At 67.2% G+C, this 56737-nt stretch carries 51 protein-coding genes and 1 pseudogene (2 of these 52 running past the window's edge); 35 read left to right on the top strand and 17 right to left on the bottom strand.

What is annotated here, in order from left to right; genetic code table 11:
• Positions 1-306, bottom strand: the 5' end (the start) of a protein-coding gene (locus ACWV8V_RS11735) for a DUF3375 domain-containing protein (RefSeq protein ID WP_455899801.1). 1164 nt of this gene lie to the left of the window's left edge; 306 of the gene's 1470 nt are visible here — the first part of the coding sequence; the start codon lies at positions 304-306; the stop codon falls past the left edge of the window.
• A gap of 127 nt (positions 307-433) precedes the next feature.
• Complete coding sequence (folE, locus tag ACWV8V_RS11730; protein ID WP_019183982.1) at positions 434-1036, bottom strand: GTP cyclohydrolase I FolE; 603 nt, start codon at positions 1034-1036, stop codon at positions 434-436.
• Between the two features lie 159 nt (positions 1037-1195).
• Here folE and ACWV8V_RS11725 point away from each other — a divergent pair, with 159 nt between their 5' ends.
• The 6 genes from ACWV8V_RS11725 (at position 1196) to ACWV8V_RS11700 (ending at position 6844) form a co-directional block, all read left to right on the top strand.
• Entirely contained in the window at positions 1196-1651 is a 456-nt protein-coding gene (locus ACWV8V_RS11725; RefSeq protein WP_259260761.1) for a MarR family winged helix-turn-helix transcriptional regulator, read from the top strand.
• 82 nt (positions 1652-1733) lie between these two features.
• Positions 1734-1943: a DUF1656 domain-containing protein gene (locus ACWV8V_RS11720; protein WP_019183984.1), complete on the top strand. Its 210-nt coding sequence runs from the start codon at positions 1734-1736 to the stop codon at positions 1941-1943.
• Positions 1940-2848, top strand: coding sequence for an efflux RND transporter periplasmic adaptor subunit (locus ACWV8V_RS11715; RefSeq protein WP_259260760.1), 909 nt, complete (start codon positions 1940-1942; stop codon positions 2846-2848). Before ACWV8V_RS11720 ends, ACWV8V_RS11715 begins: the two co-directional genes overlap by 4 nt.
• The gene (locus tag ACWV8V_RS11710; protein WP_259260759.1) at positions 2845-4302 is read left to right on the top strand and encodes an efflux transporter outer membrane subunit; all 1458 of its coding nucleotides are present in this window, start codon (positions 2845-2847) and stop codon (positions 4300-4302) included. The genes ACWV8V_RS11715 and ACWV8V_RS11710 overlap by 4 nt, the downstream gene beginning before the upstream one ends.
• Positions 4303-4305: 3 nt before the next feature.
• Positions 4306-6363 (top strand): FUSC family protein, encoded by a 2058-nt coding sequence (locus ACWV8V_RS11705; RefSeq protein ID WP_455899800.1) that lies wholly within the window; start codon positions 4306-4308, stop codon positions 6361-6363.
• 85 nt (positions 6364-6448) lie between these two features.
• Entirely contained in the window at positions 6449-6844 is a 396-nt protein-coding gene (locus ACWV8V_RS11700; RefSeq protein ID WP_088435243.1) for a hypothetical protein, read from the top strand.
• Positions 6845-6858: 14 nt separating this feature from the next.
• On the opposite strand, the gene recD is transcribed toward ACWV8V_RS11700, so the two are convergent.
• The 3 genes from recD to recC are packed head-to-tail and all read right to left on the bottom strand — an operon-like array spanning position 6859 to position 15736.
• The gene (recD, locus tag ACWV8V_RS11695; RefSeq protein WP_455899799.1) at positions 6859-8754 is read right to left on the bottom strand and encodes an exodeoxyribonuclease V subunit alpha; all 1896 of its coding nucleotides are present in this window, start codon (positions 8752-8754) and stop codon (positions 6859-6861) included.
• On the bottom strand, positions 8751-12392 hold the full coding sequence (gene recB, locus ACWV8V_RS11690) for an exodeoxyribonuclease V subunit beta (protein WP_455899798.1): 3642 nt from the start codon (positions 12390-12392) through the stop codon (positions 8751-8753). Before recB ends, recD begins: the two co-directional genes overlap by 4 nt.
• Positions 12389-15736: an exodeoxyribonuclease V subunit gamma gene (gene recC, locus ACWV8V_RS11685; RefSeq protein ID WP_455899797.1), complete on the bottom strand. Its 3348-nt coding sequence runs from the start codon at positions 15734-15736 to the stop codon at positions 12389-12391. Before recC ends, recB begins: the two co-directional genes overlap by 4 nt.
• A gap of 224 nt (positions 15737-15960) precedes the next feature.
• Between recC and ACWV8V_RS11680 the strand changes: the two genes are divergently transcribed.
• The 6 genes from ACWV8V_RS11680 (at position 15961) to ACWV8V_RS11655 (ending at position 20070) form a co-directional block, all read left to right on the top strand.
• Positions 15961-16749, top strand: coding sequence for an ABC transporter ATP-binding protein (locus ACWV8V_RS11680; RefSeq protein WP_019183992.1), 789 nt, complete (start codon positions 15961-15963; stop codon positions 16747-16749).
• A complete protein-coding gene (locus ACWV8V_RS11675; RefSeq protein ID WP_019183993.1) occupies positions 16749-17498 on the top strand; it encodes an MlaE family lipid ABC transporter permease subunit in 750 nt (249 codons plus the stop codon). Before ACWV8V_RS11680 ends, ACWV8V_RS11675 begins: the two co-directional genes overlap by 1 nt.
• An 81-nt stretch (positions 17499-17579) precedes the next feature.
• Positions 17580-18107: an outer membrane lipid asymmetry maintenance protein MlaD gene (gene mlaD, locus ACWV8V_RS11670; RefSeq protein ID WP_019183994.1), complete on the top strand. Its 528-nt coding sequence runs from the start codon at positions 17580-17582 to the stop codon at positions 18105-18107.
• Positions 18104-18766 (top strand): MlaC/ttg2D family ABC transporter substrate-binding protein, encoded by a 663-nt coding sequence (locus ACWV8V_RS11665; RefSeq protein ID WP_123730926.1) that lies wholly within the window; start codon positions 18104-18106, stop codon positions 18764-18766. The genes mlaD and ACWV8V_RS11665 overlap by 4 nt, the downstream gene beginning before the upstream one ends.
• On the top strand, positions 18756-19067 hold the full coding sequence (locus ACWV8V_RS11660; protein WP_123730927.1) for an STAS domain-containing protein: 312 nt from the start codon (positions 18756-18758) through the stop codon (positions 19065-19067). The genes ACWV8V_RS11665 and ACWV8V_RS11660 overlap by 11 nt, the downstream gene beginning before the upstream one ends.
• Position 19068: 1 nt before the next feature.
• Positions 19069-20070, top strand: a complete 1002-nt coding sequence (locus ACWV8V_RS11655) for an MlaA family lipoprotein (RefSeq protein WP_455899796.1) — start codon at positions 19069-19071, stop codon at positions 20068-20070.
• Positions 20071-20127: 57 nt separating this feature from the next.
• Here the strand turns inward: ACWV8V_RS11655 and ACWV8V_RS11650 are convergent, their stop codons facing one another.
• The 4 genes from ACWV8V_RS11650 to ACWV8V_RS11635 all read right to left on the bottom strand — a co-directional run bounded on the left by ACWV8V_RS11650 (position 20128) and on the right by ACWV8V_RS11635 (position 23817).
• Positions 20128-20688, bottom strand: coding sequence for a glutathione peroxidase (locus tag ACWV8V_RS11650; protein WP_121043679.1), 561 nt, complete (start codon positions 20686-20688; stop codon positions 20128-20130).
• A 56-nt stretch (positions 20689-20744) separates the two neighbouring features.
• The gene (locus tag ACWV8V_RS11645) at positions 20745-21101 is read right to left on the bottom strand and encodes a hypothetical protein (protein ID WP_259260753.1); all 357 of its coding nucleotides are present in this window, start codon (positions 21099-21101) and stop codon (positions 20745-20747) included.
• 87 nt (positions 21102-21188) lie between these two features.
• The gene (gene rmuC, locus ACWV8V_RS11640) at positions 21189-22772 is read right to left on the bottom strand and encodes a DNA recombination protein RmuC (protein WP_455899795.1); all 1584 of its coding nucleotides are present in this window, start codon (positions 22770-22772) and stop codon (positions 21189-21191) included.
• 37 nt (positions 22773-22809) lie between these two features.
• Positions 22810-23817 carry a zinc-binding alcohol dehydrogenase family protein gene (locus ACWV8V_RS11635; RefSeq protein ID WP_259260751.1) on the bottom strand — a complete coding sequence of 336 codons (1008 nt, stop codon included), beginning with the start codon at positions 23815-23817 and terminating at the stop codon, positions 22810-22812.
• Positions 23818-23907: 90 nt separating this feature from the next.
• On the opposite strand from ACWV8V_RS11635, the pseudogene ACWV8V_RS11630 reads away from it, so the two are divergent.
• From ACWV8V_RS11630 to ACWV8V_RS11620, 3 genes and pseudogenes are all read left to right on the top strand, one after another.
• Positions 23908-24878 (top strand): annotated as a pseudogene (locus tag ACWV8V_RS11630) (LysR family transcriptional regulator).
• 13 nt (positions 24879-24891) lie between these two features.
• Positions 24892-25518, top strand: a complete 627-nt coding sequence (gene leuE / locus ACWV8V_RS11625; RefSeq protein WP_259260749.1) for a leucine efflux protein LeuE — start codon at positions 24892-24894, stop codon at positions 25516-25518.
• 185 nt (positions 25519-25703) lie between these two features.
• Positions 25704-26060 (top strand): hypothetical protein, encoded by a 357-nt coding sequence (locus ACWV8V_RS11620; protein WP_121043696.1) that lies wholly within the window; start codon positions 25704-25706, stop codon positions 26058-26060.
• A gap of 10 nt (positions 26061-26070) precedes the next feature.
• Here ACWV8V_RS11620 and ACWV8V_RS11615 read toward each other — a convergent pair whose 3' ends face one another.
• Positions 26071-26970 (bottom strand): LysR family transcriptional regulator, encoded by a 900-nt coding sequence (locus ACWV8V_RS11615; protein WP_259260748.1) that lies wholly within the window; start codon positions 26968-26970, stop codon positions 26071-26073.
• A 101-nt stretch (positions 26971-27071) separates the two neighbouring features.
• Here ACWV8V_RS11615 and ACWV8V_RS11610 point away from each other — a divergent pair, with 101 nt between their 5' ends.
• From ACWV8V_RS11610 to ACWV8V_RS11600, 3 genes are all read left to right on the top strand, one after another.
• Entirely contained in the window at positions 27072-28067 is a 996-nt protein-coding gene (locus tag ACWV8V_RS11610) for an aldo/keto reductase (RefSeq protein WP_455899794.1), read from the top strand.
• Positions 28068-28167: 100 nt separating this feature from the next.
• Positions 28168-28578 (top strand): hypothetical protein, encoded by a 411-nt coding sequence (locus ACWV8V_RS11605; RefSeq protein WP_455899793.1) that lies wholly within the window; start codon positions 28168-28170, stop codon positions 28576-28578.
• Positions 28579-28724: 146 nt separating this feature from the next.
• Positions 28725-30137 carry an amino acid permease gene (locus ACWV8V_RS11600; RefSeq protein WP_123730938.1) on the top strand — a complete coding sequence of 471 codons (1413 nt, stop codon included), beginning with the start codon at positions 28725-28727 and terminating at the stop codon, positions 30135-30137.
• Positions 30138-30263: 126 nt separating this feature from the next.
• On the opposite strand, the gene ACWV8V_RS11595 is transcribed toward ACWV8V_RS11600, so the two are convergent.
• Positions 30264-31517, bottom strand: a complete 1254-nt coding sequence (locus tag ACWV8V_RS11595; RefSeq protein ID WP_455899792.1) for a dipeptidase — start codon at positions 31515-31517, stop codon at positions 30264-30266.
• Between the two features lie 180 nt (positions 31518-31697).
• A complete protein-coding gene (locus ACWV8V_RS11590; protein WP_121043714.1) occupies positions 31698-32867 on the bottom strand; it encodes a class I SAM-dependent rRNA methyltransferase in 1170 nt (389 codons plus the stop codon).
• A gap of 415 nt (positions 32868-33282) precedes the next feature.
• Here ACWV8V_RS11590 and ACWV8V_RS11585 point away from each other — a divergent pair, with 415 nt between their 5' ends.
• Positions 33283-34242, top strand: a complete 960-nt coding sequence (locus ACWV8V_RS11585) for a TerC family protein (RefSeq protein WP_070474178.1) — start codon at positions 33283-33285, stop codon at positions 34240-34242.
• A gap of 97 nt (positions 34243-34339) precedes the next feature.
• Positions 34340-35122: a rhomboid family intramembrane serine protease gene (locus tag ACWV8V_RS11580; protein WP_259260740.1), complete on the top strand. Its 783-nt coding sequence runs from the start codon at positions 34340-34342 to the stop codon at positions 35120-35122.
• 49 nt (positions 35123-35171) lie between these two features.
• Here ACWV8V_RS11580 and ACWV8V_RS11575 read toward each other — a convergent pair whose 3' ends face one another.
• The 5 genes from ACWV8V_RS11575 to rpmH all read right to left on the bottom strand — a co-directional run bounded on the left by ACWV8V_RS11575 (position 35172) and on the right by rpmH (position 40150).
• The gene (locus ACWV8V_RS11575; RefSeq protein WP_259260795.1) at positions 35172-36227 is read right to left on the bottom strand and encodes a glycerophosphodiester phosphodiesterase; all 1056 of its coding nucleotides are present in this window, start codon (positions 36225-36227) and stop codon (positions 35172-35174) included.
• Positions 36228-36363: 136 nt separating this feature from the next.
• Entirely contained in the window at positions 36364-37707 is a 1344-nt protein-coding gene (gene mnmE, locus ACWV8V_RS11570; protein WP_259260739.1) for a tRNA uridine-5-carboxymethylaminomethyl(34) synthesis GTPase MnmE, read from the bottom strand.
• A gap of 108 nt (positions 37708-37815) precedes the next feature.
• Entirely contained in the window at positions 37816-39513 is a 1698-nt protein-coding gene (gene yidC / locus ACWV8V_RS11565; RefSeq protein WP_088435262.1) for a membrane protein insertase YidC, read from the bottom strand.
• Positions 39513-40004 carry a ribonuclease P protein component gene (gene rnpA, locus ACWV8V_RS11560; RefSeq protein ID WP_121043725.1) on the bottom strand — a complete coding sequence of 164 codons (492 nt, stop codon included), beginning with the start codon at positions 40002-40004 and terminating at the stop codon, positions 39513-39515. The genes yidC and rnpA overlap by 1 nt, the downstream gene beginning before the upstream one ends.
• A gap of 5 nt (positions 40005-40009) precedes the next feature.
• On the bottom strand, positions 40010-40150 hold the full coding sequence (rpmH, locus tag ACWV8V_RS11555; protein ID WP_006404565.1) for a 50S ribosomal protein L34: 141 nt from the start codon (positions 40148-40150) through the stop codon (positions 40010-40012).
• A gap of 253 nt (positions 40151-40403) precedes the next feature.
• On the opposite strand from rpmH, the gene dnaA reads away from it, so the two are divergent.
• The 15 genes from dnaA to ACWV8V_RS11480 all read left to right on the top strand — a co-directional run.
• Positions 40404-41738 (top strand): chromosomal replication initiator protein DnaA, encoded by a 1335-nt coding sequence (dnaA, locus tag ACWV8V_RS11550; protein WP_261997923.1) that lies wholly within the window; start codon positions 40404-40406, stop codon positions 41736-41738.
• Between the two features lie 276 nt (positions 41739-42014).
• Positions 42015-43115, top strand: coding sequence for a DNA polymerase III subunit beta (gene dnaN, locus ACWV8V_RS11545; RefSeq protein ID WP_455899791.1), 1101 nt, complete (start codon positions 42015-42017; stop codon positions 43113-43115).
• 1148 nt (positions 43116-44263) lie between these two features.
• Complete coding sequence (gene recF / locus ACWV8V_RS11540; protein ID WP_455899790.1) at positions 44264-45361, top strand: DNA replication/repair protein RecF; 1098 nt, start codon at positions 44264-44266, stop codon at positions 45359-45361.
• Positions 45362-45474: 113 nt separating this feature from the next.
• On the top strand, positions 45475-47934 hold the full coding sequence (gene gyrB / locus ACWV8V_RS11535; protein WP_259260734.1) for a DNA topoisomerase (ATP-hydrolyzing) subunit B: 2460 nt from the start codon (positions 45475-45477) through the stop codon (positions 47932-47934).
• 73 nt (positions 47935-48007) lie between these two features.
• Positions 48008-48859, top strand: coding sequence for a CPBP family intramembrane glutamic endopeptidase (locus ACWV8V_RS11530; RefSeq protein ID WP_259260733.1), 852 nt, complete (start codon positions 48008-48010; stop codon positions 48857-48859).
• A 72-nt stretch (positions 48860-48931) separates the two neighbouring features.
• On the top strand, positions 48932-49738 hold the full coding sequence (locus ACWV8V_RS11525; RefSeq protein ID WP_259260731.1) for a M48 family metallopeptidase: 807 nt from the start codon (positions 48932-48934) through the stop codon (positions 49736-49738).
• 142 nt (positions 49739-49880) lie between these two features.
• The gene (locus ACWV8V_RS11520) at positions 49881-51074 is read left to right on the top strand and encodes a tetratricopeptide repeat protein (protein ID WP_259260729.1); all 1194 of its coding nucleotides are present in this window, start codon (positions 49881-49883) and stop codon (positions 51072-51074) included.
• A gap of 145 nt (positions 51075-51219) precedes the next feature.
• A complete protein-coding gene (locus tag ACWV8V_RS11515; RefSeq protein ID WP_429000542.1) occupies positions 51220-51888 on the top strand; it encodes an energy transducer TonB in 669 nt (222 codons plus the stop codon).
• Between the two features lie 86 nt (positions 51889-51974).
• Complete coding sequence (gene exbB / locus ACWV8V_RS11510; protein WP_259260728.1) at positions 51975-52733, top strand: TonB-system energizer ExbB; 759 nt, start codon at positions 51975-51977, stop codon at positions 52731-52733.
• Between the two features lie 57 nt (positions 52734-52790).
• On the top strand, positions 52791-53216 hold the full coding sequence (locus tag ACWV8V_RS11505; RefSeq protein WP_046272259.1) for an ExbD/TolR family protein: 426 nt from the start codon (positions 52791-52793) through the stop codon (positions 53214-53216).
• Positions 53217-53219: 3 nt separating this feature from the next.
• A complete protein-coding gene (locus ACWV8V_RS11500; protein ID WP_046272258.1) occupies positions 53220-53633 on the top strand; it encodes an ExbD/TolR family protein in 414 nt (137 codons plus the stop codon).
• Positions 53634-53748: 115 nt separating this feature from the next.
• Positions 53749-55209 carry a cardiolipin synthase gene (gene cls, locus ACWV8V_RS11495; protein ID WP_152152796.1) on the top strand — a complete coding sequence of 487 codons (1461 nt, stop codon included), beginning with the start codon at positions 53749-53751 and terminating at the stop codon, positions 55207-55209.
• Between the two features lie 68 nt (positions 55210-55277).
• Positions 55278-55538 carry a hypothetical protein gene (locus tag ACWV8V_RS11490; protein ID WP_070474188.1) on the top strand — a complete coding sequence of 87 codons (261 nt, stop codon included), beginning with the start codon at positions 55278-55280 and terminating at the stop codon, positions 55536-55538.
• A gap of 4 nt (positions 55539-55542) precedes the next feature.
• Positions 55543-56286 carry a pyridoxine 5'-phosphate synthase gene (locus ACWV8V_RS11485; protein ID WP_455899789.1) on the top strand — a complete coding sequence of 248 codons (744 nt, stop codon included), beginning with the start codon at positions 55543-55545 and terminating at the stop codon, positions 56284-56286.
• 286 nt (positions 56287-56572) lie between these two features.
• Positions 56573-56737, top strand: the beginning of a protein-coding gene (locus ACWV8V_RS11480; protein ID WP_455899788.1) for a PA0069 family radical SAM protein. It continues 927 nt past the right edge of the window; 165 of the gene's 1092 nt are visible here — the first part of the coding sequence; the start codon lies at positions 56573-56575; its stop codon lies off the right edge, out of view.

Raw genomic sequence — 56737 nt, 5'->3', positions numbered from 1 at the left:
CAGTTCGTACTGTTCCTGGTCGGCGCCTTCGGGCAGGCGGCGTTCCAGCCAGCCCTGGGCCAGCCAATGCGCGATGTAGGCCTGCGCGGTGCGCGGCAGATCGCGCGACAGCTCATCGGCCTTCAGATCATCCAGCGCGCGCTGCAGGCGTTCGTGCAGCACCGCGGTGGACAGGGTGCGCTCGTCCTGCATCAGCAGGCTCTGCAGCAGGCCGATGATCTCCGGCGCGTGATCGGCCGCCAGAAGCTTCCACTGCGATTGTTCGCGCAGGTGGCGGTAACGGGTAATGCGCTCGCGATGTTTCATTCGAGACCGGGGACAGGAAGACGGGCCGCGCGGGTCGCGGCGGCCGGGAGGGAAACGGGACGCGCACGCACCCGCAGGGCCGGGCCGAAGCCCAGCGCCTGCCGGCCGCGCGCGACAGCGCGGGGAATCAGCGCTTGCCGCCCACTTCGATGAAACGCAGGAACTCGGCGCGGGTGCGCGCGTCCTCGCGGAAGCTGCCCAGCATCTTGGAGGTGACCATGCTGACGCCCCGCTTGTGGATGCCACGGGTGGTCATGCACTCATGCGCACCTTCCACCACCACGCCCACGCCGACCGGCTGCAGCACGTCCTGGATGCACTGGGCGATCTGCGCGGTCATCTTTTCCTGGACCTGGAAGCGGCGTGCGTACGCCTCGACCACGCGGGCCAGCTTGCTGATGCCCACCACCTTGCCGGCCGGCAGATAGCCGACGTGCACGCGGCCGATGATCGGCGCCATGTGGTGTTCGCAGTGGCTTTCGTACTCGATGTCGCGCAGCACGATCAGTTCGTCGTAGCCGGCCACTTCCTCGAAGGTCCGCTCCATGTAGGCGCGCGGGTCGTCGCGGTAGCCGCTGAACCAGTCGCCATAGGCTTCGGCAACGCGGCGCGGGGTATCCAGCAGGCCTTCACGGGTCGGATCTTCACCGGCCCAGCGCAGCAGGGTGCGCACCGCCGATTCGGCCTCGGCCTGGGTGACGGGGTTGGCGTCGTTGTCTTGCTTGCTCATTACATACAGCACCCGAAGGGGGGCGAGCATCGTACCCGACAGACCCCTCGGGCGTCCTGGGCCGGGGCGCCCGGGCCGTGTCCGGACAGGCAGTCATTGGGCCGCGGTTGTGCCACGGGTATTGATAGGAGGCGAATTAGTAGTATCCTATCTATTCTGATGAACCGATCCCTCGACGAACGTACCCAGCTGCAGATGCAGCTCAGTTCCGGCCTGCTTTACGCAGGTCGGCAGTGGCAGCGCCTGGCCGACCAGGCTCTGGGCAGCTACGGCATTTCCGCTGCCTGCACCATGCCGCTGCTGATGATCGGGCGCGCCGGCGGGGGTATCCGCCAGGTGGCGCTGGCGCACCAGCTGGGCATGGAAGGCCCTTCGCTGGTACGCCTGCTGGACAAGCTGGCCGCCAGCGACCTGGTCCGCCGCGAATGCGATGCCAGCGACCGCCGCGCCAACCTGCTGTGGCTGACCGACAAGGGCGAGGCCCTGGTCAGCCAGCTGGAAACCCAGTTGATCGGCCTGCGCCAGGACGTGTTCGGCGAGTTGACCCTGGACGAACTGCGCACCGTGCTGAAGCTGTGGCAGCTGCTGGCCGATGCGGCCGACCGCGTGACGTAAGCCGTTCCCCGTTGTGCCGCCCGGTGTCGTCCCTCGACGCCGGGCGATCCCCTTTCCGCTCCCCTGCGAACCCTTTGCCTCGATGTACGGTGAATTCAGTCTCTATGGTGTGTTCGTCCCGACCCTGCTCGGGCTGATGCTGCTTGCCTACCTGCTCAAGAGCGGGTTGCGCGTGGTCCTGCAACGCACCGGCGCCTACCGCCACATCTGGCACCCCGCCCTGTTCAACCTGGCCGTGTACGTGATCGTGCTCGGCGGGTTGTTTTCCCTGATGCGTTGGATGCAATCGTGAACAAGATCCTCAAGCAGACATTCCCGGTCGTATTGACCGCCGTGGCCGTACTGGCCGCCGTGCTGGTGCTGCGCCACCTGTGGGCCTATTACATGGATGAGCCGTGGACGCGCGATGCACACGTCAGCGCCGACGTGGTCCAGGTCGCGCCGGACGTGTCCGGGCTGGTGGAGGCGGTGAAGGTGGCCGACAACCAGCCGGTCAAGCGCGGTGAGGTGCTGTTCGTGGTTGATCGGGCACGCTATGAGATCGCGCTGGAACAGGCCCAGGCCGCCTTGGGCGAGCGCCGCGCAACGCTGGACCAGCTGCGCCGCGAGATCGCGCGCGACCGCAGCCTGCAGGATCTGGTCGCCGCCGAGGACGCCGAAGTGCGCCGGGCCAAGCTGCTCGCCGCGCAGGCCTCGATGGCCACCGCGCAGGCGGCCGTGGATCTGGCCAAACTCAATCTGGCCCGCACTGAAGTGCGCAGCCCCAGCGATGGCCACGTCAACGACCGCACCGTACGCGCCGGCGACTACGTGACCGCCGGGCGGCCGGTGATGGCGGTGCTCGATACCGGCTCGTTCCGCGTGGACGGCTACTTCGAAGAGACTCGCCTGCAGGGCGTGCATGCCGGCCAGAAGGTCGACATCCGCCTGATGGGCGAAGCGCAGCCGCTGCAGGGCCACGTGCAGAGCATCGCCGCCGGCATCGAAGACCGGTATCGCAGTGAGGGCAGCAGCCTGCTGCCGAACGTGACCCCGGCCTTCGACTGGGTGCGGCTGGCGCAGCGCATCCCGGTGCGCATCCATATCGACCGCGTGCCGGCCGGCGTCAACCTGATCGCCGGGCGTACCGCCACGGTCACCATCCAGCCGGACACCGCCCCGGCCACGCCGGCGCAACCGGCACGGACGGCGCTGTGAACCGCCCGGCGCTGCACCGCATCGCCCTGGGGTTGGCCCTGACCACGCTGGCCGCGTGCCGCACGGTCGGCCCGGACTACGCGGTGCCGGCCGGGTCCGCCTTCCAGCGGCCGGAGGCGAACGCCGCCTTCCTAGACACCGGCAACGCGCAGGTCGCCGCGGGCGCCGCGCTGCCTGCACGCTGGTGGGAGCTGTACCAGGACGACACCCTCAACGCGCTGGTGCAGCAGGCGCTGCGCGACAACGTGGAGCTGAAGGTGGCCGATGCCAACCTGCGCCGCGCCGCCGCCGTGTACGAGCAGGCGCTGGATGCCGGTGGCTTCGAGTACGAGGCCGAGGCCGGCGTGAGCCGCGCGCAGTTGTCCGCCGAATCGTTCCTGCTTGAGCACGAACTGCCGCCGATCAACCTGGCCGACGGCAAATTCGCGGTGTCCTACCAGTTCGATCTGTTCGGCAAGCTCAAGCGCGCCTCCGAGGCCGCGCATGCCGACGAGCAGAGCGTGGCCGCAGCACTCGATCTGGCGCGCGTGTCGCTGGTGGCGCAGGTGGCCGGCAGTTACGTCGACATCTGCCACGCCAACCACGAACTGCATGTGGCCGAGCACTCGCTGCAGCTGCAGCAGCGCAGCCGCGAGGTCACCCAGCGCTTGATCACGGCCGGCCGCGGCACTCCGCCGGAGCTGGCCCGCGCCAACGCCCAGGTGGCGATGCTGCAGGCCGGGTTGCCGCCGCTGCGCGCGCACCGCCAAGCCTCCGAATACCAGCTTGCCGCCCTGCTCGGCCGCACCCCGGGCCAGCTGCCCGAGGGCGTGAGCGACTGCAGCCAGGCCCCGACCCTGGCCCAGGCGCTGCCGATCGGCGATGGCCGCGCGCTGCTGCAGCGCCGCCCGGACATCCGCCAGGCCGAGCGCAAACTGGCCGCTGCCACCGCGCGGATCGGGGTGGCCACCGCCGAGCTGTACCCGGACATCCGCCTCGGTGCCTCGGTCGGTGCCGCCGGCCTGCTGGAAGATTTCGGCACGCCGCTGACCCAGCAGTGGTCGATCGGCCCGCTGATCTCCTGGACGCTGCCCTCCTCCGGCACGCATGCACGCATCCACGCCACCGAAGCCGGTGCCGATGCCGCGCTGGCCGAGTTCGACCACAGCGTGCTGCAGGCTCTGCGCGAAACCCAGACCGCGCTCAGCCGCTATGCCCAGGACCTGCAGCGCCTGCAGTTCCTGCAGCAGGCGCAGCAGCAGGCCGACCTGGCCGCCAGCCAGAACCGCCGCCTCTATCAGGGCGGGCGCACCCCCTACCTGGCCAGCCTGGATGCCGACCGCAGCCTGGCCAGCGCCGATGCAACCCTGGCCGAGGCCCAGGCGCAGGTCTCGCGCGACCAGATCCAGCTGTTCCTGGTGCTCGGCGGCGGCTGGAATGCCGACGCCGTCGCCGCCGGCACGGCCGCGAGGTAAGCCATGCTGCTGCTGGACAGACAGGCCTGGTTGTTCTCGGTCAAGACCTTCCTGGCGGCGATCGCGGCGCTGTACATCGGCCTGGCCGGCAATCTCTCGCGGCCGTACTGGGCGATGGCCACGGTCTACATCGTGACCCAGCCGATGCTGGGCCCGACCCGCGCCAAAGGGGCCTATCGCATCCTCGGCACGTTGCTCGCCGGCGCGGCCACGCTGTGGATGGTGCCGCACCTGGTGGAGACCCCCTTGCTGCTCAGCGCGGCGATGTCGCTGTGGCTGTCGGGGTGTCTGTTCATCGCCCTGCTCAATCGTGGCCCGCGCGGCTACGCGTTCCTGCTGGCCGGATACACCACCGCCTTCATCGGCTTCCCGGCGGTGACCTCGCCGGACACCATCTTCGATACCGTGGTGGCGCGCAGCGAAGAGATCATCCTCGGTACGGTGGTGGCGGTGCTGTTCGCCTCGCTGTTCTTCCCGGCCTCGGTGCGGCCGATGCTGCGCTCGCGGATCGGCAGCTGGATGGGCGATGCGGCCGACTGGTGCCGGCAGATCCTGACGCGCGGCCACGCGCACGGCCCGCGCAACCGGCTGGCCGCCGATCTGGTCCAGTTCGACGCGCTGATCGAATTCATGCGTCGCGACGATCCGCGCCATGCCGGCGCGGCGGTCTCGATGGAGCGACTGCGCGAGCGCATGCTGTTGATGCTGCCGGTGCTCTCCTCGATCGCCGACCGGCTGGGGGCACTGCGCGCGGGGGGCCGTGCGCTGCCGCCCGGGCTGGAGACGCTGATCGCCGATCTGGCGCAGTGGCTGGAGCAGCCCGGACGGTCCAGTGCCAGCGCCTACGCCACGCTGCGCGCGCGCATCGTCGCGCTCAAGCCGGCGGTGGATGGCGAGCTGGATCACCTGCTGCTGGTGACCCTGCTGTTGCGCCTGGAAGAACTGGTGGACCTCTGGCAGGACTGCACCACCCTGCACGTCGCCATCGATGCCGGCACCGCGCCGAGCGCTACCGCGCACTACCGCGTGCGCACCCAGCGCGTGGATCACGTGCGCCATGTGGACTACGGCATGGCGCTGTTCTCCGCCGCCAGTGCCGGCGTCGCCCTGATGACGTACTGCGTGCTGTGGATCGGGCTCGGCTGGGAGGGCGGCGGCAATGGCGCGATGATGGCCGCGGTGGCTGCCGCGTTCTTCGCCGCGCAGGATGATCCGGCGCCAAGCATGCTGTCCTTCCTGCTCTGGGCGATCGTGGCCAGCCTGGTGGCCGGCGTGTACCTGTTCGGGATCTTCCCGGCCGTGCATGACTTCGGCAGCCTGGTGCTGGTGCTGGCGGTGATCTTCCTGCCGCTGGGCCTGCTGCTGCATCGGCCCAAGACCGCATTGATCGGCCTGCCGCTCACGGTGAATCTGGTCGCGCTGTTGAACGTGCAGAACACCTACAGCGCCAACATCCAGAGCTTCATCAATTCGGCCGTGGCGATGTTCATCGGGATCGGCTTTGCGGTGGTGATGACGCGGCTGTTCCGCTCGGTGGGTGCCGAGTGGACCGCACGCCGGCTGGTACGCCAGGGCTGGAACACGCTGGCCGATGCGGCCGAGGGCCGTGGCCAGCAGGACCGCCAGCAGTTCGCCGCGCGCATGCTCGATCTGCTTGGCCTGCTCGCGCCGCGGCTGGCGGCCACGCCGGAGGGCAGCGACATCGCCTCGGTGGACATGCTCACCGAAGCGCGGATCGGCCTGAACATCCTGCAGCTGCGTCGCTCACGGCACGGCCTGCCGCCGGCCAGCGTGGCCGCGATCGACGCGATCCTGGACGACATCGGCCGCCATTACCGCGCCCAGGCCGCGCAGCGCCGGCCGGTGCCCGCCCCCACCGGGCTGCAGGCCCGGCTGGAGGCCTCGCTCAAGCGCGTGCAGACCGTGGCGGCCGGCAAGGCCCGCGATGAGGCGCTGATGGGTCTGATCGGGCTGCGCTATGCCCTGTTCCCCGATGCGCCGGTGGTCGATACCCCTGCCGAGACCCCCGCCGCGGCACCCGGCCTGCCCGCGCCGCGCTGAACCGGCCTGGCCGCGGGCCGGCCGGCCCACACCGATCAGGGCTATCCTGACGCATGCATTTGCGCATGGATCAAGGTGATTTCCGATGAGTTACGACCTGATGGTGTTCGACCCCGCCGTCGCCCCGCGCGAGGCCGAGGCCTTCCTGCAGTGGTACGACGCGCAGACCGAATGGAACGAGACGCACGACTACGACGACCCGAAGGTGTCGGTACCGGCACTGCAGGCGTTCTTCGCCGCGCTCGCCGAGCACTACCCGCCGATGGACGGCCCGCTGTCCGATGAGGAAGATGACCGCCCGGAAGTGACCGACTACAGCATCGGCCAGCACGTGGTCTATGCCTCGTTCGATGACGAGGTGGCCGAGAACGCGCACGGCCTGGTGCAGGTGCTGGCCAATACCCACCAGCTGGGCTTCTTCGATGTCAGCGGTGACGGCGCCATCGTGTTCCCCGATGGCACCGTGGTGATTCCGGAGTAAAACCGGACGCGGGGCTAGAACAACTGCCCTTGGGCCGGCGCCGTCACGACGGCGTCGGCTACTGCGTCGCCCTGGCCGCCCTGCAGGCGCGCCGCCAGGCCCGACAGACGGCTGGCATGCCGCGCCAACGCGGCCTCCAACACTTCCGCACTGCCGAGCACGTGCAGCGACTGCCGCGCACGGGTCATACCCGTGTAGATCAGCTCGCGCGACAGCACGCGGTTGTCGCGTCGCGGCAGCTGCAGCCAGACCTCATCGAACTCCGAGCCCTGTGCCTTGTGCACGGTCATCGCGAACGCACTCTCATGTGCGGGCAACGCACCCGGGTGGAAGCCGCGCGGCTGGTCCGGCGTCTCGCCGGGGAACCATGCCGTGACGCTGCCGTGCCGATCAATCAGGCAGATGCCGATGTCGCCGTTGAACAGGCGGTGCCGGTAGCTGTTTTCAGTGATCAGCAGCAGCCGACCGTGGAAATAACCCGGCGCCATGCCCCGCCGCGGCACACCGGCCAGCAGTGCCTCGATGCGCGCGTTGAGCCCGCGCGCCCCCTGGGGGCCTTCGCGCACGGCGGTAAGCAGGCGGATGCGGCCGGCATTGGCCAGCGCCTGACCGGGATCGGCGGCTTCGCCGAGGCCACGCCAATGCCCGAGCAGGTGCTCGCGATGATGCTGCAGCGGGTCGCTCTGGTCCTCGTGGAAGTGCACACCGGCCAGCGTGCCCACGCGTAACAGGGCAAGTGCGGTGGCACTGTTGCCCTCGCGCACGGCATGCGCCAGCGGCGCCAGATCGAGCGCGTCGGTCTGCCGGTAGCCGCGCTGCAGCTGCACGCGCCGGCCCGCGAACCGGCGTGGCGGTGCCAGCGGTTGCAGCGCGTCGGGCGCGAGCAGCGCGCGTAATGCCCGCGCGTCGTCGGCCTGCGTGCCCAGCCCATCGCCACTGGCACGCAGGATCGCACTGAGCACATCGCCGGCTTCCACCGAGGGCAGCTGATCCGGATCGCCGAGCAGCACCAGCCGGCTGCCATCGGCGACCGCCTCGACCAGCTTGGTCATCAACGGCAGATCGATCATCGAGGCCTCGTCCACCACCACCACGTCATACGGCAGCGGGTTGTCGGCGTGATGGCGGAAGCGCGGCGAATCGGGGATCACCCCGAGCAGGCGATGCAGGGTAGTGCCGGTGCTCGGCATCGCATCGCACAGGGCCGGCCCGATGCCGACCAGCCGCAGCCGCTGCACGGCCAGGCGTAGGCTCTCGGCCATGCGTTCGGCGGCACGGCCGGTCGGCGCGGCCAGCGCGACCCGTGGCAATGCCTGGTCCGCCTGCACCGCCTGTGCGGCCAGCAGTACCAGCAGCCGCGCGATGGTGGTGGTCTTGCCGGTGCCGGGGCCGCCGGTCACCAGCACCAGCGGATGGCAAAGGGCCACGGCCGCCGCACGGGCCTGGTGATCGATGCCGTCGCGCGCCTGCGGGAACAGCTGGCCGAACAGGGTGGCCAGACGGCCGGGATCGGCCTCGGCCAGCGGATGCGTGGCGATGCGTTGCAGGCCCGCGGCAAGCCGCCGCTCGTATTCACGGTAGCGGCGCAGATAGAGCAGCCCGTTCTCCAACACCAGCGGTGCATCGCCGGCGACCACGTCATCTGCATCCGGCACCTCCACCCACGGCGAGCTGCGCAGCTGCGCCAACCAACCCTCGGGCGCGGGCCACTCGATCTCTGCATCGATCAGCCGCTGCGGCTGGCTCGGATCCAGGCCGGCATGGCCTTCCGAGACCGCCAGCGAGGCCAGTGCAGCACCGAGCAGCACCGGCTCGGGCGTGTCCGGGCGCAACCGGCGCAGGCTCTGCGCCAGCGCGTGATCGAGTGTGCGCAGCGCGTTGCCGCGGTACAGCGTGGTGAGCAGGTTCATGCGTCCCCCCGTGCGCGGGCGGCCATGCGGGCCTGGGCGTGTTCGCCACCGGCGAACAGCGCATCCAGTGCATCCACCAGAGCAGGATCGAAGCGATGCGCGTACAGGCCGGGGCTGTCGTCGCGGCCTGCATCCAGGCCGCGGCAGAACAGATAGCGGATGCCGCCCATGTCACGGGTGTAGTCGTACTGCGCACCCAGCCGGAAGCGCAGCCAGCGATGCAGTGCCACGGTGTAGATCAGCGCCTGCAGGTCGTACTCGCTGTGCTGCATGGCGCTGGCCAGCCGGGCTGCGTCGTAGCCGGGCAGGCGATTGGATTTGTAATCGAGCACGTACCAGCGGTCCGCACGCACGTAGGTGAGGTCGATCTTGCCGGTCATCAGGCCTTCCAGCCGCCGCCGTGTGCCGAAGCCATGGCGGTCACGCACCAGTCCATGCGCGTGCAGCAAGGTCAGCAGGGCGGGCACGGCGGTCGGCTGCATCGCGAAGTGGAACTCGATCTCGGCACGGCGTGCATCGGCCGGCAGGTCGTGCAGTGCGCCGCCTTCCGGCAGGGGCACGGTCAGGGTCTGGCCGACCAGCGCGGTCAACATGGCCACGCCATCGTCCAGATCTTCCTCGGCATAGCCTTCCGCGCGCAGCGAAGCACGCAGGACCTCGGCTTCCTCGCCGGGTGCTGGCTGCCCGGCCTGCCAGCCGCTCCACAGCGCGAAATCGGTGTTCTCCAGCGCATCGTGCAGCACATTGCCGAAGCGGCTGCCCATGAAACGCGGGTCGATCTCGTCGCTGGCCACGGCCGGTTGCTCGGCGTCCAGGGTGAGGTCCACGCCGGCCGGTTCGTCGGCCGCGGGGGCCGGCACTTCGGTCGAGGCGGCATCGGTGTCGTGGCCCGCATCGGCATGCGCCAGCTGGGTGAAGCTGTACACCCACCAATCGTGCGGCACGCGGCGGGTGAGCGCGCGTACCGGCGGCAGTTCGCCCTCGCGTTCGAAGGCGAGCTGTGCCGGCCGGGTCTCCAACGGGCCTTCGATCACGGCGATGTCCGGGTGGTCACGCAGGGCGGCCATGTTCGACAGCATCGGTGCCAGGCGGGTCTTCGCCAGCCCGGCCAGATCACCGGCGGCGATCCACAGCGCGTGCTCGGCGCGGGTCAACCCGACATAGAGCAGGCGCGCGTCTTCGGCCTCCTGTTCCTGCGCGCTGCGCGTGCTGGCCGCGCTCCAGCTGTCGTCCTTGTCCAGTTTCCAATGCAGCTCGCGGCGGCCGTTGGCGTACACCGTGCAGTTGGCCTCGGTGTTGGGCGCGCCACCCCCGATGCCCACGAACGGCAGGAACACCAGCGGATACTCCAGGCCCTTGCTCTTGTGCAGGGTGATGATCTGCACGCGGCGCGCATCCGATTCCAGGCGCAGCAGCTGCTGTTCGTCGTTCTGGTCGGCATGCGCCATCTGCACCTGCAGCCAGTCGAGCAGGCCGTGCATGCCCAGTGTCTGGCCAGCCGCCTGCTGCAGCAGTTCGCCCAGCTGCAGGTAGTTGGTCAAGCGACGCTCGCCATCCAGCAGGCCGAGCAGACGCTCGGCGTGCTCGGCACAGAGATCGGTGATCACCGCGAACGGACCGCCACGCTGCCAGCGCTCACGCCATTCCAGCAGCCGCACCTGGAACGAGCGTTGTGCATCCCCTTCGCGCTCCAGCGCATCGATTGCCTCGGCATCTTCGCCAAGCAGCACGGTCGACAGCGCGGCGCGCAGCCGTCCTTCATCGGCCGGCTGCAGCAGCGCCAGCAACAGCAGGCGCAGGTCGTGCGCTTCGGGCGTGGCATACAGGCTCTGCTTGCCTGCAGCGACGGCGGGAATACCCACCGCACCGAGCGCCTGCTGGATGCGCGTGGCCTCCTTGTGCGAGCGCACCAGCACCGCGATGTCGCCGGGCTGTACCGGCAGGTCGCGCAGCAGCGCGCGCCCTTGCCGGGCCTCGCTGAGGATCTGGTGGATCGCGGCCACGCAGGCGTCGCTGGCCTGCTGGCGCGAGGGATCGGCCTTGAGATCGCCGGCCTCGGTGTTGTGCAGCACGCGCACGGTCAGGCCGGGTGCGGGAATCCCGTCGCGCAGGAAATCCGCATCCACGCGGGTGCTGCCGGGGTGCACCGGCTCGAAGGCGATGTCGGCTTCGAGGAAGGCGCGTTCGCCGGCATTGGCGTACAGCGCTTCGATCGCGTGCAGCACCGCCGGACGCGAGCGGAAGTTGCGGTCCAGCGCGGGCGCTGCATCGGCCTGGCGCTTGGCCTTGAGGTAGGTGTGGATATCGCCGCCGCGGAAGCCGTAGATCGCCTGCTTCGGATCGCCGATCAGGAACAGCGCCGGTGTCAGGCCGGCCTCGCGGGTCTCGCGCGAATCGCCGAACACGCGCTGGAAGATGCCCCACTGGCGGTCGTCGGTATCCTGGAACTCGTCCACCAGCGCGATCGCGTACTGCGCGCGCAGCTGCTGCACCAGGGTGGCGCGGTGCGGGCCGTCGAGTGCATCGGCGACACCGTCGATCAGGTCATCGTAGGTCTGCACGCGTCCGATCCGCTTGAGCTCAGCCAGGCGCGCACGCGCTTCATCGCGCAGGTCATGCAGGAACGCGGTGGCCTGCTGGCGCAGCCACTGCTCGCGCGCGTCGGCGGCGTGCCACCAGCGTTGCAGTGCGTCGAACAGCGGCGAGACCGGGCACTGGCCGTCCATGCCGTCCTTGCAGAAGGCCAGCAGCTGCACCGGCAGCAGCTTGCCGAGGTGGCTCTTGTCACCGCGCGGCCAGTGCTGCGCGCTGCGGCCGGCGAACAGCTCGCCGAAGGCCTTGTCGAAGCTGGGCCGTTTGGCACGGCGACCGTCGAAGATCTTGCGATCGAAGGCGACGGCGATCTGCGCCTGCGCGTCTTCGGCGTGGGTTTCGATCGCCTCGGCCAGCGCGGCCGCGGCGAGCCGCAGCTGCGGCGCGGGGTCGTCGAAGGTGTGGCTCGGCCGCGCTGGGAGCAACGGCAACGGCTTGATCAGCGTGGTGAGATCGCCGGCCAGCGCCTCGGGCGAGGACCACAGCCAGGTCAGCGCATCGACCGTGGCCGCGTCGTTGGCATGCACGCGCCACAGGTCGGCGGCGAGTTCCTCGTGCAGCGCGCGTTCGCTCGGCAGCAGGGTCGGCGGATCGAAGGTGTGTCCGCTCTCCAGGGCATGCTCGCGCAGCACGCGGGTGCAGAAGCCATGGATGGTGAAGATCGAGGCGAGATCGATTTCGTCGGCCGCGGTCTGCAGCCGGCGCGCCAGCGCGGCCGGTGTTTCTTCGCCGAGGGCGAGCTGGCGGTGCAGGATCGCCCGGGTCAAGACGACCTCCGGGCTGTCGTGTTCGCTCGGCGCGCGCTCGACCAGCTGTGCGGCCAATGCAAGGCGCTCGCGGATGCGCTTGCGCAGTTCCTGCGTCGCGGCATCGGTGAAGGTGACCGCCAGGATCTGGCCGATGCGCCAGCCCTTCTCCACCACCAGCCGGGTGAACAGCGTGGCCAGGGTGAAGGTCTTGCCGGTACCGGCGCTGGCCTCGATCAGGCGCACGCCCTCCAGCGGCAGCGCCAGATAGGGATCGTTGAGCAGGTCGTGGTCGATCATCGCAGGGCTCCTTCCTCTTCAAAGCCCGGGAACACCCGGCCTTCGCGCACCGCGGTGAACACCACGAAGCTGTTGTGCAGCAATTGTCGGTAGCTGTCCGCGCTGGCGAACGGATCATGGCCACGCAGCGCGAGCTGGTAGCCGGCGCCGGTGGATTCGCCCCAGGTGCGGTCGCTGCCATGCCACTTGGCGCGGCCCTCGGCTTCGCGCTTGGCGGCGGCGGCGGTGTACAGCACCCAGCCGGTGGACGGGCCGTACAACAGCGGCGCGCGCAGCCCTTCGCTGCGCAGCTGCAGCAGGCGCCGCAGCACCTCGTGCGCCCGTTCGGCCTCCAGCGGCGGCAGCGTGTGTGGGCCCAGCCCGTCATCGCCCGCGTCGTGGAACTGGACCAGCGGCTGTGCATCGCCGGCGGCGTTGGCGAGCAGCCAGTCCAGGCCCTGGCGGATCGCGGCACGGCCATTGAGCGGGCCCGGGCGCAGGCGCACCAGGCCATGCGGATGCAGGCCATCGACGCGGCCGTGCAGACGCACCCCGTCGATATCCACTTCGTAGCGGCGGCTGCCGGCCGCGGTACCGGCCTGCCACTGCGCCAGCGCCTGTGCGTAGGGTTCGGTGTGCGCCTGCAGCAGCGCGAACTGACGCTCCCCCAGTGCACCGGAGGGCAGCAGCGCACGCGCGCGCAGCCGGGGGTACAGCGGCGCGGCATCCTCGTCGAGGGTGGCCTCGATCACCGCCTGCTGCAGCAGTACGGTATCGCCACCGCGCGCCGCCATCACCAGCGGCTCCACATCCTCGGCGTTGTCCACGTCGTCGGGCAGGCGCAGGCCGAGCCGTTGCGAGAGGAACTGGCTGGCCGGATCGGTGAGGAAGCGACGCAGCGCATCCACGCTCAGTTCCGCCTCGCCCACCACGCTCTCCATCGATGGCAGTGGTCGTGCGAACCAGGGCGCCAGCGCACGCCGTGCGCCGCCAAGCGAGCCGGCGGCCGGGTGCCATTGCTGGCGATAGCTGAAACGTCGCGGTTCCTCACCGCCACCGAAGGCCGCCGGTGCGAACGGCTGCAGCGAGTGCCGCACCGTCATCCGCTTGGCCGCCGCGGGCGGATCCAGGTGGTACTCGGCAGCGGCATCGATCAGCTCGCTGACCAATACTGACGGTTCGCGCACGCTGCCATCGCGCGGATCGGCGCCCAGGTAGCTCAGGTAGAACACGTCCTGCGCCGAGGCGAACAGCTGCAGGAACAGGAAACGGTCGTCCTCGCGCAGCGAGCGGTCGCCATGCCGGCGCTTGTCGGTGCCCAGTTCGGCGGTGAGCTGGTTGAGCCCCGCAGCCGGGTCGCGGCGCGGGAAATCGCCATCGTTCAGCCCGAGCACGCAGATCACCCGGAACGGCAGCAGACGCATCGGCACCATCCGCCCGAAGCTGACGCCGCCGGTCAGCAGCGGCGCACGTGTATCGGCCTGCGCAAGCACGCCGGCGAAATGCGCGCGCAGCACCTCCGGCGGCACGTCGCCCTCGAAGCCGGCGATGTCCGCGTCACGGGCGAACTCGTTGATCAGTTTGCGCAGGCGCTCCAGCGCGCGCTGGCTGTTGGCGGCCTGCGGCGGCTCCGGCAGCAGCGCATCGAGCAGCGCCAGCAGACGCTGCCGCCACTGGCCAGGCGACATCGCCTCTCCCAACGCCTTCTGGTACCGCGCCAGCACCCGCAGCAGGCCGAGCAGGCGGTCCAGCGCATCCAGTGCGCTGCCTTCCAGCTCCGGCCACGGCGCGACCCCGGCGATATCACCGTCGCTGCCGCTGGCATGGCCGAGCAGCAGGCGATCGAGTGCGAACTGCCAGGTGAAGGCATCATCGACCGGGGCCTGGTGCTGGCCGCGATGGGCGGCATCCAGCCCCCAGCGCGCGCCGGCGGCCTGCAGCCAGTCGTGCAGGCGGTCGAACGCCGCCGCATCCAGACCGGCCGCTTCGGCCAGCGGCGCGCTGGCGAGCAGATCCAGCACTTCGTTCAAGCCGAAGCGCGAGACCGGCAACCCGAGCAGGTGCACGAACACATCGGCCAGTGGTTCACCCGCCAGCGGGCTGGTATCAGCCAGCGCATAGGGAATGTGGTCATCGCCGCCGCCGCGCCCGCCGAACACCGCTTCCAGGTAGGGCACGTAGGGATCGATGTCCGGCGCCAGCACCGCGATGTCGCGCGCCTGCAACGGCGGATCGAAGCGCGGGTCCTGGAGCAGGCCGCGCAGTTGGTCGTGCAGCACCTGCAGTTCGCGCAGGCGGGTATGGCAGGCATGCACCTGCAGGCTCGGGTCGTCGTAGCGCAGCGCCTCGCGCAGGGGACCGGCGGGCTGCCCGCGGCGGTGGAACAGGTCGCGCTGCAGGCGATGCAGCAGGCTGTCGGACAGGCCGCCGGCGTCCATGTCCGGGCGCGCGTCCTCTTCGGGATCGTCGTAGGCGGCGATCTCCCCGGAGGGGTGCACGACCTCGTAGCTGCCCAGCACCGCCATGAAGTCGCGGCCCGCCGCGCCCCAGGCCTGCAGCAGGCGGTTCTCGCCGGCCGCCTCGCCGAACGGATCGGGCGCGCCGCTGCGCAGCTTCTCGCCCAGGGTCTGCAGATCGCCCCAGTAGGCCTGGGTGGGCGTGGGCAGATAGAAGTGCATCGTGCCGACCCGCGCCTGGGTGGCCATCACCCGCAGCACGTCCGGGGAGATGTTGAGCGTGGCGAAGGCGAACACCCGCGCCGGCAGGCCCTGCGGCAGCGGTTGGCCAGCGCCCTCGAAACGGGCGAGATAGGCATCGATGCGGCGCGCACGGTACTGCTTGCCGCTGGCGATATGCCGCCACAGGATCGCCTGCGGGTCGTTCGGTGCCGCGCCGGCCTCCCAACGCAGCAGCCAATCGCGGCGCCAGGCCTGGTACTTCTCGAACACCGAGGCCAGCTCGGCGGCCAGCGCCCACGGCTTGAGCGGATCGGCCGCGGACAGGTAGGCCTGCAGGGCCGCCATCGGCGGCTGCGCCATCAGCACCGGGTCACGCAGCGCGGCGTACAGCCCCCAGCGCAGGCCCTCGGCATTGAGATCGTCATGTTCGCCGGGCACGTTGGCGTTGAGGGCGCGGGCGACCAGCTCACCGGGGGTGAGGAACTCCAGGTTGGCGGCAATGCCATACTCGGCCGCCAGGGTCGATTGCAGCCAGCGGCGCATCGCGACCTGCGGGATCAGGACCACCTCCGGCACCAGGATCGATTGGCCCGGCACGGGCGTGCGCAGCGTCGTGGCCAGCAGGGCGGCCAGCACATCGAGCGAGTTGGAGTGGTACAGGCGGAAGTCTGAAGCGGCGTCGGTCATCGCAGGAGTGTGCCGCAGCCCGCGCACGAACGCAGCGCTGGCCGGTGTCCGGACGTGGAAAAGGCCGTGGCCGGTACCGGCCCGACACGCTGTGTTGCAGCCCACGGCATGGCCGTCGGGGCGCTGCCCTCACCTGCCCGTGCGACAATACTGCACGGTGTAGTTCGGTTATGTTCAGCCGTTCACCACGATCTTACAACGTTGGAATTTTGTTAATGGCGCTCATGACGGTTTCCGAAGAGAGTCTGGTGCAGTTGTCCAACGTCCGCATCGACCGCGGCGGACGTACGATCCTGCGCGACGTTTCGCTGACCGTTCCGCGCGGCAGCATCACGGCCGTGCTCGGCCCGTCGGGCAGTGGCAAGTCCACCCTGCTCGCCGCGCTGACCGGTGAGCTGCGGCCGGTTGCCGGCGAGGTCACCCTGTTCGGCCAGCCCATCCCGACCGGCGCACGCGCGCTGTTGGAGATGCGCAAGAGCGTGGGCGTGCTGCTGCAGGGCAACGGCCTGCTGACCGATCTGACCGTGGCCGAGAACGTGGCCCTGCCGCTGCGCACCCACACCCGTCTGCCCAAGCCCGTACTGCGCCGCCTGGTGCAGATGAAGCTGCACGCGGTCGGCCTGCTGGCCGCTGCCGACGCCTGGCCGCGCGAGCTGTCCGGCGGCATGGCGCGCCGTGTGGCCCTGGCCCGCGCGCTGGCACTGGACCCGCCGCTGATGATCTACGACGAGCCGCTGACCGGGCTGGACCCGATCGCCTCGGGCGTGATCATGAGCCTGATCCAGCGCCTCAACCACAGCCTGGGGCTGACCAGCATCATCGTCAGCCACCACGTGCACGAGACCCTGCCGATCTGCGACCAGGTGATCGCGATCGCCAACGGCGGCATCGTGTTCCAGGGCAGCCCGGCCGCACTCGAATCCAGCCAGGACCCGCTGCTGCGGCAGTTCCTGCATGGTGAGCCGGACGGCCCGATCCCCTTCGATGCCGCACCGCGTGCGAGGGTTGCCTGATGCCGTTCGTTGACGCCACCCGCTCGCTCGGTCGCGCCGGCCTGTTCTCGCTGACGGTGCTGCGCGGCTCGCTGCCGACCGCCGATTTCCTGGCCGAGCTGACCCGCGAGATCTACAAGATCGGTGCACGTTCGCTGCCGATCATCGCCGTGGGCGGTGCCTTCGTGGGCCTGGTGCTGACCCTGCAGGGCTACCGCACGCTGACCACCTTCGGTGCCGCCGATGCCTTGTCCACCTTGCTCGGCCTGTCGCTGTACCGCGAACTGGCCCCGGTGCTGACCGCGCTGCTGTTCATCGGCCGCGCCGGCAGTTCGATCGCCGCCGAGCTGGGCCTGATGCGGGCCACCGATCAGATCAAGGCGCTGGAGCTGATGGCGATCGACCCGGTCGCCAAGGTCGTTGCCCCGCGCTTCTGGGCGGCGGTACTGACCGTGCCGCTGCTGACCGGCATCTTCTGTTCACTGGCGATCAGTGCCAGCTACTTCGAGGCCGTGCACGTGCTCGGCCTGGACAATGGCGTGTTCTGGTCGGCGCTGAGCAACAGCGTGGACTTCTGGGACGACTTCGGCGTGGCGATGCTGAAGTCGGCGATCTTCGGCGGCACGGCGGCCCTGGTGGCCTCCTATGTCGGTTTCCATGCCGAACCCACCATCGAAGGCACCTCGGTCGCCACCACGCGTGCGGTGGTCAACGCCTCGCTGCTGGTGCTGGTCTTCAACTTCGTGCTGTCCGCCATGATGTTCCAGTAGGTACCGACCGTGGGTCGGTACGCAAAGACTTCCCGCCCGGACACCTGTCCAGGCACCTGACAAAGAACAGTGAGATATCCCATGGCCATCCGCGGTCCCAGACTCGAATTTTCCGTCGGCGCGTTCCTGCTGCTGGCGCTGGCCTCGCTGCTGGTGCTGGCCGTGGCCTCCACCAATCAACGGTGGGGCACCGGTGGCAGCGGCTACGAACTCAAGGCGCGCTTCACCCAGATCGGCCAGCTGCGCAAGCAGGCCCCGGTCAAGATCGGCGGCGTCACCATCGGCCAGGTCTCGGGCATCGAACTGGATCCCCAGAAGTTCGACTCGATCGTGACCCTCAAGCTCGACGGCAAGTTCAAGGATCTGCCCGCCGATACCTCGGCCGGCATCTTCACCAGCGGTTTGCTCGGCGAGAGCTATATCGGACTGCAGCCGGGCGGAGATCCGGACGTGCTCAAGTCCGGCGACGAGATCGTCTTCACCCAGCCGGCGGTGGACCTGCTCCAGCTGGTCGGCAAGTACATGTTCAGCGGTCCGGCCAACACCGGTGGCGCTGACTCCCACGATGGCAATGGCGCGCCCGCGCCTGCAACGGAACCGCAACCATGAAAAAGACCCTGATCCCGGCGCTGCTGGCCTCGGCCCTGCTCGCCGCCACGCCCTCGCTCTCCTTCGCCCAGGCCGCTCCGGCGGCCGCCGCCGCCCAGCAGGGCCAGGCCAGCAAGGCCGTGATGGACGCCAGCACCCGCATCCTGACCTCGCTGCAGCAGCGCCGCACCGAGTTCCGGGCCAACCCGGCCGTGCTGCGTGACTTCATCAACAGCGAGCTCAACAAGACCTTCGACCGCGACTACGCCGCCCGCCTGGTGTTGGGCGTGCACGGCCGCGGCGCCTCCGATGCCGACGTCAAGCTGTTCGCCGATGCGATGGCCGACAACCTGATGCAGCGCTACGGTTCGGCCCTGCTCGAGATCCAGGGCAAGCCGACCTTCCGCCTGAAGAGCGAGTCGCCGCTGCCGGGCAACCGCGGCGTGCGCGTGTCCACCGAGCTGATCCGCGCCGGCAGCGAGCCGACCCCGGTCGACTATCTGATGCGCAACGTCAACGGCCAATGGAAGATCTTCGATGTGATGATCGAAGGCATCTCCTACGTGCAGACCTTCAAGACCCAGTTCGACGCCCCGCTGCGCCAGAAGTCGATCCAGCAGGTGGCCACCGAACTGCGCAACGGCAGCATGCAGGCCGGGCAGGCCCCGCGTGGCAAGTAACAGCGCCAGCGTCCAGCGCAACGGCAGCTCGCTGGTGTTCAGCGGGCCGCTCGACCGCGCGGCGGTGACGGCCCTGTGGCCCTCGCTGACCGCGCTGGACGGCGTGCAGCAGGTGGATCTGGCGGCGGTGAGCCGGCTCGACAGCGCCGGTCTGGCGCTGCTGGCCGAGCTGGCCGCACGCCTGCGTGCAAACGGGACAACGCTGACGATCGTCGGCAGCCCGGACGGTTTCACCGACCTCAGTGCCGCCTACCGGCTGGCACCCACCCTGGATTTCCATGCCCTTTCTGCGGCGAGCTGACATGAACGTCATACGCACCCTCCCCCTCCTTGTGCTGGCGCTGGCCCTGAGCGCCTGTGCCGGCAAGCCTGCACGCGACAGCGCACCGGTCAGCGTCGAGGTCGCCCCTGCGGCGGCACCGGCTGCCGATGTCGCCAACACCGATGCGGTAACGGCCGAGGCCGTCGCCGACACGGCCACCGAAGCAACGCAGGCCAGCACCGATCCGGCGGCCGCACCGGTCACCGGCGGCACCGCGCCGACCAATGCCGAGGACGACTTCGCCGCGCTGTACGGCGGTCCCGCCCCGACGGCGGAGGGCAGTGAAGGCGGCAGTGCTGCCTATGACCCCTGGGAACCCTTCAACCGCAAGGTGCACAGTTTCAACAACGTGGTCGACCGCGCCGTGGCACGACCGCTTGCCACCGCTTACACGCGCGTGGTTCCGCGTTTTGCGCGTACCGGTGTCACCAACTTCTTCAGCAACCTGCGCGCGCCGGTGACGATCACCAACCAGCTGCTGCAGGGCCGTCCGGATGATGCTTGGGACAGCCTGGGTCGTTTCCTGATGAACTCCACGCTGGGCGTGGGTGGCTTGTTCGATCCGGCCAGCAAGGCAATGGTGCCGCGACGCAGCGAGGACTTCGGCCAGACCCTGGGTGCCTGGGGCTGGCGCGGCTCGCGCTATGTGGAGCTGCCCTTCTTCGGCCCGCGGACGGTGCGCGACGTGTTCGGTCTGGCGGGCGACATTCCGCTCTCGCCGATCCGGACCATCGAAGAAGACAAGATTCGTATCGGTCTTCAGGGTCTGCAGCTGGTGGACATGCGATCGCAGTTGATGGCGCTGGATGACATCCGCGACAACGCCGTGGACGAGTACGCCCTCACCCGCGATGCGTGGCTGCAACGTCGCAACTACCAGATCGAGAACGACCTGCGTGGCAAGCACGCGCGCGGCAAGGACGCCGATGACACCGCGCCGATCCCGGTCGATGCGATGCCGATGCCGAACTGGGGTAACTGATCCCCCACGAAAAAGCCCCGCCGAAGCGGGGCTTTTTTGTGTTTCCGGGTCCGCCGATCAGGCCGCCAGCGCGGCGTCGATCGCGGCCACCAGGCGGGCATCGTCAGCCGGCACGTCCGGGGCGAAGCGTGCGATCACCTGGCCGTCGCGGCCGACCAGGAACTTCTCGAAGTTCCACAGCACGCCCGGGGCGGCGTTGACCACCAGCTCCGGATACTTGGCCACGGCGCCCTGCAGCTTCTCGCGCATCGGGCCTTCGCCGGTGGCGGCCGGCTGTGCGGCGGTCAGCTGCTGGTACAGCGGATGGGTGTCCTCGCCGGCCACGCTGATCTTGGCGAACATCGGGAAGCTGACGTTGTATTCCAGCTGGCAGAACTGCTGGATGTCCGCTTCGCTGCCCGGCTCCTGGGCCAGGAAGTTGTTGGCCGGGAAACCCAGCACTTCCAGGCCGGCGGCCTGCTTGTCGGCGTACAGCGCCTGCAGGCCTTCGTACTGCGGGGTCAGGCCGCACTTGGAGGCGACGTTGACGACGAGCAGCACCTTGCCGCGGTAGTCGGCCAGCGAGGTCGGCTGACCTTCGATGGTGGTCACGGGGATGTCGTAGACGGTCTGGCTCACTGCAGATTCCTTGCGTTGCATCGGGGGAGGCACAGCATAGCCGTGCCGTGGGGCGGTCAGTCGACGCAGATCGTGCCCAGGGTCACGCCGCCATCGATGCGCTGGCGGCAGCCGAAGTTCTGGCTGACATCGCGCTGGCAGACGCCACGCGCGGCCGTTCCCGGTGCGGCATCGCCGGTGGCCAGACACTGGCCACTGCAGTCGGCCTTGGCGCTGCAGGCCTTGCCGGCATCGGCGTAGGGCACCACGCACTGCACGCGCTGCAGGCGGCCCAGCGGCTGCAGGCTGCCACCGGCGGCGGTGCATTCGGCGGCGCTGGGCGTTGTCGGTGTCGCTGCGGTGGTGTCTGCAGGTGGGGTACTGCTGCACCCGGCCAGGGCGAACAGGAGGGACAGCATCAGGGGCAGGCGCATCGGCGGTTCCTTGAAAGGACGGAAGAAGGCAGGCAAAAGAACGTGCCACGCAGCATGCGCGATCGCGTGCATGCGCGGCGTCGGCGCTTAGTCCTGCGCGGCGCTGGTTTCGTCGCCGGCCACGTCCTCGTCCTCGCTGCTCATATCGCCAAGCAGGTCCTGGGTCTGTTCACTGCCCAGCGTTTCCACGCTGCGCAGGCGGCGCTCGATGGTGCGCGTCTTGCGGCTGGCTTCGCCGAGGCTGCGGCCGACCGTGGTGATCTGCTTCTCGGCCTTTTCCAGGATGCCGGCGAACTTGCCGAACTCGCTCTTGACCGCACCGAGCAGGCCCCACACTTCACTGGAGCGCTGTTCGATGGCCAGCGTGCGGAAGCCCATCTGCAGGCTGTTGAGCAACGCGGTCACGGTGGTCGGGCCGGCCACCACCACGCGATGGTCGCGCTGCAGCAGGTCGATCAGGCCAGGGCGGCGGATCACTTCGGCGTACAGGCTTTCAGTGGGCAGGAACATCACCGCGAAATCGGTGGTGTGCGGCGGGGCGATGTACTTGTCGCAGATCGATTTGGCCTGGATGCGGATCGCGCGCTCGAGCTGCGCGCCCTGCACGCGCACACCCTCGACGTCGCCCTGCTCCTGCGCATCGAGCAGGCGCTCGTAATCCTCGCGCGGGAACTTGGAATCGATCGGCAGCCACACCGGCGTGTCTTCATGGCCGCGGCCCGGCAGGCGCACCGCGATATCGACGATCTCGTTGCTGTCCGGGCGTACTTTGACGCCGCGCGCGTACTGCTCCTGGGTGAGCGTCTGCTCGAGGATGTTGTCCAGCTGCACTTCACCCCAGCTGCCGCGGTTCTTGACGTTGGTCAGCACGCGCTTGAGGTCGCCCACGCCGGTGGCCAGCTGCTGCATCTCGCCGAGCCCGCGCTGGACCTGCTCCAGCCGCTCGGAGACCAGCTGGAACGAAGCGCCCAGCCGCGTTTCCAGGGTGGTCTGCAGCTTCTCGTCCACGGTCACCCGCATCTGGTCGAGCTTCTCGGCGTTGTCGCTCTGCAGGCTCTTGAGCTGCTGCTCGAGCGTGGCGCGCATCTCGCCGATACGCTGCTCGTTGCGCTGGGTCATCTCCTGCAGGCGCAGGCCCAGCGATTCACCCAGGCGCTGCTGGGACTGACCGGTTTCCTCACGGCCCAGGCGCGCGTCTTCGGCCAAGGCCTGGCGCAGCGCGGCCATGTGGCTGTCGGTACGCGTGGTCAGTTCCACCAGCTGCTGGCCGAACGCTTCGATGCGCGCCTGCTGCTGTTGCCCGAACGCTTCCAGCTGCGCACGCACTTCCTGCATGCGCAGGGCCAGCAGGTCGCCGGTGCGCTGCTGGCTGAGCGTGCTTTCCTCGCGTGCCTTGCGCGCGTCTTCACCGAGCGCATCGCGCAGCAGGTCCAGGCGCTGGTCGGTGCGGGTGGACAGATCGGTCAGCGCGCGCGCGAAACTTTCCAGCCGGGCATCCTGCTGGCGGCCCAGGCCTTCGAGCTGCTCGCGCAGTTCGCTGCGGCCGACCCGCGCTTCCTCGCGCAGGGTCTGTTCAAGGTCGCCATGGCCGGAACGCCGCAGCAGCGCGAGCAGCTGCAGCACGAGGACGGCACACACCAGGCCGCCAAGGATCAGAGATTCGGTTTGCATGCGCCAAGTGTAGGCCGCGGCGGTCTCATTGGCTGCGTCAGAACCCTTCGAGCACGAGCTTGCCGCGCGCGCGGTGGCTCTCGATCAGGGCATGCGCCTGGCGCAGGTTGGCGGCGTTGATGCGGCCGTAGTGTTCGCCGAGCGTGGTGCGCAGCACGCCGGCATCGATCAGCGCGGCGACGCGCTCGAGCAGCTCATGCTGGCGCTGCACATCGGGCGTGTTGAAACTGGAGCGGGTGAACATCGATTCCCAGTGCAGGGACAGGCTCTTGCGCTTGAGCGCCATCACATCGAGCTGGCCGGGATCGTCGATCAGCGCCAGCTGACCCTGCGGCGCGAGCACCGCGACGATCTGGTCGTAGTGCTGGTCGGTATGGGTCAGGCTGGCCACATGGCTGACCTCGGCGATGCCCAGGCGCTGCAGGCCTTCGCCGAGCGGCTGGGTGTGGTCGATCACATGGTGCGCGCCCAGCGCGTAGACCCAGTCCTGGGTATCCGGGCGCGAGGCGGTGCCGATCACCGTCAGGCGGGTCAGCTGGCGGGCCAGCTGGACCAGGATCGAGCCGACGCCACCGGCGGCGCCGATCACCAGCAGGGTCTGGCCTTCGCCGCCGTTCTCGGCGATCCGCAGGCGGTCGAACAGCAGTTCCCAGGCGGTGATCGCCGTCAGCGGCAACGCCGCCGCGGCGGCGTCATCCAGGCTGGCCGGCTTGTGGCCGACGATGCGCTCGTCCACCAGCTGGTATTCGGCGTTGCTGCCGGCACGGCCGATCGCACCCGCATAGAAGACCGCGTCGCCGGGCTGGAACAGCGTCACCTCATCGCCCACCGCATCCACGATGCCGACCGCGTCGAAGCCCAGCACGCGTGGCTCGGTGACCGCCACGCCGGTGCGGACCTTGGTATCGACCGGGTTCACCGAGATCGCGCGGACCTCGACCCGCAGGTCGCGCGGGCCGGGGGTGGGGATCGGCAGGGTGATGTCCACCAGCGCGGCGGGGTCGCTGATCGGCAGGCCATGCTGGGTATAGGCGACAGCTTTCATCGGGGGAGATCCAGTGGGGAAGACGGACAGCCTGCGCTTCACGGCGGGGTGGAGAAAGGCGCAAAATCGGGCAGCACTTTCACAGCAGGAATGAAAATGGTCCGGTTCGATGACCTCACCCTGTTCGTCCGCACCGCCGCGCTGGGCAGCTTTTCCAACGCCGCGCGCGAGGCCGATCTGCTGCCCGGCCAGGTTGCTGCGGCGGTGGCGCGGCTGGAACGCGAGCTGGACCTGCGCCTGTTCGTGCGCTCCACCCGCAGCCTGCGCCTGACTGCCGAGGGCGCGCTGTACCTGCCCTATGCGCAGGAGGTGCTGGCCGCGCTGCGCGAGGGCGAGGCCCGGGTGCGTGGCGAGGATGCCGAACTGCGCGGCACGCTGCAGGTGGCCGCACCCTCGGATCTGGGCCGCAACCTGCTGCTGCCATGGCTGACCGAGTTCCGCGCCGCGCATCCGAAGCTGCAGCTGCGCCTGCAGGTGTCCGACCAGGTTGCCGATGTGTTCCGCGACCCGGTCGACATCGCCTTCCGCCTGGGCCGCTTCGACAACGCCAGCTATGTCGCCCTGCCGCTGCTGCCCGGCAATCGCCGGGTACTGGCCGCGTCACCGGATTACCTGGCCCGGCACGGTGCGCCGGACAGCCTGGAGGCGCTGAAGGAGCACCACTGCCTGCTCTATCAACTCGCTGGGCGGGCCTACGACCGCTGGAGCTTCGAGGCCGATGGCCGGCGCACGGTGATCCCGGTGCGCGGCAACATGGTCTGCGACGATGCCGACGTGGTCCGCCGCTGGGCAGTGGCGGGGGAAGGCATCGTCTTCAAGTCGTGGCTGGATATCTGCGCCGATGTGCAGGCCGGGCGCCTGCAGGTGCTGCTGGGCGGGGCCGGCGACAGCCTGCCGTTGAACCTGGTGTGCCCGCACCGCAAGCAGTTCTCGCCGGCGATCCGGCAGCTGCATGCGATATTCGCGCAACGGCTGCAGCCGCTGCTTGCCGGGTTGCCGGCCGGCGCGCGCTGACGCTATCGCCCGGCGCGCGGCTGCCGGACAATGCCCCTCCCCCGTAGTCGAGTCGCCGCCATGCCGTGGATGGGCATCCAGGATCTGTGGACCTTTGTTGCTGCCGTGCTGGTGTTCCTGGCACTGCCGGGCCCGGGCACCTTCACCCTGCTCACCGCCACCGGCCGTGGCGGCGTGCGCGGCGGGTACACGGCGCTGTTCGGCCTGCTGCTGGGCGACCAGATCCTGATGTGGCTGGCGGTGGCCGGTGTGGCGGCGCTGCTCAAGGCCAACCCGCTGGTGTTCCACGCGGTGCAGTACCTCGGCGCGGGGTACCTGGTGTGGATCGGCATCGGCCTGTTGCGCCAGCCGCGCGCCCAGGGCGAGGAAGGTGGCATCCGCCTCACGCCGGGCCACTACTTCCGCCAGGCGGTGCTGATCAACCTGCTCAACCCGAAGGCGATCATCTTCTACATGGCCTTCCTGCCGTTGTTCATCGATCCGGCACGGCACCAGGGTGTGGTGACGTTTGCGACCATGGCGCTGATCATCTTCGTCATGGGGCTGGCCTACTGCTCGGTGCTGATCGGGGTGGGCAACCTGCTGCGCCGCCGGATTCTGCAGCACCCGCGTGTCGGGCTTTGGCTGAGGCGGGTGGCGGGGGTGTTCCTGGTCGGGTTCGGTGTGCGGCTGGGCGTGAGCGGCTGAGCCCTTGCAGGCAAGCGTGGTGCACGACGACAGCGCGCGTCGCGTTCGGCCGCGGATAGGCAGCATCATCGCGACGCTCGGTTTTCATTCAAACATTCAGATTCCCCTGCGTACCGGCGAGGTGTCCAATCGGCGCCATCGTCCAACGTCGCCTCACCGGCGCGTGCGCAACACTGCGGGGACCCATGCCGCCACCTGTCTACTTCGTGCAGCACCTGAGCGGTCATGACGAGCGCCTGCTCGGCATGCACACCCGGCGCATCGATCTGGCCCATCCAGCCGTGACCCGCATCGTCGCGGGGCTTCAGCCGCTGGACCGGATCGATCTTCGTACGTGCCTGTTCGACTGCCACGCCAGCCTGGTGCTTGGGCTGCGCCATCGCATCGCCGAGGCCGAAGCGGCGGCGCAGGGCTGGCGTCTGTTCGATGCCAACGGCGTGTTGTGCTGCAAGCGCTTCCCCGGGGATGCGCAGGTGATCTATCCACAGGGCCATCCACCGCAGGCAGACTGGGCACGCGCCCTGCTGCCCGGCACCGGCTGAGCCGCACGCGTCAGCGCCGCATCGCCTCACGCAGATGGTCGATGAACACCCGCAGCTTGGGTGCCATCTGCTCGCGTGCCGGGTAGTAGAGGTGGAAACCGGCGAACGGCTGCTGCCAGTCCTGCAGCACGCACTGCAGCCGGCCGGCCGCCACATCGCCGGCGTACAGCGCCTCGAACCCCTGGGCAAGGCCCATGCCCCGGGTGACGGCGGCATGGATCAGCCCGGCGTCGTTGAACACCAGCCGACCCGCCACCTCGACCTCGAAATCGCGCCCCTCGCCGGTGAACTCCCACGCCATCCGCCGGCCGGTGCTGAGCCGGTGCACGATGCACTCGTGCCCGACCAGGTCGGCCGGGGTGGCAGGCACGCCGTGCGTGGCCAGATAGTCCGGCGTGGCCACCACCACCTGGCGTTCCAGCGGCCCGATCGGCACCGCGATCATGCCGCGGGCGAGGCTTTCGCCCAAGCGGATGCCCGCGTCGAAGCCGCCGGCAACCAGATCGGTCAGCGCGGTTTCCACGAACAGCTCCACCTCGATCTGTGGATAACGCGCCAGGAAGCCGGACAGGTGCGGGAGCACCAGCAGTTCAGCAGCGATCCGCGGCACGTTGATGCGCAGCTTGCCGGCGGGGACATCGCGCACCTGGTCCAGGTCGTCGAACGCGGCATCGATCCGGGCCAGGCCCTCGCGTACCTGCGCCAGGAAGCGCGCGCCCTGCTCGGTCAGGCCGACCCGGCGCGTGGTCCGTTGCAGCAGCCGCACGCCAAGGTGGGCCTCCAGCGCGCGCACCGTCTGCGAGAGCGCCGAGGGCGATACGCCCAGCTCGTCAGCGGCCCGGGTGAAGCTGGCATGGTGCGCGACGCGGGCGAACGCGGCTACGGCAGGCAGGGGATGCTGGGCGCTCATTGTGAAGACTGGCTTCAAGGACGATGCAGGAGCAGCCAGTTTATCCACATAGTCCGCAGGAGGATGCTGGTCCTGTTCCTTCCCTTCCCCCGGAGTACCGCATGCAGACCCGTACCCTTGGCCGTGATGGCCCCACCGTTTCCGCGCTCGGCCTGGGCTGCATGGGCATGAGCGCCTTCTATGGCGGCCGCGGCAGCGATGCCGACGCGATCGCGGTCATCCACCGCGCGCTGGAGCGCGGCGTCACCCTGCTCGACACCGCCGACATGTACGGTCCGCACACCAACGAGGTGCTGGTCGGCAAGGCGATCGCCGACCGCCGCGACCAGGTGTTCCTCGCCACCAAGTTCGGGATCAAGCTGGAGCCGAGCGATACCGCCGCGCGCAGCGTCGATGGCCGCCCGGAGTACGTGATCGCCGCCTGCGAGGCCAGCCTGCAGCGTCTCGGCGTGGACCACATCGACCTGTACTACCAGCACCGCGTGGACGGCACGGTGCCGATCGAAGACACCGTGGGGGCGATGGCGCGGTTGGTCGAACAGGGCAAGGTGCGCTTCCTCGGCCTCTCCGAAGCCTCGGCCGGCACGATCCGCCGCGCCCATGCGGTGCATCCGATCACCGCGGTGCAGACCGAGTACTCGCTGTGGTCGCGCGATCCGGAAGACAACGGTGTACTGGCGACGGTGCGCGAGCTCGGCATCGGCTTCGTGCCTTACTCGCCATTGGGCCGTGGCTTCCTGACCGGCGCGATCCGCAGCCCGGCCGATTTCGACGCCGATGACTACCGCCGCCAGTCGCCGCGCTTCCAGGGCGAGAACTTCGAGCGCAACCTGGCCCTGGTCGACGCGGTCACCGCGATGGCCAAGACCCAGGGCGTGAGCCCCGGGCAGCTGGCCCTGGCCTGGGTGCTGGCGCAGGGCGAAGACCTGGTGCCGATCCCGGGCACCAAGCGGCTGGCCTATCTGGAAGAAAACCTCGGCGCGCTGCAGGTGCAGCTCAGTGCCGACGAACTGGCCCGGATCGATGCGATCTTCCCGGCCCATGCCGCCGCCGGCCCGCGCTATGCCCCTGCGGCCATGGCGACGTTGAACCGCTGATGTCCACCGGCCGGATCGGCATGTTCGATCCGGCCGACGCGTCGCTAACCCTGCGTGAGGAGGACAATGGCCCTCTTTCTCTTTGGATGGACCCTGCCCCATGCGCTGGCTCGCCCCGCTGTTGCTGCTGCTGGCCATCGCGCCGGCGCACGCCGATGAGATCCGCTGCCTGACCGGTGGCAGCCGCCAGCAGATCCACCTCGAATGGAAACTCCCCGAGGGCACCGCGGACGGTGAGCGGGTCAGCCATGTGCGTTACGCCGGCAAGACCGCGTGGTTGCGGCTGACCCTGGCCTCGCAGGAGAGCACGGTGCTGGCCGAGGACCGCCCGTGGCAGTTCGACACGGTGTGGGACGAGCACCTGGACGGCAGGGTCATCGGCCACTATGCGATCAGCTCGCAGGGCGCGCGCATCTATGGCTTCTCCTATACCAACGCGCGTACGGGCCAGCAGACCGCGTTCGGTGAAGACGTCGGTGCGATCACCGACACCGGCTGCCATTGGGAATGAGCGTCCGGCCTTTGTGCCGCTTTCGTCACCTTCGCCTCAGTCATGCGGGCCGTGCAGCCGCTTACGACGCTTGGCAGTAGTAATGCTGCGCCGCGTTCGGTAAAACTCGCAGACTTGTCGTTCACAGTCATCCACCGCGAGGCCCCATGTCATTGCTCCGGCGCAAGTCCCTAGACACTGTCACCGTCCATGAAGCCGGCAGGCAACTGATCCCGACCCTGAGTTGGCCGCACCTGATCGCGCTGGGCATCGGCGCCATCGTCGGCACCGGCATCTACACCCTGATCGGTGTCGGCGCGAACCTGGCCGGCCCCGCGGTGCTGATTTCCTTCGCCATCGCCGGCGCGGTCTGCGCCTGCGCGGCCCTGTCCTACGCCGAGCTGTCGACGATGATGCCGGCCGCCGGCAGCGCCTACACCTACAGCTACACCGCCCTGGGCGAGGTGGTGGCCTGGGTGGTCGGCTGGAGCCTGATCCTGGAGTACTCCCTGGTGGTGAGTACGGTCGCGGTCGGGTGGTCCGGCTACGCGGTCGGCTTCCTGCACGGCTTCGGGATCGACCTGCCCTTGATGCTGACCGCCGGCCCCCACGTGGAAGGCGGCTTCATCAACCTGCCGGCAGTGCTGATCACCTTCCTGGTGGCCGGCATGCTGATGGCCGGCACCAAGGAAAGCGCGACCCTCAACGCGGTGCTGGTGGTGATCAAGATCATCGCGCTGACCGTGTTCGTGGCCATTGCGATGCCGCACTTCGACACCAGCCACATGGAGCCGTTCATGCCGTTCGGCTTCGTCAAGTCGCTGGGCGCCGATGGCGTGGAACGCGGGGTGATGGCGGCCGCCGCGATCATCTTCTTCGCGTTCTACGGCTTCGATGCGATCTCCACCGCCGCTGAAGAAACCAAGAAGCCCGAGCGCGACCTGGCGATCGGCATCATCGGCTCGATGGTCGGTTGCACCATCATCTACGTGCTGGTGGCGCTGGCCGCCGTGGGTGCGATGAGCTACACGATCTTCGGCCAGAGCGCCGAGCCGCTGGCGCTGATCCTGCGCGAGCTGGGCAGCCCGGGCGCGGCCAAGTGGATCGGCGCAGCGGCGGTGATCGCGCTGCCGACCGTGCTGCTGGCCTTCCTGTACGGCCAGAGCCGCATCTTCTTCGTCATGTCGCGCGATGGCCTGCTGCCGCGTGGCCTGTCCAAGGTCAGCGCGCGCACCGGCACGCCGGTCGCCACCACGCTGTTCACCGCCGTGCTGGTTGCTGCGCTGGCCGGCGTGGCACGTCTGGATGAGATCGCCGCGCTGGCCAACGCGGGCACCTTGGCCGCGTTCACCGCGGTGGGCCTGTGCCTGGTGGTGCTGCGCAAGCGCGAGCCGAACCGCGTGCGCAAGTTCCGCACGCCGCTGGCCTACGTGGTCGGCCCGCTGGCGATGATCGGGTGCGTGTACCTGTTCTTCAGCCTGCCGAGCACGACCCAGCTGTACTTCCTGGGCTGGAACGTTCTGGGCCTGATCGCCTACTTCGCTTACGGGCGTCGTAATGCGGTGCTGGGCAAGCGCTGAGAGATCGCGCCGGCCACCGGGCCGGCGATGACCGGGTGTGGGAAAGGCAGGCCCTGGGCCTGCCTTTTTCTTTGCGGGCGCTGGTGAAGCCGCGCTGCCGGGCAGCGCGCGTGATGCCCCCTGTACTCAGGGCTTCGCGGCGGCGGCAACCTTGGCCGCGTGATCCTGCGCCTGCTGCATGACGCGCAGCAGATTGCCGCCCCAGATACCGGCGATCTGTTTCTCGCTGTAGCCCTTGCGCAGCAGCCACGCGGTGATCTTCGGCAGCTGGCTCACGTCGGGCAGATCGGCCAGGCCACCGCCGCCATCCCAGTCCAGCCCGATGCCCACGTGTTCGGGGCCGACCACGTTGAGGATGTGCTCGAAGTGGGCGAAGAAATCGTCGAGCGTGGCCTTGCGCAGCGCAATGCGCTGGTCGATCTCCTCCAGCCCCTTCTTCAGCGCGACGCCCTGCTGGATGCTCATGCCGTCGTAATCGGTGCCCAGCTGCGCCATCAGCGCCGTCTCGGCCGCCTTGCGCGCCTCGCTCTTGGCGGTGTCGATCAGATAGCCACCGTAGGCGTTGACCTGGATCACGCCGCCGGCCTTGGCCAGCTGCTTCAGACGCGCATCATCGAGGTTGCGCGGATGGTTGTAGATCGCCTTGGCCGAGCTGTGCGAAAGCACGAACGGCACCGGCATGCGCTCGATCAGATCATCGAACACCGCATCGGCGGCATGCGACTGATCGATGACGATACCCAGCCGCACCGCTTCATCCACCAGCGCCTTGCCGGCCGGACTCAGGCCCTTCCACTCGGCACCCTTGGGATCGGTAGCCGAATCGGCGAACTCGTTGTTGGCGAAGTGCACCGTGCTGAGCAGGCGCAGGCCGGCCAGGTGGTAGTAGCTGAGCAGCGTGGGATCGTCGACCAGCGGGCTGGCGTTCTCCATGCTGATGTAGACCACGCGCTTGCCGGCGGCCTTGATGCGCGCGGCATCGGCGGCGGTCAGCGCGAGCTGGAAGGTGTCCGGATGCGCGGCGAGCATCTCGCGGATCTCGGTCAGCCGCAGCAGGCCGGCATCGCGGTCATGCTGGTGCGCCTGCGCGTTGCGGTCGCCCTGATCGGTGTAGATCGCCCAGAAGCCGCCATCCAGCGCGCCTTCGACCATGCGCGGGTAATCCACCTGCGACAGCGCGTTATGGTCGTGCCGCTGGGTGATGTCGAAGCCGTCGCGGTGGAAGTTGGCCGGTGTATCCAGATGGCTGTCCAGCGTCAGCAGCCGCTGCTGCAGCGCGGACGCCTTGGCCAGTTCCTGCGGGGTGAACGCGATCGCGTGGGCGGCCAGCGGCGTGCACAACGCCAGCGAGACCAGCAAAGACAGACTGCGCAACGTCATGACGCCTCACCTTGGATGGGAAGCGTCAGACCATAGCGCCGAGAGGACAACAAACGGTAGTGCCGGCCGCTGGCCGGCTGCCCGCGACAATCGGAGACCAGGAGGAGCCGGCCAGCGGCCGGCACTACCCGATGCCTAACGTGGCCGGAATTCCGGACGTGGCCGGAATTCCGGTGCGGATCAGTCCACCACGCGGCAGAACACGGCCTTGAGGTAGCGCGATTCCTGCACGTGGGCCATGAACGGGTGATCCGGACCGGCGCCCGCCACCTTCAGGATCTGGATGGTGCGGCCGGCGTAGAACGCAGCGCGGCGCAGCATGTCCAGGAACTGGTCTTCGGCCACCAGGCCGGTGCACGAGAACGTGGCGAGCAGGCCACCGGGCTTGACCACCCCCAGCGCCAGCTTGTTCATGTCCAGGTACTTCTTCAGCGCGGTGATGACCTGGTCGCGGTCGCGGGTCATCTTGGCCGGATCGAGGATCACCACGTCGAACTTCTCGCCGCGGTTGGACGCATCGCGCAGCCACGGGAAGATGTCGGACTGGATGAACTTCGGGCGCACGTTGTTGAGCTTGGCGTTGCCCTTGGCGATGGCGATCACGTCTTCATCGATGTCGATACCGACCACCTCGGCCGCACCGCGCGCGGCGGCATACACCGCAAAACCACCGGTGTTGCAGCACAGGTCCAGCACGGTCTTGCCTTCCACCTGCTGGCTCAGCCACTGGCGGTTCTCACGCTGATCGGCGAAGAAGCCGGTCTTGTGCGCACCGGCCGGGTCGGCGCGGAACTTCACGCCGTACTCGGTGATCACCGAGGCTTCGGTGGTGGTGTTGCCGTGGAAGTCGAAGCTTTCCTGCTTCTGCACGTGTTCGTCGGCGAAGCTGTGGAAACGGCAGCCCGGGAACTGTTCGCGCAGGGCTTCATACACCCACTCGCGGTGGCGGAACATGCCGGCGGCGAAGAATTCGACCACGACCAGGTCGCCATAGCGGTCCACGACCAGGCCGGACAGACCGTCGCCTTCGCTGTGGACCACGCGCCAGGCATCGGAGATCTCATCCAGCTTGAGCACCTCACGACGCAGCGACACCGCCTGGGCGATCTTGCGCGAGAACCAGCCGGCGTCGACCGGGATGGCCTGATCGGTCTCCAGGATGCGCACGGCAATGCGCGAATGACCGTTGTAGAAGCCCCGCCCGATCCACTCCCCGTCCACGCCGACGACGTCGACGATGGCACCGGGTTTGGGACGGACGGCCGGCTTTTCGACCAGTTTCTGGAAGATCCACGGGTGGCTGGAGCGCCAGGCGTTCTTGAGGCGGACAACGGGGGCAGGGGTATTCATGGGCGTATTGTAAACGGGAAGCCTGCAGCCCTCGGCGCTGGGAGCGACGCCGCTGGCGCTCTGGTAGTGACGGCCGCTGGCCGTCAGCGCGGTAAACCCGGCCGCTACGTGGTTGACGGCCAGCGGCCGTCACTACCGGTTGGGGTATTTGGTTCAGCAGCACCGGGGCATGGAAAGGATTTGACGCCGGCCCCGGCACCCCGCAGAATCGGCCTCAGAAGGGGAGTAGCTCCCAGACGTTGTCGCCGTCAATTCGAGCCCGCAGGCTCCGGTGCAACGGCAGTCCCACCCATCGGGACTGCGAGCGAGACCTTCGCCGTATGGCGAAGCTCTGTCCCTGGATCCCCCCGATCCTCCGTTGCAGATCCTCGCCATCCGGCTTGAGGCACTCTATTTTTTCCAACGGATAAACCCAATGCAGACGATCGGTAATGTGTGGTTGTGGGGCGGCTTCGGCGCGGTGGTGATCATCGCGCTGCTGGTCGATCTCGTCTTGATGCGACACGGCGGCCCACACAAGGTCACCTTCAAGGAAGCCCTGTGGTGGTCCATCGGCTGGGTTGCCCTCGCCCTGGCCTTCAACGGTGGCCTCTGGTACTACCTGAACGAGACCGCCGGCCAGGTGGTGGCCAACAAGGTCGGCCTGGAGTTCCTGACCGGTTACCTGGTCGAGAAAGCCCTGGCCGTGGACAACATCTTCGTGTTCCTGATGATCATGGGCTACTTCGCGGTGCCCGAGGAACAGCGCCAGAAGGTGCTGATCATCGGCATCCTGGGCGCGATCGTGCTGCGTACGATCATGATCTTCGCCGGCAGCGTACTGCTGACCAAGTTCCACTGGCTGCTGTACGTGTTCGGCGCGTTCCTGCTCTTCACCGGCTGGAAGATGTGGTTCTCGGCCGGCAGCGAGCCGGATCTTGAGACCAACCCTGCCCTGCGCTGGATGCGCAAGCACCTGCGCCTGCTGCCCGACTATGCCGGCAACGCCATGAGCGTCATGCGCGATGGCAAGCGCTGGTTCACGCCGCTGTTCGTGGTGCTGATCCTGATCGCGGTGACCGACGTGATCTTCGCGGTGGACAGCATCCCGGCGATCTTTGCGATCACCACCGACCCGTTCATCGTGCTGACCTCCAACGTCTTCGCGGTGCTGGGCCTGCGCGCGATGTTCTTCCTGCTGGCCGGCATGGCCGATCGCTTCCACCTGTTGCCGTACGGCCTGGCCCTGGTGCTGGCCTTCATCGGCATCAAGATGATGCTGATCGACCTCTTCAAGATTCCCACCCCGATCTCGCTGGGTGTGGTGGCGGTGATCATCGCCGCGACCGTGGTGCTGAGCCTGAAGAACCCGCCGAAGGAAGGCGGCCACGCCTGACCGACCGTGCCGCCTGCGGGATTGTCCCGCAGGCGGTACCTCTCTCTCCCACGACGTTGCCCTTGTGTTCATCCGGGGCGACGCCATCCCTAAGGGTATGAACGCCAACCTGCCCCAGCCCACCGGCGCGCCGCCGGTCCCGTCCCGCAACGACCGTGGTGGTGTACTGCGGGCGTTCAACCTGAGCCTGGCCTTCGTGCTGCTGCTGGTCGCGGTGTATACCGCCCAGGGCCACTTCGACTGGCGTCCGTGGGCGGTTGCCCCGCTGGACAAAGCCGGCCTGCTCGGCATTCTCGGTGCACCGCTGCTGCACGGCTCGATCCAGCATCTGGGTGCCAATGCGGCAGCCCTGCTGATCCTCGGCACTCTGGCCGGCAGCGTTTATCCCAAGGCCACCGTGCGCGCGCTGCCCCTGTTGTGGGTCGGCTCGGGGCTCGGTGCCTGGCTGCTCGGCGATCTGGGCAGCCGCCATCTGGGCGCCAGTGGCATCACCCACGGCCTGATGTTCCTGGTGTTCGTGCTCGGCCTGCTGCGCCGCGACCGGCCAGCGATCGCCGCCGGGCTGATCGCCTTCCTGTTCTACGGCAGCATGCTGCTGACCATCCTGCCGCACGAGCCGGGCGTGTCCTGGCAATCGCATATGGGCGGTGCCTTCGCCGGCATCATCAGCGCGCTGCTGTTCCGCCTCTCCGACCCGATGGCGCCGCGCAAGCGCTACAGCTGGGAGGACGAGGAAGAGGACGACATCGACACTGCGCGCGACGCCGATCTGGAACCGCCCTCCCCGACCCGCGTGCCGGTGCTGTGGCAACCGCGCGAGGGCCGCGACTTCGTGGTGCTGCCGTTCCGGCGGCGCGATGAAGGGTCATCGCTGGACTGACCGGCAGCGCCATCTGATTACATGCCTCGCATGGCGTGGCTCTACACGCTCAGGGGTTCGCTGCGGTCGTGCCATCCCCATCCACCGCACGCCGGCCCAGCGCCGGGTCATCGGTGAAGAAGGCATCGATGCCGGTGGCCAGGTAGGCGCGCATCTCGGCGACCGAGCCTTCGGCATTGCGGGCATTCGGCTCGCCGCTGCGGAACTCCGCGGCCTGGAAGTAGTTTTCCGGCCGGAACGTATACGGCACCACCATCAACCCGGCCGCATGCGCATCACGCACCAGCGAGGTCGGGGTGCCGAGCTTCCCCTGCGCATCCAGTGGAATGACCATGCGCAGACTCGGGCCGATGCCGTCGGCGTAGGTTGCGACCTCGCGCAGTCCCGCCGGGGTGATCAGGTCGGCATAGCGCTGGTTGCCCTTGGCGGCCAGCACGTCACCGGGCTGCTGCTTGGGATCGCCGAGCAGCTGCAGCAGGCGGATATTGCTGTCGCGGCCGAGCTTGCCGCGCAGGTAACGCAGGTTGCCGACCTCGAAGGACTGGATCGTCACCGGTGCCACGCGCGTGTAGGCGTTGCCCTGCAGCGCGGCGACCACCTTGTCTTCCATCGGCAGGCCGATGCGCGTGAAGTAGGTGCCGTGCTTGATCTCCGGCACCAGCCCGATGCCGCGGTTGGCGCGGCCGGCCTGCTGCACCAGGAAGGCGATGATCTCGTCCAGCGTGGCGATGCGGAACTGGCCGTCGAAGGCGGTGCTGCGCAGCTGTGGCAGGCGCTCGCGGGCGTACAGCGTCTTCAGCTCGGCCAGGGTGAAGTCTTCGGTGAACCAGCCTTCGATGCGCTCGCCGTCGATGGTCTTGACGGTCCTGCGGCTGGCGAACTCGGGATGCGCAGCCACATCGGTGGTGCCGCCGATCTCGTTCTCGTGGCGCGATACCAGCACGCCGTCCTTGGTCATCACCAGGTCCGGCTCGATGTAGTCGGCGCCATCGGCAATGGCCTGCGCATACGCGGCGAGCGTGTGCTCGGGCAGCAGCGCACTGGCGCCGCGGTGGCCGTAGACGGCGGCCTTGGCCGGCGTGGAGGAAGACGATTCAGCGCTCATGGCCACCGATGGTGCCACGGCCAGCGACACCAGCAACACACATCCCCACAACTGCTTGGACACTGCAAATCCCTGTCGATAAAGAACCCGGTCAGTCTGCTGCAAGGCTGTGACAGCGCGAAGAAAGGCCGCGTGCCTACTTCCCGATGCAGAAGCTCGAAAAAATCCGCCCCAGCAGATCATCGGCGCTCATCCGCCCGGTGATCTCGCCCAGCGCCTCATGCGCCAGGCGCAGTTCCTCGGCGGCCAGCTCCAGGTGCTCGTGGACGAGCTCCGATTCGGCGCGCTCGGCATGGCCGATGGCCTGGCTGATCGCCTCCACATGGCGGGCACGCGCGGAGAACTCGCCGTCCACGCTGTCGCCGGCGCTGCCACTGGCCAGCGCGCGCAGGCGCGCGTGCAGCTGATCCAGGCCGAGGCCGGTCGCGGCCGAGACATGCACCACGTCCGCAGGGGCGTCGGACGGGATCGCGTCCAGCAGGTCGCTCTTGTTGTGGATCCACAGCTGCTGCGGCACCTCGGCGATGCTGTCGCCCACCGCGTCGCGGCCGGCCTGCGGCTCGCGCGCATCGACCACCACGATGGCCAGGTCGGTGCGCTGCATTTCTTCGCGGGCGCGGCGCATGCCCTCGCGCTCGATCGCATCGCCGCCTTCGCGCAGACCGGCGGTGTCGACCAGGGTCAGTTCCAGACCGTCGATGCGGATGGTCTCGCGCAGGGTGTCTCGGGTGGTGCCCGCGATGTCGGTGACGATCGCCCGCTCGCTGCCGGCCAGCGCATTGAGCAGCGAACTCTTGCCGGCGTTCGGCGGCCCGACCAGCACGGCGTGCAGACCGTCGCGCAGTTTGCGGCCGCGTTCGGCATCCTCGCGCAGCCGGATCAGCGCCTGCAGCGCGGTGACCAGGCCACTGCGGACCTGCGCGCCGCCGAGGGTATCGAGCGGTTCGTCGGCGAAGTCGATCGCTGCTTCCACGTGGATCCGCAGCAGAACAAGCTGTTCTGCGACCTCGTCCACGCGGCGCGAGAAGACCCCGTCCAGCGAGCGGCGGGCCGCGCGCGCTGCGCGGGTATCGCTGGCGGCAATCAGATCGGCAATCGCCTCGGCCTGGGCCAGGTCGAGCTTGCCGTTGAGGAAGGCCCGCTCGCTGAACTCACCCGGCCGCGCCTGCCGAGCCCCCAATGCGATGCAGCGCGCGACCAGCTGCTGGAGCACCACCGGGCTGCCATGCCCCTGCAGTTCCACCACTTCTTCCCCGGTGAAGCTGTTCGGGGCGGGAAACCACAGCGCGATACCGTCATCGATCACCTCGCCGCCCGCATCGCGCAAGCGCGCGTAATGCGCGTGCCGCGGCTGCATCGCGCGCACGCCGATCGCCTCGGCGATGGGCCGCGCCTGGGGGCCGGACAGCCGCAGCATGCCGACGCCGCCCGCGCCGGGCGCGGTGGCGATGGCCACGATGGTGTCGGGGGCATGGGTCATGTCGGGCTCACTGCAGGGTGCGGGGAATCAGGGGGCATTCTACGGACCGCACGGTTGGCCGGGCCGCAGATGCAGGAAACCCGCCTTGCGGCGGGTCTCCTGTGTGGCTTACTTCTTGGCGGTGACGACCGGCAGCGGATCGCTGCCATGACGCTTGGTCATCCACCACTGCTGGAGCAGGCCCAGGCCACCGTTGACGACCCAGTACAGCACCAGACCGGACGGCATGAAGGCCATCATGACGCCGAACACCAGTGGCATCAGCTGCATCATCTTGGCCTGCATCGGGTCCATGCCCGGCGCCGGGGTCAGCTTCTGGGTGGCCCACATCACCGCCACGTTGATCACCGGCAGGATGAAGTACGGGTCACGTGCGGTCAGATCCTGGATCCAGCCCAGCCACGGGGCCTGGCGCAGCTCCACCGATTCCACCAGCACCCAGTACAGCGCGAAGAAGATCGGCATCTGGATGAGGATCGGCAGACAGCCGCCCATCGGGTTGATCTTCTCTTTCTTGTACAGCTCCATCATCGCGGTCTGGAACTTCTGGCGGTCATCGCCATAGCGTTCCTTGAGCTGCGCGATGCGCGGCTGGAAGCGACGCATCTTGGCACCGGACTTGTACTGCACGGCCGAGAGCGGATACAGCACCAGCTTCAGCAGCACCACCAAGCCGACGATCGCCCAGCCCCAGTTGTTGACGACCTTGTGGACCTGGTTGAGGACCCAGAACAGGCCCTGGCCGATGATCGCCATCAGCGAGAAGCGGCTGTAGTCGACCACGCGGTCCAGACCCTTCACGTCTTCCTTGGCGATCAGGTTGACCAGCTTCGGGCCGACCCACAGGCGGGCTTCGGTGCTGACCTGCTGGCCCGGGGCCACGGTGAAGGCCGGGCCACGCGCTTCGATCTGGTCACGGCCGTTGTTCTGCGCCAGCGAGTACTGCGCGGCCTGGTCGGCCTGCGGAATCCACGCGGTGAAGAAGTGGTGCTGCAGCATCGCCAGCCAGCCGCCGGTGATGGTGCGGTTGAGGTGACCGTCGTCCAGGTAATCCTTGAACGCGCGACGCTCGTAACCGTCCTGCGGGCTGAACCAGGTCGCGCCGTTGAAGCTGAACGAGTCCGGGTTGGTCATGCTGCGCGAGAGGATGGTCGGGGTGCGGTCCAGGGTGCGGAACACGTAGCCGCTCCACGGGGCGCTGCCGCCGTTGACCACTTCATCCTTCACCGTGATCGCGTACTCGTTGCGACCCAGCGAGTAGGTGCGGCGGATGGTCACGCCGTTCGGGCCGGTCCATTCGAAAGGCACCGTGACCTCATCCTGGCCCTTGGCCAGCACGAAGTCGTGGTTGTCACCGACCAGCTTGAAGCCGTTGGCGGCCGGCACCGGCATGGTCTTGTCTTCGCTGATCCAGCCACTCACCGCGCGGTACGGGTGGGTCGCTTCTTCAGTCAGCAGGCGGACCGGCGGGCTGCCTTCTTCCTTGGTCTGCGGGAACTGCAGCAGCTCGGCATCCAGCACCGTGCCACCGTCCAGCACCAGACGCAGGACGTCGGTGGTGATGGTCACGCGGGCCGGACCGGCCTCGGTCTGTGCGGCCGGCTGTGCCGCCGGCAGGGAACCGTCTGCCTGGGGCACGGGCGCACCGGGGATGCTCCCGGCAGCCGCACCCGGCACGCTGGCCTGGGTAGTCTGGGTGGCCACGGCCGGGGTCGGCGGCGCGGCTTTATCGCGGCCCCACTCCATCCACAGCAACACGGCCACCATCAGCCAGGCAAAAATCAGGAAAACGCGGGTCTGGTTCATCAGCGTGCAGGCTCGACGGGGCCGGCACGCAATGCCGGCTCGGACTGGGAAAGGGGTGCAACGCCCAGGGGCGGCGGCATTGTGCCGTCCGCGCCCGGCATGGGCAATGCGCCAAGGCGGCGCAACAGGCGTTCAAAGGCCTGGCGGATATCTGAATTGCTGGCGGTACGGGCGGCACTGCGGGCAACGACGACGTAATCGCCGGCACTCATCCACGGCCGTACGTGGCGTGTGGCATCGCGCAACACACGCTTCACTCGGTTGCGACCCACGGCTCGGGGATCGACTTTGCGCGACACCGCAAGACCCAACCTGGCTGGCGTATCGCTCTTCAGCCAGTGTAGGGTCATCAGCGGATCGGACACACGGCGGGCGCCGTTGAAGACCGTTGTATATTCGGCACGCGTACGAACCCGCGCAGAGCGAGGAAATCGCTTGCGCGGGTCGGAACTGCTCACAGTCAGGATTGCGTCTGCCGCGGAAAGCGGCATTGCAATCAAGCGCTCAGGACTTTACGGCCCTTGGCGCGGCGACGCGACAGGATCTTGCGGCCGTCAGCGGTCTTCATACGGGCACGGAAGCCATGGTCGCGCTTACGCTTGAGGTTGCTGGGTTGGAAAGTGCGCTTGGTGGCCATGCGGGCCTCTATATGAAGGGGACGGAAAGAACCGGAAATTCTATAGACCTCATTGAGGTCCCGTCAAGTGTCTGTCACTACGGGAATTCACCGGGCTGTGCAATAGCTGTGGATCGTTTTGTGAATAACTTTGGGACAACCATTCCCGGCCCCCCTCGTCGGTGGTAGTCTGCGCCATCCATTCTTCCCCCCTTCCGGCCTGCGGTGCGGCGCTTTTGTTCGCCTATCCGCTGGCCCCAGACGATTATTGCCGATGGATGCCTGGTCTCGTTCTCTCGAACGCCTCGAAGCGGAGTTTCCGCCCGAGGATGTTCACACCTGGTTGAAGCCGCTGCAGGCAGATCTGCGCGCGGACAGCCTGGTGCTTTATGCGCCAAACGCCTTCATCGTCGACCAGGTGCGCGAGCTGTATCTGCCGCGCATCAAGGAACTGCTGGCGCACTTCGCCGGTTTCGGCGACGTTTTTCTTGAAATCGGCTCGCGTCCGCGTCCGGTAGAGGCGCAGATCGCGCCTATTCCGGGCCTGTCCGCACCGGCGGCGCCGGCCGAACCCATGGTGCCGTTCGCCGGCAACATGGATTCGCACTACACCTTCGCCAACTTCGTGGAAGGCCGCAGCAACCAGCTGGGTCTGGCCGCGGCGTTCCAGGCGGCGCAGAAGCCGGGCGACCGGGCCCACAACCCATTGCTGCTGTACGGCGGGACCGGCCTGGGCAAGACCCATCTGATGTTCGCGGCCGGCAATGCGATGCGTCAGGCCAACCCGGCGGCCAAGGTGCTGTACCTGCGTTCGGAACAGTTCTTCAGCGCGATGATCCGTGCGCTGCAGGAAAAAACCATGGACCAGTTCAAGCGCCAGTTCCAGCAGGTGGACGCGCTGCTGATCGATGACATCCAGTTCTTCGCCGGCAAAGACCGCACCCAGGAAGAGTTCTTCCACACGTTCAACGCCCTGTTCGACGGCAAGCAGCAGATCATCCTGACCTGCGACCGGTACCCGCGCGAAGTCGAGGGCCTGGAAGCACGGCTGAAGTCGCGCCTGGCCTGGGGCCTGTCGGTGGCGATCGAGCCGCCGGACTTCGAGACGCGCGCAGCGATCGTGCTGGCCAAGGCCCGTGAGCGTGGCACCGATATCCCCGACGATGTGGCGTTTCTGATTGCCAAGAAGATGCGCTCCAATGTCCGCGACCTCGAAGGTGCGTTGAATACCCTGGCCGCACGCGCCAACTTCACCGGCCGTGCGATCACCACTGATTTCGCCCAGGAAACCCTGCGCGACCTGCTTCGCGCCCAGCAGCAGGCGATCAGCATTCCCAACATCCAGAAAACCGTGGCCGACTACTACGGGCTGCAGATCAAGGATCTGCTGTCCAAGCGTCGGACCCGATCGCTGGCCCGTCCCCGTCAGGTTGCCATGGCCCTGACCAAGGAACTGACCGAGCACAGCCTGCCGGAAATCGGCGACGCCTTTGCCGGCCGGGACCACACCACGGTGCTGCATGCCTGCCGGCAGATCCGGACGTTGATGGAAGCGGACGGCAAGTTGCGGGAAGACTGGGACAAGCTGATCCGGAAGTTGAGCGAATGATGCATGTACGCCGCTAAGGCGTCATCGCATAAAACGGTGCAGAATCCGGTAGTAAGCGAGGTATAGGTTGTGGATAAAAAAGCCGGCGGATTCGACGGTAAAGTTATCCACACCTTTCCCCACCCCTTGGGGGCTAGTAATGCAGAGGGTTTCGCGGTCAAAAACCCTATTGTTTACAAAGGCTTAGTCGTGTTTTCCCGCGATTCTGGCCCTACCAGCACCACCAAGCTTTTGATTTATTCCACATTTTTTTAAAGCATAGGGGCACGGAACCACATGCGTTTCACACTGCAGCGCGAAGCCTTTCTCAAGCCGTTGGCACAAGTCGTCAACGTGGTCGAACGCCGCCAGACCCTGCCGGTTCTGGCTAATTTCCTGGTTCAGGTCCAGAACGGACAGCTGTCGCTGACCGGCACGGACCTGGAAGTGGAAATGGTGTCGCGGATCGCGGTGGAAGATGCCCAGGACGGCGAGACCACCATCCCCGCCCGCAAGCTGTTCGAGATCATCCGCGCCCTGCCCGACGGCAGCCGGATCACCGTCTCGCAGACCGGTGACAAGATCACCGTGCAGGCCGGGCGCAGCCGCTTCACCCTGGCAACGTTGCCGGCCAACGACTTCCCGTCTGTCGACGAAGTCGAAGCCACCGAGCGCGTGGCCATCGGCGAAGCGACCCTGAAGGAGCTGATCGAACGCACCGCGTTCGCGATGGCCCAGCAGGACGTGCGCTACTACCTCAACGGCCTGCTGTTCGACCTGCGCGGCGATGCCCTGCGTGCCGTGGCGACCGACGGTCACCGCTTGGCGCTGTGCGAAACCGAGCTGGAAAAAGCCAGCGGCGCCAAGCGTCAGATCATCGTGCCGCGCAAGGGCGTGACCGAGCTGCAGCGCCTGCTGGAAAGCGGCGATCGCGAGATCGAGCTGGAAGTCGGCCGCAGCCACGTTCGCGTCAAGCGCGACGATGTGACCTTCACCTCCAAGCTGATCGACGGCCGGTTCCCGGATTACGAGGCTGTGATTCCGATCGGTGCCGACCGCGAAGTGAAGGTGGATCGCGAAGCGCTGCGTGCCTCGCTGCAGCGCGCCGCGATTCTGTCCAACGAGAAGTACCGCGGCATCCGCGTGGAAGTCTCGCCGGGCAACCTGAAGATCAGCGCGCACAACCCGGAGCAGGAAGAAGCCCAGGAAGAGATCGAGGCCGATACCACGGTCAGCGATCTGGCGATTGGCTTCAACGTGAACTACCTGCTGGACGCGTTGTCCGCCCTTCGCGACGAGCACGTCGTGATCCAACTGCGCGATTCGAACTCCTCTGCCCTGGTCCGTGAGGCCAGCAGCGAGAAGTCGCGTCATGTGGTGATGCCGCTGCGTCTCTGACCGGAGACGTGCAGGTTCCACGTGGAACCGAGTGGTTCTGAGAAGCCCGGCATTGCCGGGTTTCTTTTTGGGCGGGAGAACGATGTTCCACGTGGAGCATTTTTTTTGCGGTTGAGCTTTGGCTGCAGCCGGAATGTTCGTCTGATCCTTTGCCGACCCAGCCCAACTGTCGTGAGACCGATGCCAAGCAGCGAGTCGGCGGTTGGGAACGAGCCCCACTAGGTGATAACCCCGTTTTGCGCCCCTGGTCCTTCGGTTGGTGCGGCAACCGCAGGGTCAGCGGATGACTGGCGATGGACCGCTGCCGTGCGTGTCTATTCTGCATGCGTTAACCGAGCCAATGGCGCGAATTGCTCGACCGCTCCGAAGTACTGCGGTACCCGGCGTTTTGACCGCTGGATCACAGCTCTATGCTCTTAAAAACTGTATATAAATCTAAAGCTTGGTGGTGGTGGTAGGGCCAGATTTGGTTGAAAAGTAGGTTAAGCGGTTGTTTTTTATGAGAAATATAGGCTCGAAACCCCCGGTAAAACAGGGTCTGAGCCTGGGGGTGATCCTGTGGATATCTTTCGAGGCAGTTCAAGAGGCCTTTTTTATCCACAGATTGCCCATAGGCTGTGCATAAGCCATACAGAGCGGGTGTGGACAGTCTCGTTTGGGTCTGCGCGCGTTGCTCGGGTTCTACGCTGGGGCGATTGAACCTCACGTCCAGATTTAAAAAAAAACAGGGCATCGGCCGCGTCCTGGCTTGCAAGGCGGGCAAAAAGCGGTACGAATTCGTTGAAATCTGCAGCACCTCAGTGCTGCGCAGGTCGCAGATTTGAAGAAATTCAGCCCCTCCGGCGGGCCATGCGGCGGTACACGGAGGTTTCACGTGGCGGTCCTGGCCGCGGCACTGACGTCGGCGGCCGACATCGCGCTTGTCTGGCCCAATGACCGTTTGCGCCACCCGAACTGGACGCATGGCAGACCGAGCCGCCACCGCGGGGAACACCGGGACAGGCCGATCGGCTCTTTCCGCCCTCGGCGACGGGTCAGGCACCCACCCGTGGCGCGCGGCGCATCCGGCCACGTGGAACCCGGGCAATGCAGTAAGCTGATCGATTCCCCCTACCCCTCTGCCGCCCCGTGCGGCGTTGATCGTCCGCATGCACATCCGCCGTTTGTCCCTGCACCAGGTCCGCCGCTTCGATACCGTCGAACTGGCACCACAACCGGGCATCAACCTGATTACCGGTGACAATGGCGCCGGCAAGACCAGTGTCCTGGAGGCGTTGCACGTCATGGCGTACGGCCGCAGTTTTCGCGGCCGTGTCCGGGATGGCCTGGTGCGACAGGGCCGGGAGGCGCTGGATGTGTTCGTGGAATGGGATGAGCAGCGCGAAGGTGCCGATACCCCGACCCGTCGCAAGGCCGGGCTTCGCCACAGCGGCCAGGAATGGAAAGGCCGGCTGGACGGGGAAGATGTCGCTCAGCTCGGGACGCTTTGTGCCGCACTGGCGGTCGTGACCTTCGAACCCGGTAGTCATGCGCTGGTAAGCGGCGGTGGCGAGCCGCGCCGACGCTTCCTGGATTGGGGTTTGTTCCACGTGGAACCAGACTTCATGGGTCTGTGGCGGCGGTACTCGCGGGCCCTGAAGCAGCGTAACGCCCTGCTCAAACAAGGCGGGCATCCGCACGCGCTGGATGCATGGGATCGCGAGCTCGCGGAGGCCGGCGAACCGCTGACCACCCGCCGCCAGCACTACCTGGAGCGGCTGCAGGAACGAACCGTGGAACTGGCGGCCGTCCTGGCCCCAAATCTGGGAATCCAGTCACTCAGCCTCAGCCCTGGCTGGCGGAAGCAGGAGGTATCGCTGTCGGACGCCCTGCTCCTGGCCCGGGAACGTGACCGCTTGGCTGGCTATACGTCAGTCGGCCCGCACCGGGCGGATTGGAGCGTCGGATTCGAGACCATTCCGGGCCGGGATGCGCTCTCGCGGGGCCAAGCCAAGCTGACTGCCCTTACCTGCCTGCTGGCGCAGGCCGAGGACTATGCCGAGCAGCGTGGCGAGTGGCCGGTGATCGCGTTGGACGATCTGTCGTCAGAGCTGGACCGGCATCACCAGGCGCGGGTGCTGGAACGGCTGAAGGCCGGCCCGGCGCAGATATTCATTACCGCCACCGAGGTACCGGCGGCGCTGGTCGACGCGACAGATATCACCCGGTTCCACGTGGAACATGGACAGGTCCTGCCTGTGCCATAGTGGTCCCCCAGGGGCCACGGTGCCCGGCTGGTATAATTGCTGTTGCAACCCCTTATTACTCGGCGCCCCGCCTCACCGCGGCGGACCGACCTGCGGAGCCTACGGCAAGCGCAATGACTGAAGAACAGAACATCCCCGCCAACAGCGGCAACTACGACGCCAACAGCATCACCGCCCTGGAAGGCCTTGAGGCTGTCCGCAAGCGTCCTGGTATGTACATCGGTGACGTCCATGACGGCACCGGTCTGCACCACATGGTGTTCGAGGTCGTCGACAACTCCATCGATGAAGCCTTGGCCGGCCACGCCGACAATGTCTCGGTCATGATCCACGCCGATGGCTCGGTGTCGGTCTCGGACAACGGTCGCGGCATTCCGACTGGCAAGCACGAGCAGATGAGCAAGAAGCTCGACCGCGAAGTGTCCGCGGCCGAGGTCGTGATGACGGTCCTGCATGCCGGCGGCAAGTTCGATGACAACAGCTACAAGGTCTCCGGCGGTCTGCACGGTGTGGGCGTCAGCGTGGTCAATGCGCTGTCGCAGAAGCTGGTTCTGGATATCTTCCAGGGCGGCTTCCACTACCAGCAGGAATTCGCCGATGGTGCCGCGGTCAACTCGCTGAAGCAGGTCGAAGCCAGCACCAAGCGCGGCACCACGCTGCGCTTCTGGCCGTCGGTGAAGGCCTTCCACGACAACGTGGAATTCCACTACGACATCCTGGCCCGCCGTCTGCGCGAACTGTCCTTCCTCAATTCCGGCGTCAAGATCGTGCTGGTCGACGAGCGCGGCGATGGCCGCCGCGATGACTTCCATTACGAAGGCGGCATCCGTAGTTTCGTGGAGCATCTGGCGCAGCTGAAGACGCCGCTGCACCCGAACGTGATCTCGGTGACCGGCGAGTCCAACGGCATCGTGGTGGACGTGGCGCTGCAGTGGACCGATTCCTACCAGGAAACGATGTACTGCTTCACCAACAACATTCCGCAGAAGGACGGCGGTACCCATCTGGCCGGCTTCCGCGGCGCGCTGACCCGTGTGCTCAACAACTACATCGAGCAGAACGGCATCGCCAAGCAGGCCAAGATCAACCTGACCGGCGATGACATGCGCGAAGGCATGATCGCGGTGCTGTCGGTGAAGGTGCCGGACCCGAGCTTCTCCAGCCAGACCAAGGAAAAGCTGGTCAGTTCGGATGTGCGCCCGGCGGTGGAAAGTGCCTTCGGCCAGCGCCTGGAAGAATTCCTGCAGGAAAACCCGAACGAAGCCAAGGCGATCGCCGGCAAGATCGTGGACGCGGCGCGTGCACGTGAAGCGGCGCGCAAGGCGCGCGATCTGACCCGCCGCAAGGGCGCGCTGGATATTGCCGGCCTGCCGGGCAAGCTGGCCGACTGCCAGGAAAAGGATCCGGCGCTGTCCGAACTGTTCATCGTCGAGGGTGACTCGGCAGGTGGCTCGGCCAAGCAGGGCCGCAACCGCAAGAACCAGGCGGTGCTGCCGCTGCGCGGCAAGATCCTCAACGTGGAACGTGCCCGCTTCGACCGCATGCTCGCCTCGGATCAGGTCGGTACGCTGATCACCGCGCTGGGCACCGGCATCGGTCGGGACGAGTACAACCCGGACAAGCTGCGTTACCACCGCATCATCATCATGACCGATGCCGACGTCGACGGCGCGCACATCCGTACGCTGCTGTTGACCTTCTTCTACCGTCAGATGCCGGAGCTGATCGAGCGCGGCCACATCTACATCGGCCTGCCGCCGCTGTACAAGATCAAGCAGGGCAAGCAGGAGCTGTACCTGAAGGATGATCCGGCGCTGGACGCCTACCTGGCCAGCAGTGCGGTGGAGAACGCTTCGTTGATCCCCGCCGAAAGCGAGCCGGGCATCGAAGGCGTGGCCTTGGAGAAGCTGCTGCTCTCCTACGCTTCGGCGCAGGAAACCATCGCGCGCAACGGCCATCGCTATGATCGCCAGGTGCTCGAAGCACTGATCGATTTCACGCCGATGGATCTGGAGCACCTGCGCAAGGCCGGCGCCAACGAAGGTCTGGCCGCGCTGGCGACCCGCCTCAACCAGGGCAGCCTCGGCTCGCCGCGCTATACGCTGGAACTGCAGGAGCCCACCGACGAGCGTCCCGCCGCTGTGCTGGTCACGCGTCGCCACATGGGTGAACAGCTGATCCAGGTGCTGCCGCTGGGCGCATTTGAAACCGGTGAACTGCGTGCCCTGCACCAGTCTTCCCTGCTGCTGCACGGCCTGGTCCGTGCCGGTGCGAAGATCAGCCGCGGTGCCAAGTCGGCCGAGATCGGCAGCTTCGCCGAAGCGCGCAACTGGTTGCTGGATGAGGCCAAGAAGGGCCGCCAGATTCAGCGATTCAAGGGTCTGGGTGAAATGAATCCCGAGCAGTTGTGGGACACCACGGTCAATCCCGACACCCGCCGCCTGCTCCAGGTGCGGATCGAAGATGCCGTGGCCGCCGATCAGATCTTCAGCACGCTGATGGGCGACGTGGTGGAACCGCGCCGTGACTTCATCGAAGACAATGCGCTGAAGGTCGCCAACCTGGATATCTGACACAATCGGGGAAGGGCCGGCCCGGATGCGACCTGCATCCGGCCGGCCATCGCTCCCCGATGCCAGGAATCCGATGTCCGCTACCCCCTCGGCGTCCATGACGCCTCCGCTGCCTCCCGCCGTCCCGTCGTCACCGCGAAAGCCGGGCTCCCCGCTCGCGGGATTCTTCATCGACCTGGGCATCGGCACCGCAGTCCTGTTGTCATTGAGTCTGATCGGTGGCTTGCTCTGGGGGCTGTATCGCGGCGCGATCATCGGATACCAAGCGGCTCGCGACGGCGCCGATGCCTCCGCCGTAGCCGGTCTTACCCAGCAGCTGGGCCAACCCGGTGCCCTCGCCCAGATCCTGATGGCGCTGAGCGCTACCGGCGGCGCTGCACTGGTGCTGTACTTCTTCCGCCGCCGGGCCACGCCCGCCGAACGTGCGTTGTCCTTCCAGGCCGCAGGCCGCCCCTCGACCTGGGGCTGGACGTTGTTGGTCGCCACCGGTGTGATCATCGGCAGCAACCTGATCGCGTGGCTGGCCAAGCAGGCGGGCATCGAACCGGTGCCGACCAACCTGGCGCTGATGGAACAGGCGATGACGCGCTTCCCATGGTTTCTCGCGCTGTTCGCTGTGGTGCTCGCCCCTGCGTATGAAGAGCTGTTGTTCCGCCGCGTGCTGTTCGGCCGCCTCTGGCAGGCCGGTCGCCCTGTGCTGGGCATCGTGCTGAGCAGCCTGGCCTTCGCGCTGGTGCATGAAATCCCCGGCACCAGCGCCAACGGCCCATGGGAAATCGCCCAGTTGTGGCTGGTCTACGGCGGCATGGGCGCCGCCTTTGCCTGGCTCTACCAACGCACCGGCACTCTGTGGGCGCCGATCGCCGCGCATGCACTGAACAACGGCATCGCCCTGGCAGCGCTGATGTTTCTCGGCGTGCAATGATCGATCAGGCGGCTTGACGAAAATTTACGTCGCCACGTTCCACACTGCCTACATGAACACGGGGGAGCGCACATGAAACCAGTGCTGTTGGGAATTGCCATTGCCATGCTGGTGAGCGCGTGCGCCACCACCACCTCGCCAACCGGCCGTCGTCAGATGGTCGGCGGTGTCTCGCAGGCCGAACTGGATCAGCTGGGCGCACAGGCGTTCACTGAAACCAAATCCAAAGGCACGCTCAGCACCGATCCGAAGCAGAACGCCTACGTGCAGTGCGTAGTGAATGCGCTGGTTGCCCAGCTGCCTGCTCAGTACCGTGGCGTACGGTGGGAAACGGCGTTGATGGTCGACAAGGAGCCCAACGCGTTCGCCCTGCCCGGCGGCAAGGTCGGGGTCAACACGGGCATCTTCACCGTCGCCAAAAACCAGGATCAGCTGGCTGCCGTGATCGGCCATGAAATCGGCCACGTCATCTCGCGGCACCACGAAGAACGCCTCACCCGTCAGATGGGCGCGCAGACCGGCTTGTCGGTTCTGGGCGCGCTGGCGGGCGCCGCCTACGGTGAGGGCGCGGCCAGTACCGTCAGCCAGCTCGGTGGCGCTGGCGCCCAGGCCGCCTTCCTGCTGCCCGGCTCGCGGACCCAGGAAAGCGAGGCGGATATCGTCGGTCAGCGGTTGATGGCCGAGGCCGGCTTCAACCCCGCCCAGGCGGTGGATCTGTGGCAGAACATGATGGCCGCCAGCGGCGGGCGTTCGCCCCAATGGCTGTCCACCCACCCCGACCCCGCCAACCGCATCCGTGAATTGCAGCGAGACGCGCCGTCCCTGAGTGGTGTATACCAACAAGCCCAGGCGGCCGGGCGCAGGCCAAAGTGCGGTTGATGCGCCCGGATACGACCAAAAGATGCTGTATTGCAGCATCGGAAACGATTTCTCACGCCATCAGTTTCTGATACGTTTGGCGGCTCAGATTTTTCTGACAGTCCGTTTTGATGCCGCCGCGGCGGTTCGATCGAGGTGAAAGATGATTTTCAGCAACCACAAGCAAGCCGTCCTTTCCGTCCTCATCGCGACCGCTATCGGTGGCGCCATGGTCACCGATGCGTTCGCCCAGTCCCGCTCGTCGGAGCGTGGCAACCGCGGCGGCAAGCAGGCGAAGGCCGAAGTGCTCTACCCGAACGCGACCCGTCAGGAGCCGGAGCAGAAGTCGTCGGCCAAACTCGGCCCGAAGCTGCAGAAGCTGATTGACAGCTACAACGACCAGAAGTTCCCGGAGACGCGCGCGCAGGCTGAAGAGATTCTGGCCAATCCCGCCGCCAACACCTACGAGAAGTCGCTGGCCGCCCAGCTCGCCTCGCAGGCGGCCTACCAGCTCGACGACGTCGCCGCTGCCAAGAAGTACCTTGAGCAGGTGTTGCAGCTCGGTGGCCTGGACAACAACGGCCACTACCAGTCGATGCTGATGCTGGGCCAGCTGCAGGTGCAGGAAGACCAGATCAACGAAGGCCTGGCGACGCTGGACAAGTACTTCGCCGAAACCAAGTCCACCAAGCCGGAAGAGCTCGTGGCCAAGGGTCAGGCGCTGTACCAGGCCGAGCGCTACGCCGAGGCGATCCCGGTGCTGCAGCAGGCCATCGCCGGCGCGACCGAGCCGAAGGACAGCTGGAACCAGCTGCTGATGGCCGCCATGGCCGAAGCCGGCCAGACCGGTGAAGCGGTCAAGCAGGCCGAGGCGCTCGCCGCCAAGAACCCGAACGACAAGAAGGCCCAGCTGAACCTGGCCAGCATGTACATGCAGGCCGACCAGATGGACCAGGCGGGCGCGATCATGGGCAAGCTCTACAGCGCCGGCCAGCTGACCGACGAGCGCGAGTACAAGCAGCTCTACTCGATCTACGCCAACAGCGAGAACAAAGAAAAGGACGTCATTGCCGTTATCAATGATGGCTTGCAGAAAAACATCCTGAAGCCTGATTATCAGGTGTACCTCGCGCTGGCCCAGGCGTACTACTACTCGGATCCGCCGCAGGCAAACAAGGCGATCGAGGCGTGGCAGAAGGCTGCCCCGCTTTCCAAGGACGGTGAGACCTACCTGAATCTGGCACGCGTGCTGCATTCGGAAGGTCGCATCCCGGAGGCCAAGCAGGCCGCCCAGCAGGCGCTGGCGAAGGGTGTGAAGAACCAGGCGGATGCCAAGAAAATCATCAACCTGAAGTAAGTAGGAATAACGCCTGAACGCCTGCATTAGTGATGCGCAGGCGCTCAGGATTGGTATAAGCTTGGAGGTTCCTGCGGTGTCATGCACCGCTGATCATGGGCTACCTGTCCTCGGGTACCCGGCCCCACTAATGAGCTCTTGGCGCATGACGGAACAACTAGTCGTTCACAGGTACGAACAACGCGATGACACCGGCCTCTCCTGGCCGCGTATCGTGGGTATCGCTTTTGTAATCGCACTGCATCTCGCCGCCTTCATGATGCTTTTGATCCCGGCTGTGGCCCCCAAGGCCGCTGCGGAGAAAGAACGCAACATCATGGTGACCCTGGTCGACGCTCCGCCGCCGCCCCCACCGCCGCCGCCGCCGCCGCCGCCGGATGACACCCCGCCGCCGCCGGTGAAAAACCTGTCGCCGCCGAAGCCGTCCCCGGTTCCGCCGCCGCCGCAGGCCCCAGTGGTCGATATCCCGGACCCGCGTCCGACCGACATCGTCACGCCGCCTTCGCCGCCGTCGCCGCCGCAGCCGCCGAGCACCATTGAGGCAAGCGTCGACATCTCGTCGAAGAACATGAACCCCCCGCGTTACCCGCCGGCCGCGTTCCGTGCTGGTATCCAGGGTGAAGTCATCCTGATCATTGATGTCGATGCCAATGGCAACGTCACCAATGTGTCGGTCGAGAAGTCCAGCCGTAACCGTGACCTCGATCGCGCCGCCATGGAAGCAGCTCGCAAGTGGAGCTTCCGTTCCGCGGAATCGGGCGGGAAGAAGGTCGCAGGTCGCGTTCGCGTCCCGGTCAACTTTGCGCTGAACTGATAGTGGGCGGTGGCCCGCCGGCCACCGCTTCTACCGGTTATTTCTAGCAATACCCTTTATCACCACACACAACAAAGGTAAGCGTCATGCTGCAGGAACTTTTCATCGCCGCTGCTGCCGGGGGCAACTCCAACGCCCTGTCGCAGATGGGCTTCGAGCACCTGATCCACGAGATGACCACCCAGCCGGGTGACTTCGCCGTCTCCTGGGTCGTGCTGCTGACCCTGATCATCATGTCGGCCATGTCCTGGTACTGGACCGTCATCAACATCTTCCGTGCTTCCCGTCTGAAGGCTGCTGCCGACAAGGTCGTGAGCCTGTTCTGGGATACCCCGAACGCCCAGGACGCCATCCGTGCGATGGAAGAACAGCCGGCTTCGGAACCCTTCTCCAAGATCGCTCTGGACGCTGCACAGGCTGCTGCGCACCACCAGCGTTCGGAAGGCGGCGCCACCGGTGGCCTGGGTGAAAACCTGAGCCGTTCGGAGTTCGTCGATCGCGCCCTGCGTCAGGCCGTGACCCGCGAAAGCAACAACCTGCAGTCGGGCATGACCCTGCTGGCCACCGTCGGCGCAACCGCTCCGTTCGTGGGTCTGCTGGGTACCGTGTGGGGCATCTACGGCGCGCTGATCAAGATCGGTGCCACCGGTTCCGCCTCGATCGACGCCGTTGCCGGCCCGGTGGGTGAAGCACTGATCATGACCGCCATCGGTCTGTTCGTGGCTATCCCGGCCGTGTTCGCCTTCAACTTCTTCAGCAAGATCAACAGCGCCACGATCAGCAAGTTCGATACGTTCGCTCACGACCTGCACGACTTCTTCGCCACCGGTTCGCGCGTTCGCTAATAGCGACGCGCGTCACCCAGCGAGAACGTAGTCAACACGATCTAGACGGAGCCCGTTATGGCTTTCAGTAGTGGTAACAGCGGCGGCCCCATGGCCGACATCAACGTTACGCCCCTCGTGGACGTGATGCTGGTGCTGCTGATCATCTTCATCATCACGGCGCCCCTGATGTCCCACAAGGTCAAGGTGGATCTGCCTGAGGCCAACCTGGTGCAGAATCCGGAAGACGCTGAAAAGCGGGCGAGCCCGATCACCTTGGCAGTCAAGGAAGACGGCTCGATCTACTGGAACGACGAGGAAATCGACAAGCAGACTCTTGAGTCGCGCTTGGCGACCGCCGCCCAGCAGACCCCGCAGCCGCCCCTCAACCTGCGTGGTGATCGCACCACCAAGATGCGCGTCATCAATGAGATGACGAAGGTCGCGCAGGAACAGGGCATGCTCGACGTGGGCTTCGTCGCCACCAAAGTAAAGGGGCAGTAAGCCATGGCGTTCAGTACTGGTGGTAACAAAGGCCCCATGGCCGACATCAACGTCACGCCCCTGGTGGACGTGATGCTGGTGCTGCTGATCATCTTCATCGTCACCGCGCCGATCATGACGTACCCGATCGCCGTTGACCTGCCGCAGCGCGTGCTCAACCCACCGCCGGTGACGGTCGAACCGCCGCCGCCGATCGAGCTGAAGGTGGACGCCAGCAACCAGGTGTCGTGGAACAACAGCCCGGTGGCTGTGGGCGAACTGCAGCAGCGTATGGAACAGGAAGTGCAGCGCGATCCGACCAACCAGCCGGAACTGCGCATCGATGCCAGCCCGGACTCCGAGTACGACGTGATGGCCAAGGTGTTGGCTGCCGCGAAGAATGCTCAGATGAAGAAGATCGGCTTCGTACAGCAGTAATACGCAAGACGCAGTCATGACGCGACTGGAAAACGCCCCTGGAAACAGGGGCGTTTTTTTTGTGCCGCCGGCCGCGGATACGCGCCAGCGCCACGCCGCCCGCTATCATCCGGCCATGCTCGCAACCTTCGACGTCTTCGGGGACTGGCTCGACGCCATCCCCCACCTGCGCCCCCTGATGGTGGCGGCCTACATTCTCTATCTGCTGTGGCTGACCGGCTGGATCATGCTGCAGAAGCGCGAGCCGGTCGCCACGTTGAGCTGGATCCTGTCGCTGGCCGCCCTGCCCTACCTCGGGCTCTTCATCTACTACCTGCTCGGCCCGCAGAAGGTGAAGCGGCAGCGCCTGCGCCGTGGCCGTTCGCGCTCGGGCATGGAGCACTACAGCAGCGTCTGCCCACCGGACGCGGACTGCACCGAGCTGGCCAAGATCGCTCAGGCCACCACCGGGCTGTCACCCAGCTCGGCCACCGAAGTGGAGTGGCTGGTCGACGGTGCGGCCACCTACAGCGCGCTGCTCGCGGCCGTGGCCAAGGCGCAGGATCACCTGCACCTGGAGTACTACATCTTCAATCCGGACCACGCCGGCACCGCGCTGCGCGATGCGCTGACCGAGCGTGCCGCCGCCGGTGTACGCGTGCGGCTGCTGCTGGATGCGGTCGGTTCGTCATCCATCCGCAAGCGTTTCCTGCAGCCGCTGCTGGATGCCGGTGCCGAAGTGGTGTGGTTCCATCCCCGGCAGCTGCTCAAGCCGTTCAAGCGGCCGTGGTTGAACCTGCGCACGCACCGCAAGCTGGTCATCATCGATGGCCTGCAGGCGTTCACCGGTGGCATCAACATCACCGATGAGGAAGACGAGAGCGTCCGCCCGGATGCGTATCGCGACCTGCACATGCGGCTGCGGGGCCACGTGGTGCGCAGCCTGCAGCTGGTCTTCATCGAGGACTGGATCTACGCCACCGGCCAGGAACCGGCGCGCTTCAACATCGCCCAGCTGTGGCCGGAAACCATGCCCAGCCGCAGCGAGGGCAGCATCAATGCGCAGGTGCTGGTGTCCGGACCGGACTCCTCATGGGAGACCATCCACCGGTTGCACGTGGCGGCGATCCACGAAGCGAAGGAGCGCGTCTGGCTGGTGACGCCGTACTTCGTGCCCGGCGAGGCCGCCCGCATGGCACTGACCTCGGCCGCACTCGGTGGGCTGGACGTGCGTCTGCTGGTGCCCAAGATGAGCGACTCCTGGTTCGTCACCCAGGCCGCGCGCTCCTACTTCGACGAGCTGCTGCAGGCCGGGGTCAAGATCTACGAGTACGGCCCGCGCATGCTGCACACCAAGGCCTTCATCGCCGATGACGACGTGTGCATCGTCGGCAGTGCGAACTTCGATCACCGCAGCTTCCGGCTGAACTTCGAGCTGTCGATGATGATCAGCGACACCGGTCGGGTGGCAGCGCTGGCCGAGATCCTGCTGGCCGAATACAGCAGCGCCTCACCGGTCTACAACGACCGCCAGCGTTCGCTGTGGCGGCACCGTGTGCCCGAGGCGTTCGCCCGCCTGGCCTCGCCGCTGCTGTAACCACTGCTCCCCGTGGAACCACACCCGGCGCCAGCGCTACACTGGCCCGGTCAATCGGGGAGAACGACATGTACTGGCTGTTTCTGCTGTTCGCGCTGGCCTGTTTCGGCATGGCGCTCAAGACCCCCCACATGGGGCTGATGGCGCTGTCGCTGCTGGGCACCCTGGTGTTCCTGCTGGCGTGGGTCCGCGGCCTTTACGTGGCCCGCTTCGGCGATGTGCAGCCCACCCGCGCGGCCATCACCGATCCCAACGAACTCCGTCGGCTGCGGGAGCTCGCCCTCCAGGCGCGTACCCCGGCCGCTCAGGGCGAATCCGACCCCTCGTAGTGCCATGACCCAACTCAGCGTCAACGTGAACAAGATCGCCGTCCTGCGCAACTCGCGCGGCGGCACCGACCCGGACGTGCTGCAGGCCGCCCGTGCCTGCCTGGACGCCGGCGCGCACGGCATCACCGTGCACCCGCGCCCGGACCGCCGCCACATTCATGCCGAGGACGTGCTGGCGCTGTCCGCGCTGACGGCCGAGCGAGGCGTGGAGTTCAACATCGAGGGCAACCCGTTCGCGCCACCGCGTGAGGGCTACCCCGGGCTGCTGCCGCTGTGCGCGCAGACCCGCCCCGCCCAGGCCACCCTGGTGCCGGACGGCGACGGCCAGCTCACTTCCGACCACGGCTTTGAGTTCGGCCGTGATGCACAGCGCCTGCGCCCGCTGATCGCCGAGTTGAAGACGTACGGCTGCCGGGTCAGCCTGTTCGTGGACGCAGGCAACCCCGACATCGCTCAGGCCGCCGAGATCGGTGCCGACCGCGTGGAGCTCTACACCGGCCCCTACGCCGAGGCGCATGCCGCCGGCGATGCCACCGCCATGCTGGCGCTGTTCGGCGATGCCGCGCGCCGCGCCCAGGCGGCCGGCCTGGGCGTCAACGCCGGCCACGACCTGTCGCAGGACAACCTGGCCGAGTTCCTGCGGACCGTGCCGGACGTGCTGGAAGTCTCGATCGGCCATGCGCTGATCAGCGAGGCGCTGTACGACGGGCTGGATGCCACGGTGAAGGGATATCTGCGGCTGCTGTGATGCGACGCGGATCCCTGCCGCGTAAGGCGCCCCGCATCCGGTAGGAGCCGCCCGATGGTCGGCTCAGCCGCCCGGTGACATGGCACGCCAGGCACGCGCCCTGACCCTGTGGATAATCTGGGGGATCAAATCGGTCCCCACCTCCGGCAACCCTTACCCGGCGCGGGTTTCACTTCCCATTGCCCCTGTGGTTAGTAATACTACTAACCATGGATATCTCCCATCCCCGCCGTTCCGATGCCACAACGTCTCATTCCCTGAGACGTCCCGGCGATAGCCTTTGACGATGGGTATTGCGATCAAAGGCCGGGGCTCCCGCACGCACCTGGCGGGCCGTTTCGAGGTCACCGTCAGCGAAGCGATGGACGACGGCTGGGCGCCGGACGAGTGCGAGGAGTTCGCCGCGCCGCGGCTGCGCACCGAAGTACGCGCCGAAACCGCCCGCAGCATC

Source organism: Stenotrophomonas sp. Ker107b, from assembly GCF_053847245.1.
Note: the sequence above shows the minus strand (reverse complement) of the source record. Positions and strands in the feature narration are given on the sequence as shown.

Excerpts from the sequence above, each read along its gene's own strand:
- folE (WP_019183982.1), bottom strand. The coding sequence starts at position 1,036 with ATGAGCAAGCAAGACAACGACGCCAACCCCGTCACCCAGGCCGAGGCC.
- ACWV8V_RS11725 (WP_259260761.1), top strand. The coding sequence starts at position 1,196 with ATGAACCGATCCCTCGACGAACGTACCCAGCTGCAGATGCAGCTCAGT.
- ACWV8V_RS11720 (WP_019183984.1), top strand. The coding sequence starts at position 1,734 with ATGTACGGTGAATTCAGTCTCTATGGTGTGTTCGTCCCGACCCTGCTC.
- ACWV8V_RS11705 (WP_455899800.1), top strand. The coding sequence starts at position 4,306 with ATGCTGCTGCTGGACAGACAGGCCTGGTTGTTCTCGGTCAAGACCTTC.
- ACWV8V_RS11700 (WP_088435243.1), top strand. The coding sequence starts at position 6,449 with ATGAGTTACGACCTGATGGTGTTCGACCCCGCCGTCGCCCCGCGCGAG.
- recD (WP_455899799.1), bottom strand. The coding sequence starts at position 8,754 with ATGAACCTGCTCACCACGCTGTACCGCGGCAACGCGCTGCGCACACTC.
- recB (WP_455899798.1), bottom strand. The coding sequence starts at position 12,392 with ATGATCGACCACGACCTGCTCAACGATCCCTATCTGGCGCTGCCGCTG.
- recC (WP_455899797.1), bottom strand. The coding sequence starts at position 15,736 with ATGACCGACGCCGCTTCAGACTTCCGCCTGTACCACTCCAACTCGCTC.
- ACWV8V_RS11680 (WP_019183992.1), top strand. The coding sequence starts at position 15,961 with ATGACGGTTTCCGAAGAGAGTCTGGTGCAGTTGTCCAACGTCCGCATC.
- ACWV8V_RS11675 (WP_019183993.1), top strand. The coding sequence starts at position 16,749 with ATGCCGTTCGTTGACGCCACCCGCTCGCTCGGTCGCGCCGGCCTGTTC.
- mlaD (WP_019183994.1), top strand. The coding sequence starts at position 17,580 with ATGGCCATCCGCGGTCCCAGACTCGAATTTTCCGTCGGCGCGTTCCTG.
- ACWV8V_RS11665 (WP_123730926.1), top strand. The coding sequence starts at position 18,104 with ATGAAAAAGACCCTGATCCCGGCGCTGCTGGCCTCGGCCCTGCTCGCC.
- ACWV8V_RS11655 (WP_455899796.1), top strand. The coding sequence starts at position 19,069 with ATGAACGTCATACGCACCCTCCCCCTCCTTGTGCTGGCGCTGGCCCTG.
- ACWV8V_RS11645 (WP_259260753.1), bottom strand. The coding sequence starts at position 21,101 with ATGCGCCTGCCCCTGATGCTGTCCCTCCTGTTCGCCCTGGCCGGGTGC.
- rmuC (WP_455899795.1), bottom strand. The coding sequence starts at position 22,772 with ATGCAAACCGAATCTCTGATCCTTGGCGGCCTGGTGTGTGCCGTCCTC.
- ACWV8V_RS11635 (WP_259260751.1), bottom strand. The coding sequence starts at position 23,817 with ATGAAAGCTGTCGCCTATACCCAGCATGGCCTGCCGATCAGCGACCCC.
- leuE (WP_259260749.1), top strand. The coding sequence starts at position 24,892 with ATGCCGTGGATGGGCATCCAGGATCTGTGGACCTTTGTTGCTGCCGTG.
- ACWV8V_RS11620 (WP_121043696.1), top strand. The coding sequence starts at position 25,704 with ATGCCGCCACCTGTCTACTTCGTGCAGCACCTGAGCGGTCATGACGAG.
- ACWV8V_RS11615 (WP_259260748.1), bottom strand. The coding sequence starts at position 26,970 with ATGAGCGCCCAGCATCCCCTGCCTGCCGTAGCCGCGTTCGCCCGCGTC.
- ACWV8V_RS11610 (WP_455899794.1), top strand. The coding sequence starts at position 27,072 with ATGCAGACCCGTACCCTTGGCCGTGATGGCCCCACCGTTTCCGCGCTC.
- ACWV8V_RS11605 (WP_455899793.1), top strand. The coding sequence starts at position 28,168 with ATGCGCTGGCTCGCCCCGCTGTTGCTGCTGCTGGCCATCGCGCCGGCG.
- ACWV8V_RS11600 (WP_123730938.1), top strand. The coding sequence starts at position 28,725 with ATGTCATTGCTCCGGCGCAAGTCCCTAGACACTGTCACCGTCCATGAA.
- ACWV8V_RS11595 (WP_455899792.1), bottom strand. The coding sequence starts at position 31,517 with ATGACGTTGCGCAGTCTGTCTTTGCTGGTCTCGCTGGCGTTGTGCACG.
- ACWV8V_RS11590 (WP_121043714.1), bottom strand. The coding sequence starts at position 32,867 with ATGAATACCCCTGCCCCCGTTGTCCGCCTCAAGAACGCCTGGCGCTCC.
- ACWV8V_RS11585 (WP_070474178.1), top strand. The coding sequence starts at position 33,283 with ATGCAGACGATCGGTAATGTGTGGTTGTGGGGCGGCTTCGGCGCGGTG.
- ACWV8V_RS11580 (WP_259260740.1), top strand. The coding sequence starts at position 34,340 with ATGAACGCCAACCTGCCCCAGCCCACCGGCGCGCCGCCGGTCCCGTCC.
- ACWV8V_RS11575 (WP_259260795.1), bottom strand. The coding sequence starts at position 36,227 with ATGAGCGCTGAATCGTCTTCCTCCACGCCGGCCAAGGCCGCCGTCTAC.
- mnmE (WP_259260739.1), bottom strand. The coding sequence starts at position 37,707 with ATGACCCATGCCCCCGACACCATCGTGGCCATCGCCACCGCGCCCGGC.
- yidC (WP_088435262.1), bottom strand. The coding sequence starts at position 39,513 with ATGAACCAGACCCGCGTTTTCCTGATTTTTGCCTGGCTGATGGTGGCC.
- rnpA (WP_121043725.1), bottom strand. The coding sequence starts at position 40,004 with ATGCCGCTTTCCGCGGCAGACGCAATCCTGACTGTGAGCAGTTCCGAC.
- rpmH (WP_006404565.1), bottom strand. The coding sequence starts at position 40,150 with ATGGCCACCAAGCGCACTTTCCAACCCAGCAACCTCAAGCGTAAGCGC.
- dnaA (WP_261997923.1), top strand. The coding sequence starts at position 40,404 with ATGGATGCCTGGTCTCGTTCTCTCGAACGCCTCGAAGCGGAGTTTCCG.
- dnaN (WP_455899791.1), top strand. The coding sequence starts at position 42,015 with ATGCGTTTCACACTGCAGCGCGAAGCCTTTCTCAAGCCGTTGGCACAA.
- recF (WP_455899790.1), top strand. The coding sequence starts at position 44,264 with ATGCACATCCGCCGTTTGTCCCTGCACCAGGTCCGCCGCTTCGATACC.
- gyrB (WP_259260734.1), top strand. The coding sequence starts at position 45,475 with ATGACTGAAGAACAGAACATCCCCGCCAACAGCGGCAACTACGACGCC.
- ACWV8V_RS11530 (WP_259260733.1), top strand. The coding sequence starts at position 48,008 with ATGTCCGCTACCCCCTCGGCGTCCATGACGCCTCCGCTGCCTCCCGCC.
- ACWV8V_RS11525 (WP_259260731.1), top strand. The coding sequence starts at position 48,932 with ATGAAACCAGTGCTGTTGGGAATTGCCATTGCCATGCTGGTGAGCGCG.
- ACWV8V_RS11520 (WP_259260729.1), top strand. The coding sequence starts at position 49,881 with ATGATTTTCAGCAACCACAAGCAAGCCGTCCTTTCCGTCCTCATCGCG.
- ACWV8V_RS11515 (WP_429000542.1), top strand. The coding sequence starts at position 51,220 with ATGACGGAACAACTAGTCGTTCACAGGTACGAACAACGCGATGACACC.
- exbB (WP_259260728.1), top strand. The coding sequence starts at position 51,975 with ATGCTGCAGGAACTTTTCATCGCCGCTGCTGCCGGGGGCAACTCCAAC.
- ACWV8V_RS11505 (WP_046272259.1), top strand. The coding sequence starts at position 52,791 with ATGGCTTTCAGTAGTGGTAACAGCGGCGGCCCCATGGCCGACATCAAC.
- ACWV8V_RS11500 (WP_046272258.1), top strand. The coding sequence starts at position 53,220 with ATGGCGTTCAGTACTGGTGGTAACAAAGGCCCCATGGCCGACATCAAC.
- cls (WP_152152796.1), top strand. The coding sequence starts at position 53,749 with ATGCTCGCAACCTTCGACGTCTTCGGGGACTGGCTCGACGCCATCCCC.
- ACWV8V_RS11490 (WP_070474188.1), top strand. The coding sequence starts at position 55,278 with ATGTACTGGCTGTTTCTGCTGTTCGCGCTGGCCTGTTTCGGCATGGCG.
- ACWV8V_RS11485 (WP_455899789.1), top strand. The coding sequence starts at position 55,543 with ATGACCCAACTCAGCGTCAACGTGAACAAGATCGCCGTCCTGCGCAAC.